The following is a 57,671-nucleotide window of genomic DNA, read 5'->3' as shown; positions in this document are numbered from 1 at the left end:
CAGGCTGCCATTATGAAGGAGTCTTACGGTCAAGACATATATGAGCAAACTGGAACGCCTATTCATCCCATGTCACCTTTTGTGAAGCTTGTTTGGATGAAAGAGAATCAATATACACCGTATTATGAAGCAACTCGCTTTGTTTCAATAAAAGAATATATTTTATATAAATGGTGCAAGACCTGGCAAGTAGATTATTCTATCGCCTCTGCGACCGGACTATTCAACATTCATACACTCCGTTGGGATGAAGAAGCACTTGCCATAGCCGGAGTAAATGAGTCTCAACTCTCAAAAGTGGTCCCCTGTTCCACACAAGTTGGACCACTTACAGCTGCTATCGCAAAAGAAATGTTACTACATACATCTACACCTATTATTATTGGGGCAAGTGGCGGTGTGCTTGCCAATATTGGGGTTGGTGCTACGGAAGAAGGAGAAACCGCATTAACGATTGGTAGCAGTGGGGCTATTCGAAGATTCACCACCCAAAAAACGATTGATGTGGAACAACGCACCTTTCAATATGCGTTTACGAAAGAACGTCGTATAGTCGGCGGCGCAACCAACAATGGTACGATTCTCATGCAGTGGCTAGCAAGACAATTCTCTTCCTTAACAAAAAAGGAAACAGTAGAAGTGTCTGATCTTGAAGCACTTGCTTCAACTTCAAGCGCAGGAGCTAACGGGCTATTTTTCCTGCCATACCTGAACGGAGAACGTGCTCCAAAATGGAACGCTAAAGCAAAGGGGGGCTGGATGGGCCTCACCCTTTCGCACACTAGTGCAGACATGATTCGCAGCGTGATGGAAAGTGTTATCTTCAACATGTATGAGATTCATGAAAAACTTCACGAAAACACACATCCTACAAAAAAACTGGTGGTCAGTGGTAGCTATGCTCGATCGCCTCTATGGGTACAGATGACAGCAGATATTTTCCGCAAAACGGTCATCTTACCGGAAAGTACCCATGCTACTGCGTGGGGTGCTGCCTGGTTTGGCATGTTTGCACTTGGAGAAGTAGAGTCCCTTGAAGCCATTAAATCATACATTCCAATTAAGCATGAGGTATTGCCTACTGTTCGTAATGTGGCAATGTATGAAGAATATTACCACCTCTACCGTGAGCTATATAATAAAAATAAACCGTTATTTGCAGAAATCGACCGGTTGCAATATTGACGATTTCAAGAATAATCGGGCAAATACGTCTGTTCCTTTTAAAGCTTAAAACTTTTGACGATTCTTTAATCGCCGCTGTTCCTTTCCGCAAATGGCTTCGCTTTCCTAGGGGCGATGCTTGAGCCTCCTCGCAACGCTTGAGGGGTCTCAAGCTACCGCTATCTCCCTCAGGACAAGGAAGGCTTCGGCAGCGATGCATCGCACGAAGAAAATGCGTAGTATTTTCGAGGAGTCTTCGCCTTTTGCTCCAATCCACAGCTGGAAAGTATAAATACTTAATCTTTATGTTTTACAGTTAACTAATTGAGAGTGCTTTTTTATTAATCGTACATTGAATGGAATTTCCCTTTGATTGGAGTGCAAGGCGCGATGACGCCCGCGGGAGGAAGGGACTGGTGAGACCCCGCAGGCGCAAGCCGAGGAGGCTCACGGACCGCCCGCAGGCAAGCGAAGCGCCTGGAACGGAAATCAACCGTATTATTTAATTTTATATCATTTAAGAGAAAGAGCTAGCAGTCCTGTTGACTGCTAGCTCTTTTATCACCTTACCCCTTAACTTGTTCTCTTTTCCTAATACTAATTCCTGTAAACCCATAAAACAGACTTAATAACGGACTGACTAAGCAAAACAGGGCAAACGGCAAGTAATCCAACACAGGCACTTCAAGCACCCCTGCCATGAACACACCACTGACTCCGTATGGAATTAATGGATTGATAACAGTTCCCGCATCCTCTAGGACTCGTGCTAAATTTTTAGGTGCAATTCCTTGCTTCTCATATTCACTTTGGAAGGCTTGGCCGGTTAATATGATAGACATATACTGCTCTCCAACAGTTACATTTACTCCAATTGCTGTTGCAACCGTTGCGAAAATCAGCTTTCCTGTGGACGATACAAATGATTGGATCATCACTAGCAATCGTTCCATCACTCGCAGCTGTTGAATCAATCCTCCCATGCTTAAGGTAAGTAACACAAGAGATACCGACCACATCATGCTTTGGATTCCGCCCTTTGTCAATATGCTGTCTATCGCTTCGTCGCCTGTTGCCCCGGTATATCCATTTTGCATAACATCCATAAGTTGTCCAACTTGAACGCCAGGTTGAAGAACGAAAGCCATCACTGCACCAATGACAATGCCGACCATCATGACAAAAATTGCAGGTACACGTTTTAGGGCTACTCCAAACATGACAACAGCCGGTATTAAAGCCCAAATGCTTACCATGCCTTCTTCTTTTAATACCTTAGGCAACTCTGCAAAATCCCCTACCTGCCCACCACCGTTACCAGTTGAGAAAAGTCCAAATACCACCAAGCAAATAATCGTTGCAGGAATGGTTGTCCACAGCATATGGCGGATATGTTCAAACAAATCTACCTTGCATACCGCAGAGGCAATATTCGTAGTATCTGATAGAGGCGACATTTTATCTCCTAAAAGAGCTCCTGAAATAATGGCTCCTGCCACTAAAGCAGGATCGAATCCCATGCCTGTCCCAAGCGCGATAAACGCAACTCCCACCGTTGCAGCAGTAGTAAAAGAGCTACCAATGCTAATCCCGATGATCGCTGTAATGATAAACACACTAGGAAGGAAAAATTGTGCGGAAATGAGCTGACCTCCATAGTAGATGAATGTCGGTATTGTACCAGCCAGCATCCACACCCCAATTAAAATTCCAATGAGAATAAATAATAAAATCGGCGTAAGACCTTCTTTTAAACCATTTTTTAATCCAGTTTCAATAAAGTCCCAAGAATGTCCTTTAATTAAGGAAAATAAAATCAATACCATAATACTCGCAAAAATCGGTATATGAGGCTCTGCCTTAAAAATAAATAATGAGATAGAAATGATTGCGATGATGCTGCTAATCAAACAAAGAGCTGCAAGGCCGCTAATGTTTATTTTTTCTTTCTGTATTTGCTGCTCCATGATGTTCCCTCCAAAAAAAGTAAATTTTCCTACCTGTTAATTTGCACCAAAAAAGCTTCCTCATCCCTAAAGTAAGGGACGAAGAAGCTCCGCGGTACCACCCTAATTGGCAACATATAAATTGCCCACTCATCTGCTATGATAGCCGTTAAAATATGTATTGTACTTCATCTTCCATCACGCCTGGATTTTCACCAACCATCCAGTCTCTTTTTGCTGCAATAAGGAAAACTACTTTTATACATAGCTACCAACCTATTTATTTACTAAACTCAACTCGGCTAAGTTTTGCTAACACACTTAAACGCTTAAACGCTTTTAGGTGTTAAAGTATTGTTATTAAGATAATATATATTTTAACGCTTGTCAACACAAAAAATCCTCCGCGTTTTGCAGAGGCCACTGAAAAGGACTTTGAGTTCAGATGTTGTTTAGACACCGCTGTGGATTTCCGCAAATGGCTTCGCTTTCCTAGGGGCGCTGGTGGAGCCTCCTCGGCTTTTCCTGCGGGGTCTCCACCTAGCGCTATCTTCCTCAGGAGTCTTCACCTTTTGCTTCAATCCACAGCTCCAAAATACACAAAATACTATCTAATATCAGTTTTTCAGAGGCCTCGTTTTGCTTAGGAGGATTTTTCATGTTTTAATGTGTTAGGCAATCGTATAACAAAGCTGGTTTTTTCATCATTGGATTGACAAAATATTTCACCATCGTGCTTTTCAATTAATTTTTTACAGATATACAGTCCTATTCCTGTACCTAAATCCTTCGTAGTAAAGAACGGTTCAAAAATAGCTTGAATAGCTTCTTCTTCAATTTTTGGTCCGTTATTGGAGATGGAAAGTTCGGTAAATGCCCCATCTTCCACACAAACTACTTGAATAGTGCGTGATCCTACTTCTTCCTGCTGTAATGCATCTATTGAATTAATGATCAGATTAAGAAAAACTTGTCTTAATTCGTCTTTATTAGCTAACAAATTGATAGATGGATCAATATCCAGTTGAATGACTACATCTCCATCAAGTAAACTAGGATACAAGAATTCTACCAATTCCTGCAATAGGAAGGATAAATTCACCTCTTCTCGTTTGCTCTCCATCAACTCTTTTCTAGAGACATGTAAAAATTGAGAGATGCGATAATTAAGCTGATCCAATTCATGACGCATAATCTCCAAATAAGGATGATCAGGTAGTTCGTTCTGCAATAGTCTTGTGAATCCAATAACAGATGTTAACGGGTTTCTGAACTCGTGCACAAAACTTGAGCTCATTTGCCCCAGAATAGTTAGTCGCTCTTTATGTGTTTGATTGATATATAGCTCTTTTTCTTCCAGCTGTTTTTCTTTAATCTCTGTATATTTTCTAACAGCCAGGTAAGAAAACTTATCAAAAAGTGCATTGATCTGGTCTATGAAAGGTTGCAGTTCCTCAGATGGAATACCGGAATTCCAAACCCACTTAACAACCTCACTTCTTCCCGTATTCACATTGAATACGAACTCACTGATGTTAACATTGGCTTGGACTCGTTCATGTGCTGTCTTGTTGGCGAGCTTAATGATTTCCTCTTCAGTCAATGGATCTTTAATGGCCTTTTTAATTAACTGATACATTTGCAAGCCATTACGCACTACTTCTTCTTTATAAATATCATTTTCCGAAATTACACTTTTCCTTCTCCAATTCCGGATAAATTGATCATGATTTTCTTCTAAAAACAATATGAGTCTCTGAGCAGCATCCATACTTGCCAGCCACCTTCTACGTTATTTTCGGATAATCTATTTCTATCATACCAGAAAATTTTAGTAGAAGATAAAATATTCTGAACAACAAAGATGTTAGTTGGATACCACTTATTTTTTCATCATGGAGAAAGGACAGTTACCTTTGATAGGTTTTACATCGTCTCCAATAAAATATTGTTTCCATTCTCGATGGTCTGGATCTCCGTAGTGACTGATATTAGGATGTGTTGGGAGCTGATCCCATTTCTCCACACGCTCCCTTACCTTCTCACGCGACATAATACCACCCTTTGACGTACCTTCTAGTCCTTCAAATATCCTTCTTGGCTGAAACCCTAGGATGAGACTGTTTCCTAAATCTCTTGTCTTTCTCTGTTTGTAGGCAGGAGCATTGCCGAAGACGAAATACGGCTCTTCTGCAAAGGAAAAAGACCACAGGTGATGATCTGGATCTGTAGGATAATCTTTAGGCCATGGCTGGTCGTCCTTCATATGTAAAAACTGCAATATATCCCAAAAGTATTCACGATAGTACGGAATAGTTTTTTCTTCTTTCTCTGGCTCCACAAAAAGAAAAAGACCATGTCGTACAAGTGGTTTCTCCGGATCAAACAGGGCGTTAAACTCCTTTAAAGTATCCGGCAAATGGCTCCAATTTTCATGACTAATATAGGAATAGCGAAGTTCCCCTTTCTTTTCTGCACTCATTCCAAAATAACAAGGAAATGTTTTATTTGTTACTACTTCCTTGAAATTCTTATATTCTTGCACAACCCATTTGGGTACAATTTTCTCATTTGTCATTTCTTCCTTTGTCAGCAACTTACCTTTTGTGGAACGAACTGTGGTTTCCATTACATCACCTCTAGAGTTAGTTGTTAGAGAACCTTCCTAACAAGCAAACTACCCTTTAACCTGCCAGACAAAACCTGCTCAAGCATTCAGAAAAAATATCCTGGAAATAGGTTTTATCTATATAGGAAAAGGGTATTAATATGTGGGGTGTTTACTATTCTAGAAAGATAGAGGAGAAAAAAGAATATGGGCATACTAATTGTCGATGATAACCAAGTAAATTTATTCGTTATAGAAAATATCTTAAAAAGAGCAGGTTACAAAGATTACTTATCCTTCACATCCGCTAATGAAATGTTTACATATTTACATAATTATAATCCCGCTTCATCTCAGATGCCCATCGATATCATCTTAATGGATATTATGATGCCTGAAGTTGATGGAATTGAAGCCTGTAGAACCCTTCAAACCATTCCACACCTGAAAGATATACCTGTCATTTTTGTCACAGCATTAGAAGATTCTAATAAAGTAGCAGAAGCCCTGGATGCAGGTGGATTAGACTATGTCATGAAGCCAATTAATAAGACGGAACTATTGGCACGTATCCGGGTGGTTCTTCGACTTAAACAGGAGAAGGATAAGAATAAAAAACAGGCAGAAAAAATTAAAAATCAATTGGACCTTTCTCAGCAAGTACAGAATAGTCTGTTAAGCGAACCAATCACAGAAGACAAATTCACTGTAAAGGCATCCTACATTCCCGCTTATAAACTAGCAGGGGACATGTACTATTGGTATAGGGTCGATGACTCGAGATATGCGGTCATACTGCTAGACATGATGGGGCATGGAATTTCTGCTTCCTTAGTATGTATGTTCATCTCCTCTGTACTGCGAGACTCCATCAGAGGCTGCGCTGATCCTGAATTCGTTATTAGTGAATTAAATCGCTGGATGCATGCCCTCAATTTAAGGAATCAGCAAATTCCATATTATTTTACAGCTATTTACCTTGTCATAGATACAAATGAAAAATCAATGGAATATGTAAATGCAGGTCATCCCGCTGGTTTTGCGTTCATTGACGAAGATGAAGTAGTGGAGCTATCTAATCGAACATGTGCCCTAGGGTTCTTCGAGACCGTGGATGTTAAGAAGACGAAGATTACTTATAAGGAATCCGTTCAAATTATGCTTTATACAGATGGTGTTGTAGAAACAATGGAGAAAGTGGGCATGAATCAATACCCTCAATTCATTAAATCCGCCTCAAAGCTCTGGGATCTACCTAACATCCCTGAACCTATTAACCTAGTCTTACCTGCAGACATGCAACAACAAGCCTCAGACGACATGTGCGTCGTTATGATACAAGCGAGATAAATGCAAAAAAAGAAGAGCTGGATTAATCCAAGCTCTCCTTTTTTTTGCGATAAATCTTATCATACACATCAAACTCTTCAAAACCGGGATGGGAATCAAGACGTAACGCCTCTTTGCTTCCAAGCCCAAGGAACCCCTCAGCCCCAAGACTCTCCTGAAACAATTGAATCACATTATATTGCAGCTCCAAATTGAAATAAATTAATACATTACGGCAAACAATGATATGAAACTCATTGAACGAACGGTCTGTCACAAGGTTATGCTGAGCAAACACGATCCTGTTCAAGAGATTTTCCTTTATATAGGCAAACTGATGATCAGATTGATAATATTCCGAAAAGGCCGTTTTGCCACCGGCTTGCATATAATTCTTCGTATATGTTTTCATTTTCGACAGGGGAATGATCCCTTTTTGTGCCTTCTCCAAAATCTTTTCATTCATGTCTGTTGCATAAATCTTGGACTTATGGCCGACTCCCTCCTCCTCTAAAAGAATGGCCATCGAGTAGGCCTCCTCTCCCGAAGAACAGCCTGCGTGCCATACACGAATTTCCGGTAATTCTCTTAAAAGAGGAATCACTTTTTCTCGGAAGGACAAGAAAAAAGAAGGATCACGGAACATCTCCGTAACATTAATAGAAAAATCATCTAAAATTTTTCTTAAAAATACTTCTTGATGTATTACTCGTTCTGTCAGTTCCGTAATGTTTTTTAACCCTTCTAACCTTAATCTATTTTCCACTCTTCTCATAATGGAAGACTTCATATATTTTCGAAAATCGAACCCTGAAAGCCGATAAACTGCGGTTAAGAATAATTCTAATTCCAAGTCTTGCTTGTCCACTTGTGATCCTGCCTCCAAAAACTCAAATCTTATAAAAAGGAACGGTTACTCGCAGCCAACGAACCGTAACCGTTCCTTTTTTCAATAACCTAATTTTTTGCTACCCAAACTCGCATCGCAGATAACAGTTGATCAAGTTTAAGTGGTTTGCTGATATAATCCGAAGCTCCCACTTCCAGACATTTCTCTCGATCCCCTTTCATCGCTTTTGCTGTAAGAGCAATGATTGGAACGTCTTTATGTTTTTCTAGGTTACGTATTGTTTTAATAGCTTTATATCCATCCATGACCGGCATCATAATATCCATCAAAATGATATCAACATGTTCCGTTTCATGGAGGATATCGAGACACTGCAATCCGTTCTCTGCAGTTAAGATGTTCATATCCTCTTTGTTCAATGCATTATTCAAGGCATAGACGTTTCGATGGTCATCATCTACCACGACAACAGTCTTCCCTTTTAAGATGTTAGAAATATCATTTTCTTCCACTATTGTTTGCGATTCACTACTTACTTCTTCTTTCCTAGCCATGTCTAAAACCATGTTTTCCTCTTCCAACAAATCGGTTTCAGATGTGGATGCTACTTCCTGCCACGCTGCCTCTACTTCATTTAATTGAGGCATTCCTTTTGGCAGACTAGGAATTAATAGAGTGAAGACACTTCCTTCACCCTCTTCGCTTTCTACATACACACTGCCCCCCAAAAGATTAGAGAATTCCTTGGAGATGGAAAGGCCAAGTCCAGTTCCACCATATTTTCTCATAGTCGCTCCATCACCTTGATGGAAGGCTTCAAAAATAAGGGACTGCTTGTCCTTGGAAATGCCAATTCCGGTATCTTCCACAGAAATCTTCAACCACGTATCCGCGTTTACATTTACTTTCGCTCGTAGAAGGTCCCTTTTTAGTGCTTTTTCAATTTTAACGGATACTTTCCCTTTTTCTGTAAACTTAAAAGCGTTCGATAACAAATTTTTTACAATCTGTTGAAGACGCTGTTCGTCCGTGAAAAATACATCTGGTAGCTGATTTCCACGATTAATTTCGTAATCCAGCTTTTTGTGCTTGGCAATATGGGTGAACTGAAGCTCCAGTCGGTTAATGAACTCTTCTACGTTCACTTCCCCAAACATCACTTCTAACTTTTTCACTTCCACCTTGGAAAGATCCAGAATATCATTTATCAGATTCAACAAATCCTGCCCGGAAGAATTGATGACACGGGAGAACTCTCTTTGTTCATCTGTCAATTGGTCTTCCGGATCTTCCGCCAGCATTTCTGATAGAAGTAAGATACTATTCAGCGGTGTTCTTAGCTCGTGGGACATATTTGCCAAAAACTCCGATTTATATTTAGAGCTTAGTTGAAGCTGTTTGGCTTTTTCTTCAAGCTCCGTTTTTGCAGTTTGAAGATCCGCAGATTTCTGTTCCGCATCACGGGACCGTTCTTCAAGCTGCTCATTAATCATTCGCAGCTCTTCTGATTGGGTTTGAAGCTCTTCCGACTGAGCCTGCAACTCTTCCGATTGAGATTGGAGCTCTTCTGTCTGCGCTTGTGATTCAAGTAACAGACGCTCGACTTCCATTCTTCCTAAAATGTTCGTGATAGCAATACCAAGTGTTTCAAGCACTTTATTTAAAAGCTGGCGGTGTGTCTTTGTAAATTCTGTCAGTGTCGCCATCTCAATCACGGCAATTACTTCATCTTTTACAATGACAGGAGCAATGATGATGCTCTTCGGTTTAATATGGCCAATTCCTGTCGTAATGACGGAATAACCTTCTGGGACATCCTCTAGAAGGATTACCTTCTTGTCCCAGGCACATTGCCCTACCAAGCCTTCACGAAGCTTATATGCTTCTCCACCAATATCTTCTGCACCATCGGCATAGGTCGCAATTTTTTGATATGAGGATTCTTTTCCTTCTCCATCCAACAGATAAAAAGCACCAAGCTTTGCATCCATGAGAGGTGTTAAGGTTGCAATGAACTTTTCTGCAAGCGAGTCTGTAGAAACATTACGATGATAGAGGTTAATAATATCTGCAGAATTTTTTTGCACCCAGTTTTGTCTACCAATTTCTTCTGTAAACTGTTTTTCTTTTTTATGATAGGTTTCAATAGACGAAGCCATCGTATTAAAAGCTACCGATATTTCTCCGATTTCATCCTTTATATCTGTACTCAATCTAGGCAAAACAGATAGGTCGGTATAGTTAATATCTTTAATTCCATTCTTCACTTCATCTAGACGTCTGTTGGTGCTTCGAATTACCCAAAGTGTAGTCAAGACAATTACCATTAATGATAGGATGACGGCAGTAACCATAATAATTATTAGAGTTTGATAGGTCTCATTAGCGTTAGCCAAGGTATCTTGCATAAACGATTCCTGCATATCTTTAAAATCAGATATGTCTTGCAGGAGTGCTGTTCTCGTATCAAGTTGAGAAACATAGATGTCTTGCAGGACTTCATTGGAAGCACCATTATTAATTTCGGAAACGATTTGTTGTTCCATAACCCAGTACGAATCGTAACGTTCTTGAATACTACGTATTAACGCTTTTGTTTCGCTCCGCTCTAGAACTGCTTCCAACTCAATGATGTTGGTTCTGACAGCTTCCCTGTTTTCAGCAAGATTTTCTAGATTATCATTAATATCCTCAGCAGAATCCCGATTAATTACAAACAGCAGCTGCCTGTCTGTTTCATAAAACAACTGTCTAATATCAGTCGCTTTGTTGACTTTGTAATACCTGTCTTCTACTATTTCCAGCATATTTGTCTTCATGGAATTGGTCATCAATAAAATTACAGACAATAGTAAAACAAGCGAAACTACTGTAATTCCCAACCCGACAAATTGTTTTTTCTTAAAGCTCACCGCAACTCCCACTTTCATTGGTTTTTGATGCTAAACACGCACAAAAATATCTAAGTTAATTATACCATTAAGAGAAAAGGATGGTCGAATTTGGATACTCTAGTATTAATCCATTCCTTAGAATATACAGTGACATATGAACTAGTCAATAGGTTTATTTTAACAGTATGTGTGCCAAATATTTTCTAATATTTTCTATCGCAAACATTTTACTAACGGACTTATATAGGCCATCTTACCGAAATAAAATTCAATTCTGCAAAAATTTCAATTGTAAATGTATGAGGAACCTACAAGGCTAGCAATTTTTTCTAGGATATTAATGTATTAATAAATAAAAGGGCCAAAATCCTATTTAAGGAGTTGGCCCTTTCTTCTTCATATTTCCTTTGATGACAAAGGGAGAAATAATCTAATCCCTCTTTTATTAAAGGGTAATACTTTTAAATCAGCGACAAGGTGGCATATATAGGAAACGGTGCATGTAAAGAATATTCCATTGATAGAAAGGGAGTGTTCTAGCTTCAAAGCTATGTAAGCGAAAAATGCCACACCAAGTAGGGAGTGGGTATAACTTCTGTGGGACACCAAGGAAGCTACTATGATATAGACACCAAAAAGTATCACCCACATTTGTTGCAGGGAAACCCCTCCGAGAATAACCCCCGCACCAGTGATAGTCAGCATATGTTTCTGTTTTATGAAGGAAGAAATAAGAATCATAAGCGCTCCAATTCCTATTCCCCTCAACTTTTCCTCTAGGGTTCCTTCATATAAACTGTATAGGACCATCATTGTTCCTATGATTTGAGCAATTAATCTCGTCACTTTGTGGGATAACGTTATTCTTCCTCGAAGCTTCCCGTCAATATCAAGGTCTGGTACAAGGCCTGATATGGTCCCCAAGCTGACTAATATAATAGTGTTAGTCGGGGTTGTGTGCAACGTGTTTGCTACTGCGAAACCTGTAGCTGCCCCTATGGCTGCATGTGCAGTTCCATTCATGTTTTGTTTCACCTCTGTCTGATGTTCTGAGTTGATCGTGTATTGTTATTTTCTAAATCTTCGGTTATGCAACATCACATTTTAGCTATTTTACAAGAAAACATGTGTTCTGTTTAGGTGCAAAAGTCCTGATTGTTAGTGACTGGGGACCAAGGGTGGGGGTATGCGCTGGAAAACCACTTTAATATAAAGTGGAAGATTACGAATCGCCCGATTGTACCTGTAAATCGCCCGATTGTACCTGTAAATCGCCCGATAATCGTTATAATCGCCCGTAAACTGAAATATCCGCCCGATTCCTCGCTATTTTCGCCCGATTACCTTGAATTTCCGCCCGATTTCCAATTCGAATACCCCATACAGGTATATTCAGGTTCTCCTCCCAAGGTAGTATATGCCTCTAGCCTTCTCCATTCATATAAAAGACCCTCCCACTTTAAAGTGCAGAAGAGTCTCCAACTCAATCCATTTTCTTCAAAAAGTGCTCCACAAGCTCGCTATGATCACAAAGTTCCTTCTTCCCTTTCTCACTGATCATATATGTCCCGCGCTTTACCCGTTCGAACCAGCGGTAATAGTTCTTTGTTAAAATGGAAGGGGTTTTCTCTCCAGTTCCTAAATCTCGCAAAGCCTTTGGCGACAAAGGTCCGAACTTATCCAGATAACACGCAATTTGGACGCAGTTCTCTTTATAAGCAGTTCTTATCTTTACTCGGCTGCTGCCACCGAGATTGACATCAGATGAACGACCGTCCATCTCTTTGACCAATGCGTCACGCTTCCTTTTATTTTGACGCATGCTTTTTGCTCGATCAAACGGAACTGGATCAAACATAACCTCCACACTTTTCTCTCTTCCATTGAATGACACTACAATCAAGCCCAGCTCAAGACGCTTAATTAAATGACACAAATCGGTCCAACGTTTTGATCGCCTGCTAAAGGATGGCTTTGGTATCGCTATATAAACAAGGTCCGTAAGTTTTTGCCGCTTTGTCGCTTGAATGAGCAGTTGAACATTTAAGGTAAGCTTTAGCTCTACAACAACTACCGACTCACCTTTCACCATCGCAATATCGCAGTCGTTCACTTCCCCGTACACCTCAAAGCCTTCTTTGACAAAATGCTTTTGAATTGGCTTATACAAATCTACTTCATACATTTTTTTCTTTTCTGTCATGCTTACACACCAACCTCCCCTAAATGGAAAGAATCTCTCGGATGTCCTCCTCCGTTAATGCTTTTGACACTCTTTCGTCAGGGTCTAAAATCTCTTCTATCAAATGTCTCTTTTTATCTTGCAGTTCGTTCATTTTTTCTTCGATAGTTCCCCTTGCTACAAGCTTTATCACCTGGACCGTTTGCGTTTGGCCCATACGGTGGGCACGGTCAGCCGCCTGCTCTTCCACTGCGGGATTCCACCAAAGATCATATAAGATAACAGTATCAGCACCTGTCAGGTTAAGACCCGTCCCTCCAGCCTTTAGCGAAATTAAGAAAAAGTCTCTTTCCCCAGAATTGAACCTTTCACAACGTTCTACTCTTTCTTCTGATGGAGTCTGGCCGTCAAGGTAAAAGTAGGACAGTCCCTGATAGGCAAGCTCCCTTCCTATCAGCTCCAGCATTTTCGTGAATTGGGAGAAAATAAGCACCCTTCTTCCTGAACGCTGAGATTCTTCAATTAATTGTAACAGCATGTCAAACTTCGCAGACCTTCCCTTATACCCGTTTATAAAAAGTGAGGGATGGCAACAAATCTGACGGAGCCTTGTTAAACCAGCAAGTATCCGAATCTTATTTTTTCTCAACGTATCCTTGTTCAAATGCTTCAATGTATCATGTCGAAGCTTTGCAAGATAAGCCGCATAAAGCTTCTTTTGCTCGGGCAAAAGCTCCACTGACTCGAGGCTTTCCAATTTTCCAGGTAACTCATCCAGAACGTCCTCTTTCACCCGGCGCAACATAAATGGTCGAATTCGTCGTACAATGGTTTTTCTAGTCAGATTGCTGTATTCCTTCAATCCCATAAACAACTCTGGGAAGACTACATGAAAAATGGACCACAGCTCTTCCAGGGAATTCTCGACAGGTGTCCCAGTTAAAGCAAATTTATAATCAGCTTCGACTCTTTTCACTGCTCGAAATGTTTGAGTAACTGGGTTTTTAAAGGCCTGTGCTTCATCAAAAAACACCGTATGGAACATGTTAGTAGCATAAAGATTAACATCGCGTCGCAGCAAAGGATACGAGGTGATAACAACATCCACTTCCTTTATTACCGAAAAGGCCTGCTCGCGGTACTTCCGAGCTCCATCCATAATTAATGCCGTGATCTCTGGTGCAAACTTCTTCAGTTCACTCATCCAGTTATAAGTTAAGGAAGAAGGCGTCACAATTAAAACCGGGCATTTTTTATGGCGAATGTCAGATAGCTCTGAGAGGATAAATGCAATACTCTGCAAGGTTTTACCAAGCCCCATATCATCTGCCAAAATTCCACCAAAACCATAGTGAGCCAATGTTTTCATCCATCTGAAGCCTTGTACTTGGTAATCTCTTAAGATGTTATCCACTTGATTGGGAACTTGAATATTGTCACCACTTGGATTTCTGATTTCCTCCAGAAACTGTCGGAAACTTTCTTCTAAGGAAAACACACCCTCATCTGTTACGAAATCCATCATCTTGAATCCTTTAATAATGGGCACATTCAAACCCTGTTCTAAATCCTCATTTTGCACTGGATTGGCTTGCAAGAATCGTTGAATCTCTTCAAATTCCCTAGTCTCCAAAGAAAGCAATGAGCCATTTTTCAAACGATAATATTTTCTTTTTTCCTCTAGTGCACCTAAAAGCTCCCTGATTTGAGATTCCGGTATGCCGTCCATTTCAAATTTAAATTCAAGCCAATTGGTCCGCTCTTTTTTTACCCTGATACGTATTTGGGGTTTGGCACTCTCCCTAAAAATTCGATTTCTAATAGCAGTCGTTGCATACACTTGTACAAAACGTTGCAACTTAGGCAGCATATGATAGAGAAATTGATATTCCAGCTCTTCGTTGTGCAGAAAGTATCCTTCTTCCGTACTCCCGAATTCACTTTCCTCCATTATATCAAGAATCATTTGCTCCTTATCATAATCGCGGATAATCATGGTGTTCATGCGATGCTCTCTTGGATCTAACGGATTAATCATCACCTGTTCATATTGAAACTCTAAACTTGCTAAAAGCCGGTTTTTCACTCTGTCCAGATAGAGTTTCGCTACTAACGGGGTTTTTGTAAAACGCTTGGCGACCATTTCATCAAGTTCCACTTTTCCGAGTTTCCGTAAGCCCGGCACTACCTTTTCCACAAACATCTGTACCTGATTTAAAGCAATGGGGATGGAATTTGTCCTTGATGTATCCAACATTCTCTTCAACTCAGCAAGTCGACGGCAGTCATCCGTCTCCAAGGAAATAAAGCATCCATCCTTGAAAACTGCATTATATGCTCTGAAGACCAATAAACTATTTAGCCCATCAACCTTCAGCAGAACCCCATTTGCGTTATCTTCTGTAAAAGAAAAATGAAGGGAGAGGGACTCTTTTATTAACTTAAAGCCTTCGTATGCTTGTTTATCAAAATGTATTTTCACATCTACCTGCTGTAAAAGCGGTGCAATTTTTTTAAAGGAGGAAGGTGGAAGAATTAGTGCTTGTGGCAATATCTCCATTTCCTCCAAAAATGTTTTTTCATCATCTAAAATGTCTATCAGATGTTGAATGACAGCATCCGCTTCTTTTTTAAAGCATTGAATCTTTGGATTAAACAAGTCACTTTTCTTTCCATTGTTTATAGCATGTAATAGTTTACGCGGATCTTGTACAACGCTCTGGTTCAACGAAAGCTCTATTCCAAGAAAATACCCCTTATCTTTTAATACCGGTTTCATGCCAAAAGCTACGTCTACCACTTCTCTTTTTTCAAAATGAAGCTGACTGCCACTTGTAGGTTTCTTGTCTGCTTGGAATAGACGGAACACTTCTTCTGACAAATCTTGCTGGGATAAGTGACTTTCATAAATCGTTAAGAGCACAGCTGCAATATGCTGACATTCTATTTTTACAGAAGCAAGCTTTGGACAAGTACAGCTTGTATGGAAATCTCCCGTGCCATCTGCCGTTACGACAACACGGAAATCCTCGGAAGCCGTAACCACAGCAAAACACCTATCATTAGTCCACTCTTCTATCTTTACTTTACCCGATCTGCGAAATGCCTCCCCGCTTTTTAAGGAAACAGAACCACATCGATCTTGGATGAGTTTTTTATCTACTTTAATGTTCATGTGGTATTCTCCTTTCAGGGTGGATTTCACTTTCTAAAGTAGATTGTAACACACAATAAGAAGCACAGCCCCGTAGTCTGGCAAGCTGTGTCTCGGCTTTTTTATATACTTCCTAAACTCTTTGATTTCATATCATCAACCGCTTCGTTCATTCGTGCAAGGTCATAGATGCCCTTCATCAGAAAGAACTTGGCTACAAGGTCTGGTATATCATTTCCTGATAAGGAATAACCTGCAGCACTAAGCAGGTCTTCTGTCTCTTCTTCATCAAGTCCCAAGGCAAAAGCTAATGCCACCATCGTTGCTTTTTTGGGACGATAATCTGGGTTGGTTCGTATTTTAGAAAAGTGTTTTCGGTCCAAACCGGCCTTTTTATATATCTCCGCATCTGTTCCGCCATGGCGGTCCATATACTGAAACAGGACCTGCTGCAGCGTCGGCTTCTTATTGTTTTTAATAAACTCTTCTATCTCAAAAATATCACTTTTTTCATGTAAAATAGGTGATTCGTTGTAGGATATGTACTCTTTTGTTTCAAGCACATCATGTATTTGATGCTGCCAAATAAATTCTTCGAGTTCCTCCAAAAACTTATTATCTATCATTCCCCTACCTCCAAATGTCGCTTTGAAGGCGACCATTTTATGGATATTGTTAGTTATTATTATAGCATGAAGGAGGATGATGAAAATGAATAAAAACTTAACTGAGATTGTTTTTCTATTGGACAGAAGCGGGTCAATGGGAGGTTTGGAAAAGGATACAATTGGAGGGTTTAACGCATTCTTGGAAAGACAATGTAGACATGAAGGAGAAACCCTCGTCACCGCTGTCCTTTTCGACGATGAAGTGGAAACTTTATGGAACGGCGTGAGTGTGAAGAATGTTACGTTAACAAGAGAAGATTATTACGTTAGGGGCACTACCTCCCTTTTGGACGCAATCGGTAGAACCATATTAGATATCGGAAACCGTTTGTCTCAAACTGATGAAGATGAACGTCCTGCTAATGTAATCTTTGTCATCACCACGGACGGCATGGAAAATTCAAGCGTAGAGTTCACGTATCCAAGAGTAAAAGAGTTAATCCGTCAACAAGAAGAAAAATATAGTTGGCAATTCATCTTTATGGGAGCGAATATAGACGTTGCAAAGGAAGCGGGAAGTTTAGGGATACAGGAGAATCAAGCATTTAATTTTGAAGCTACCAACAAAGGCGTGGAGATGATGTATGAAAACGTCTGTGACATCGTTTCAGAAAAAAGGTTTAAATTTGAAAATTAGTAGGGCAGAACAAATCAAAAGAGAACCCGTCCATGTAAATTTCAGACGGGTTCTCCAACACTTTTCTACTATTTTGTAGCTGTGGAAAGTAAATCTTCCATCCCGATCCATAGCTCTGTTTCTTCTATCATCCCTGCCATTTGAAGTAGTAAGTCTTCTTTCCCCCGCCCTGCCATAAACTGGACGCCTACTGGGAGCCCTTCCTTTGTCACATGGACTGGTAGCGACATAGCCGGCTGTCCGGTCAAATTTGCAAGCTGCGTAAAAGGAACTCTTTTTAAGCTTTCTTGTACGAGTTGTTCCACGATACCCATTTTCTTAAGGATTGCAGCAGATCCTAGTTTCCCCGTCACTTGTAGAGCAATATTCTCCAGTGGCTTTAGTTTATGATCCCCAATTTTTGCAGGAGGGAAGGCAGTGGCAGGTGTTACATATAAATCATAGGTTTCATGAAATTCTTCCATAGCATATGCTGCAACATCCCACACCCTCATATTGAGGACAAATTCTTGCGCAGACATGGATTTACCAATGAGGGCAAGCAGCCAGGTTGCAGGCTCCACATCATTTAAAGTAGCTTTCCGTCCAAGTATCTCCTCTAAGGAAGAAACCATTGCGCTAACTTCTCCAAAGTAGAGGGAAAGATAACTTGTGGCAACTTTCTTTCCATCTATCGGTGCATCTATTTCTTCTAAACTGTGACCTTGTGACTCTAGATACTTCAACGTTTTGTTGACCGCCTCTATACAGTCCGGATGAACTTCTGTACCAATGGGGGATTTAGTAGAGTAAGCGATACGGAGCTTTTTCTCTATCGGTTGTTGAATGATACCCAAATAACTTCCACCATGATCAGGGATGGAAAATGCCGCTCCTTTTTCAGCTCCCTTTAATTCATCTAAGACTGCTGCGCTATCTCTTACGGTCCTGGTCAATACATGTTCAACTGCTGCTCCCTGCCAGAACCGTCCTAGCTGCGGACCTACCGGCGTCCTTCCCCTTGTAGGCTTTAACCCAAACAAACCACAGTATGCAGCAGGAATACGAATGGAACCTCCTCCATCATTTGCACCTGCGATTGGAACCATTCCTGAAGCCACCGCTGCTGCCGAACCGCCACTGGAACCTCCAGGTGTATGAGTTAGTTTCCAAGGATTTTTTGCAGGACCGTATACAACAGGTTCTGTTATTGCCATCAAGCCAAACTCTGGGACATTTGTTTGTCCTAAAAACAGAAAGCCGCTTTTTCTTAACCGACTAACATATTCGGAGTCCCTCTTTGATCTATATTTGCTTAGAGCTTTAGATCCTAGCGTTTTTGGTTCACCTTTTATTTCTTGACCTATATCTTTTAATAGGATCGGAACCCCCGCAAACCGTCCTATAAGAGCCTTCCCCGCGGCATTCCTTGCCTGTTCGTACATCGTATGGATAACTGCATTCAGTTGGGGATTTTGTGTCTCAATTTCACTGACCGCCATTTCTAACAGTTCAGCAGGCTTGACTTCCTTGTTTTTTACCAATTCTGCCAGTCCGAGTCCGTCATATTTTTTATATTCATCCCTCTTCAACGTTATCACCTCTCTATACTCTATTCCTCATTGTAGGAGAATAAACCTCTCTCTAGTAACCAATTAAAATTCCATTTTGATGATGTAGGTTTCCCTATCAGCACCAAAGCCCACCTTTTAACATAGGCTACCATACAGAAATTTATCTTTTACATCTTGGGCTTGTTCGCCTTGGAGGGAGTTTGGTACAGATGGAATTGACTGCAGCACATTGGATGTACTTAATTGGTACTCTAGTTATTATCGTTACAATGTTGTTCAGGAAAAATGTAGTGGTTCCTGCCATCCTGGTGACTTTTTTAGTGGGGTGGATTTTCAGTGGGTCCTTTATTTTCGGGCTTCAAACTATATTTACCGCCAGCTTGGTTGCAGCAGGAGAGCTTTTTAATATCTTCCTGATTATTGCCATCATGACGGCACTTTTACATTCCCTTAAATCATTGGGTACGGATGAACAAATGATCACTCCATTTCAGCGGGTGATGAAAAACGGGCATGTCTCGTTTTGGGTCATTGTGTTTGTTACTTATGCGATTTCTCTATTTTTCTGGCCTACTCCAGCGGTACCGCTGGTTGGTGCACTCTTAATTCCAGTTGCCATTAGAGCGGGGCTTCCACCCATTGGGGCAGCTATCGCCATTTCCCTTGCCGGTCAAGGAATGGCGCTGTCTTCCGATTACATTATTCAAATAGCCCCATCTTTGACCGCCACCGCTGCTGCTGTGGATATTGGTACGGTTGCCGATCGCGGTTTCATCTTATCCCTTGTTACAGGAGCAGTTGCTATTACACTTGCTTATATTTCTATACGCAAGCTTATTGTACGACCATCTAATGAGCATTTAATAAAATGGAACCATGTAGATAACCAGAGTGGCGACACGGAGGGCGTGACAGAAAGAGGACCTGAGACAAAAAGCAAATACAGCACACTGTTTGCTATCTTAGTTCCAGCAACGTTTCTGGCTATCATCATCTACATGGTTCTGGCCAAGTTTTCCGATGTCATTCCTTCTCTAGAGGGTGGAGCTGGCGCGGCGCTTATCGGTGGGGCTTCGCTCATTCTATTAATTGGAGCGTCATTCTTCCTTAATGCCCGTACCTCCCTTCAAACTGTCAGTGACAATATAGTCAAAGGCTTCTTGTTTGCCTTTAAGGCGATGGGGCCGGTTATTCCGATTGCTGGATTCTTCTTTATTGGTAGTGGGGAACTTGCTTCTAGAATCCTGGGCACTCCTGCTGAGGAGACACCCTCCTTCCTGTTTGACCTCATACTTGCCGGTCAGGCATATATCCCTGAAAGCTCATTTATCGCAGGATTTGGAATACTGTTAATCGGAATGATAACAGGATTAGATGGTTCTGGGTTCTCGGGACTTCCTCTTGTTGGAGCGTTGTCTGGAGCCCTTGGTGAAAGTGTTGGAGTGGAAGCTGCCACACTTGCCGCAATAGGACAGATGGGTTCTGTCTGGGTTGGCGGCGGAACATTAATTGCCTGGTCTTCCCTTGTAGCTGTTGCGGGTTTTGCGAAGGTTCCTGTAATGGAGCTTGTGAGACGGAGCTTTTTGCCAGTGCTAATAGGACTGATTGTAGCGACGTTAGTTGGACTATGGTTATTTTAAAGTATTGGAAGTCCTCATTCTTAAAAGGGATGAGGGCTTTTATATTGTGAAGAATGGGTATGTATATTTTACATATTAAAAAAATAGGTGAAACTTTCATTCTACCTGTTCGTATCTTTAACTATACGACATACGTAATTATTCATTCCGGAGGTTTAGGCTATATGATAAAAAAGGTAATGAGCTATTTAAATATAGGTTCTCCACATGTAGATTTAGTTTTGAATAATATGGAGTTAACTCCTGGTGAAAGTGTAACTGGCACCTTTCACGTGGAAGGCGGTTGGGCTAGGCAACATATTAAAAGATTAGAATGTGACCTTGTAAAGGACTTTCAAGGGGATTCGGTTGAAACAGTGGATGCTGTAACGACCATTCTTATGTCCAAAAGCATGGATGCAAATGATAAGTCACAGTATCCATTTTGCTATCAGCTTCCAACTTCATTAGAGCCTTCAACAGAACATATAAGCTATCGTTTCCACACACGACTGATTTTTCAAGATGATGTAAAGAGCATTGATCATGATGAGATAATTGTTCTTGGACGAGAAACAATCAAGGCCTGACTCCTATTGCGGAGACAGGTTTTTTATTTCCCCCTCAAAAACCACTTTAGATAAAAACCTTCTTTCTAACGGAATATTTTACTAGGAATTATGGCAAGGTATAAGTAGGAAATATGAGGTAAAGAGGTTATTGAATGGAGACTTCAGAAAAGGTTTCACTGACGGAATCTATCTCTAATAATATCGAGATGATTAAAGTTCAATTAGGTCACAGTTCTGACTTGTTAGAAAGAGAGCTTGTTTTGCCACATTTTAATAAGAAAGTTCATTTAATTTACCTGGACGGAATTAATGACACCTCTAAAATGGAGGAATACATACTATCACCAATAGCAAGAATATCCTTAAAAGAAGATCAATCTATCCCTTCCATTATCGACTACCTCCGACTTCAAGTAATTCAAAGTATCAACATTAATACAGAAACAAGTAGAGATAAGGTAGTTAATATGCTCTTAGATGGAAATACAGCTATTTTTGTAGAGCAAGAAGCTGTATGCCTATTGGCTGATACGGTTAAGTGGCCAGAAAGAAGTGCCCCTGAACCAAAAGCTCAACGGACTCAGACAGGGCCTAATATAGCCTTTAATGAAAGCATTACGTACAATCTTTCCCTAATAAGAAAAACGATCAAAAACCCATCGCTACGGGTAGAAAAAGTGACGAATCCAAATATACAAACTTCTATATCCATGGTATTTATCGAAGGGATAGCGGACAAAGAAATTCTAGACGAAGTAAGAAAGAAGTTAGATGAGATAAACATCCCTGTTGTTCTTGATGTTAACTATTTGACTGAATCCTTTATGGACAACACAAATTCCAGTTTTCCTTTGGCACTTTCAACTGATCGCCCAGATGTAGTATGTGGGGAAGTGCTTGGGGGGAAGATTGCTATAGTCGTAGACGGAACACAGTTCGTAATGGTCGTACCTTCTGTGTTTATCCAATTCTTTCAATCACCAGACGACTATTACACATTGAATAGAAGTACCCAAACAAGAAGATTAGGAAGGTTATTCTTCTTCTTGCTGGCCGTACTTCTCCCAGGTCTGTATATTGCCTTTACTTTGTATCATCCAGGACTTATTCCTTCGAGCTTGCTGATTGGCCTTATCTCTCAAAGGGAAATTGTTCCTTTTCCAACCATTGTTGAAGTGTTTATCTTTTTTTGGCTTATCATTATTATTACAGAAGGCTCGCTACGTCTTCCTGCTGGAGTGGTACTGACAGTGACTATTTTCGCTTCTATTACATTGGGTCAGCAAGCTGTTGAGGCCCAACTTGTTCAACCAGCAACACTTGTAGTACTGGCTGCATCTTATGTATGTTCTAGTGTCGTACCTGTTTACAGCTTAGCTCTTGCTTATAAGCGGTTGACCTTTCGGTTTATTTTTCTGGCAACAATACTTGGATTGTACGGCGTGTTAGTGGGACTGATCGTACTTTTATTACACATGTGTTCCCTTCGTTCTTTTGGAGTGCCGTATCTTTCACCTATTGCTCCTTTCCATCCACAAGACCAAAAGGATGCTATTTTCCGTTTGCCAATTGAACACATTGTGAATAATGATAAATCCCTGTCTAAAGAGGAAACCATGAGAAAAAAGTAAAGGCTGATGGACCCTATGTGGAAAAAGAACCTATTACCAATCATTACGTCTATATTTTTAATTTGCTCAAGTTTAATCATTGGAAAAAATGCGGAAGACTCCCTTATAAAAGAACTGATTATTATTTCAGCTATTGGAGTAGATATAAAAGATGAGGAGTTTCTCGTAACTGTACAAGCCATTGATGCACCTGCCGTAAAAGACAGTGCTTCGGATAAATTGGGATATATCCTGTATCAGGAAAGCGGTAGAACTATTACAGAAGCAATGCAAAAACTCCACAAAACCTTTTCACGCTATTTATTTATGGATGATATAGAAGTCATACTGATAAGCGAGGAGCTCGCTAAGAAACGTGGTATTGATGATGTAATCAATTATCTGTTCTTAGAGCAAACTATTTCTTCTAATATCTTGATTTTTGTCAGCAAGGCGGTAAGTGCCAATGATATCCTTGCTACGTTTAGACCCTTTGAAAAAGTATCTTCAAGAGGTATTGTGGATACAATAGAAAACATTGAAAATTACGCGTCCTTCGCTACTCCAGTCTACCCAAACCGGGTTAAGAACCTTCTGCTGAATTATCCGGTTGTGAATAATGTCATTCCTTATATCAGTCTGGCAGGAGATGTGGAGGAAGGAATATCCAAAGATAATATCGCATCCTACCAACCTAAGACGAAAACAGAGATCAATGGGATGTCCTATTTCAAGAAAGATAAACTGATTGATTTCTTAAGTACTGAAGAAAGCCAGCATTTCCTATTTATAATGGATAAAGTTAGGGAAGGTACGTTGGAGTCAAATTGTCCAGAAGGTCCTGGTTATTTTTCCTACCACTTAAAGAAATCAAAAACTAAATATGAGATAAGTTGGAATGGAAATATTCCTAAAATATCCATAAAGATCAAACCGAACGGAAGGATTATTGAATCCACCTGCAAAACCAATTTCGAGCATCCAAACATGGATCTCTTTAGATCCCAAATAAAAAAGCAATTAGAAGCCTCCATAACGGAACTCATCCGAAAGAGCCAGGAAGAAAAACTGGATTATGTAGGATTTGGTAAACAAATCTACTTTTCCGACCCGAGCAAATGGAGAAAAATTGAAGGCGAGTGGGAAAGTATTTTCCCAAAGACTCTATCTGAAGTAAAGGTGGATGTATCCATAACGAGGTCCGGAGATGCCATATCATTAGATTAAAGTTAGGATGAAATTTTCTATGAACGTTACCAAGATATCCATCTATCAGTTCTTTACCTTGATGACTTTATTCTTGCTCGGGTCTTCCATTGTTCTGGGACTCAACTTGGAAGCTGAGGAAAATGCCTGGATCATAAACACTGGAGCAGCCAGCACAGGCGTCCTCCTTTTCTTTTTCTATGTTTACTTATTAAAAAGGAATGGGTGGCCTGAATTTCATAAACTTTTGGAACTGGCTTTTGGAAAAGTAATTGGGAAAATTGTCTTACTATTGTACAGCCTCTATTTTCTTTATATTGCCATAAGGGTACTTAAAGATTTCGTCTATTTTATTGCCCAGACTTTTTTTTACAATATCGATCATTGGATTATTGTGCTTGTCTCTGTCTACCTCATCTGCTATGCGGCAATTCTAGGTCTTGAGGCAATGGCCAGGACATCGGAGATTTTGTTTGTCTTTACCATGCTTCTAATAGCATTGATTTTTTTCTTTTCATTCATGTCAGGGGTGACGATGAGGGAGAATGTAAGGCCGCTAATTGACTTGGAGATTTTGGATTTAAGCAACTGGGTTCAATATATTACATTCCCTTACGGCGAAATGGTGGTATTTCTGGTCTTATTCCCGTTTCTGAATGACCATCAGAAACTAATTAAATACGGATGGATCTCTATTGTGTTCAGCGGGGCCCTTCTGATTTCCATCACCCAATTGATAATTGCCATCCTTGGGGCAAAGGTTGCCTCCCTCTATACCTATCCATTAGTAAAGTCACTAGAAATGATTGAGGTTTTGGGTATTATCCAACATTTGGAGTTGCTTACTGCGTTTGCCTTTATCATTGTGGGATTTGTAAAAGTGTCTATATTCTTTATTTCCGCAGCAAAGGGAATATCTTACATGTTACCTATCTTCCAAGATAAGTTTATAATATTCCTACTTGGCGGTATTGCTCTAGTTAGCTCTTTTATCATAGCAAAAGACCTTCCTCAACACATCTATATTGGATTGGAACTAGTCCCAACCTATCTTCATGTTCCATTTCAATTTATCCTCCCTCTGCTTATCCTACTATTGACTTGGATGAAAGGGATGAAAAAGCAAAGAAAAGGAGTCAAAAAAGGGGTCTGACCCTCACCGCTCTAAAGCGATAAAGTCACCCCCTTTTCCACTATTATTCAGCTGTCGGTAGTGTTAGCTTATATTTGGCGAAGCCGTTTTGGGAGGCTCCATCGTATTGGATGGTGCCGTTTTCCGGTAGTGCATCTACTGCGTCAGGTGAGGAGTCGAATGTTACGTTGACGGAATTTTTAATAGGTGCAAATGTCCAGTTCCCGTCTGCTGAAGGATCAATTTCACCTTGCTGGAGGATGTAGTCGATAATTGCTTGGCGGTTCTCATCTGGATATAATTCCACCCCAGTGTTGTTGCGTACTCCAGGGAAATTGCCGCTTGCACGATAGTTATTCGTTACAACGATGAATTCCTGATTTAAATCAATTGCTTCCCCTTTATACTCAAGGTTCTTGATTCGGTTTGCCCCTTCATTAACGACAACCCCGTCCTTGTTATATTTCGCAGGTTCTCTTACATCAATTTCATACGTAACACCATCGATAACGTCATAATTATAAGTCGGAAAATCTGTATTGATTAACGTTTGCTCGCTGCTGTTATATGCATCAATCTGATTGAATTGTCCTGCAGACATTTCAAGCCATTCTTTAACATCCGCCCCCGTCACTTTAACGGTTGCTACTGTATTTGGATATAGATACAGGTCAGCTACATTCTTGATTGCTATTTCCCCTTGTGGAATATAAGTGTAGTATCCTGCCCCGTTTCTTCCACCGGCTTTGAATGGTGCTCCTGCTGAAAGGATGGGGGTATTCTCTTCTACCGTACCTTGCAATTGTTTTTCAATATACCATTTCTGTGCATTTGTCACAATTTGAATGGATGGGTCATCTTGTACTAGTGCAAAGTAACTGTGAATGTCGGCTGTTGTGCTACCAACTGCTGTTCGAACATAATTAACTGTTCCTTCATGCGCTTCTTTTACTGCATCCAATATGGCTGGATCTGCTTCTACACCTTTTACATGCCTTAATGTTGTAGCAGAATGTGTCACTTTCCAATCACCTTTTACTTTAGAAAGTGTCAAGTCCATGATGCCTAAATTGTTCCCCCAGTTGCCAGGCATCACGACAGGCACACCATTAATAGTTCCTTTTTCCGTGTCCACACCAGGAAGGTCCTTGAAGTCTCCAGGAAATTTAAGATGGTTGTGACCTGTGATAATAGCATCAATACCATCTACCTTCGTCAAATCATAGGTGGCGTTCTCTTCCATTTCTGCGTACTCAACATCACCAATACCAGAGTGTGCCAACACGATAATGATGTCAGCCCCGGCTTTTTCCATTTTAGGAATGACTGCTTCTACTGACTGGACGATGTCTTTTGTTACAATCTTACCATCAAGATGTGCTTTGTCCCATTGCGTGATTTGTGGAGTCACCACACCCGTCACACCAACACGTAGAACTTTATTTCTTCCTTTATTATCTGTGAATTTTTTCTTGATGATTTCATATGGCTTTACATAATACTCGCTGTTATCTGCTCCATCATCATAAAATACATTCGCGCTCACATAAGGAAATGGAGCTCCTTCCAATACGGTATCAAGAAAATCCATCCCATAATTGAATTCATGATTTCCAAGAGTAGCTGCATCATAATCTAGTAATCCCATAGCTTGGAACACTGGATGCACCTCACCTTGTTGCAACACTTCCACTTTAGCTTTGTAGTCCCCTAAAGGGTTCCCTTGAATTAAATCACCGTTATCAAAAAGCATGGTGTTCGCCGCTTCCGCTCGGGCTTGTTTAATTAATGTAGCTGTTTTCGCAAGTCCAAAGTCTTGTACTTCAGTATCCTTATAATAATCATAGTTATATAGGTGTGTATGGATATCTGTCGTTCCCATCACTCTTAGTTCCACATCATGTTGTCCTGCTTTCGGGTCCTTTGGTGCAGCCTCTACCGAGTTGAACATGGATGGTGTAGCAAGCAATGATACCGCCATTGTTGCAGCCAACACTTTTTTACCTAGTCGTTGTAAAGCTTGTTTCAAGCCAAACAGCTCCTTTTTGAAGTTTAGTAGTCATACTCTTCTAATTATAGAGACTCTTTTTAGTTTAAAAATAATCTGAAAGGACTGAATTTGAGAATTTACAACAAAAACATTTCAAGTAATTGGGTATTTATACTTGTTTTTAAAACAACCTAGTAAAAACAGGAGGCTTACGCGAATTTCTATAGGTATATAGTAAGTAGAAAGATACTCATATTAGGGAATTGTAACTATTCTAAAGGTTATTGTGACTTTTTCAGAGGTTATTATGAGTTTTTCATTGATGATTGTGACTTTTTCAGCAGTTATTGTGACTTTTCGCTTCCGAGTCCATTTCAAAACATAAGAAACCGCTCAGCGCACTCACACGCTAAGCGGTCCTCATCAAACTTCTATCGAATCTCTACGCGACCCTTTTCCCCCACTCTTACACTACCATCCTTAATCTCAACTGCTTCTCCAGCAGCCAGATTTGTAAAGATGATCGGTGTAATAATGGATGTCGCTTCTTCTGACACAATGCGAAGGTCTACGTTCAGTAACGCTTGTCCTTGCTCGACTGTGTCGCCTTGTTCTACTAAACTTTCAAAGCCTTTACCTTTTAGGTTGACTGTGTCGATACCAACATGCACAAGGACTTCGCGGCCGTCAGCTGTTTCAATGCCGATTGCGTGTTTCGTAGGGAACAAGTTCACAACCTTCCCTGCAACAGGTGAAACCACATTGCCCTCAGTTGGCTCGATGGCAAAACCGTCACCCATCATTTTTTGCGAGAAAATTTTATCAGGAACTTCAGAAATAGGTAGTAGTTTACCAGTCATCGGCATAACTACATCAAACTCTGCTGAAGTAGCAACAGCAACAGCATCTACAGATTCATTTTCAGATGTTGCCGCCACTTCTTGCTTCACAGGCGTTTTCCCACTCAAGATATCTTGAATCTGCCCTTTGATTGTTTCAGAGCGAGGTCCAAAAATTGCTTGGATATTGCGGTCAACTTGCATTACCCCTGCTGCACCTAATTTTTTCAAGCGCTCTTTATCAACTTGATCTACATCTTTTACACTTACTCGAAGTCGAGTGATACACGCGTCAAGGTTTGTAAGGTTTTCTCTTCCTCCTAGTGCTTCTAGTACACCGAATGGCAGTTCATCAACGGACCCTGAACCCGCTTCCGCTTCCTCTGTTTTTTCCTCACGACCTGGTGTCATAAGGTTAAACTTCTTGATCGCAAAACGGAATCCAAAGTAATAGATAACCGAGAATACTAGACCAACAGGGATCACCAACCACCATGCGGTCGCATTTGGAAGGATACCAAATAGAATATAGTCAATTACTCCACCAGAGAACGTCATTCCGATTTTTACATCTAAAATATGCATGACCATAAAGGATAGTCCTGCAAACACCGCATGGATTGCGAATAATACAGGTGCTACGAACAAGAAACTGAACTCAAGTGGCTCTGTGATACCTGTCAAGAAAGATGTTAATGCCGCTGAACCCATGATACCGGCAACATATTTCTTGTTTTCAGGACGTGCGCAGTGATAGATTGCTAGAGCTGCTGCTGGTAGACCAAACATCATGAATGGGAATTTACCTGTCATGAACGTTCCTGCCGTAAGCTCGGCACCGTCTTTCACCTGCTCCATGAAAATGCGTTGGTCTCCACGAACCAATTCTCCTGCAGCGTTCGTGTAAGAACCGAATTCAAACCAGAATGGAGAATAGAAAATATGATGCAAGCCAAATGGAATCAATCCACGTTCAATGACACCGAAAATAAATGCTGCCAACGTACGGTTTGACTCTGTCATGAAATAAGAGAATGTATTAAGTCCTTCTTGCGCGTAAGGCCATACAAAATTCATGACCACCCCAAGCAGTAGTGCGGATGCTGCCGTAACAATTGGAACAAATCGCTTACCAGCAAAGAATCCTAAGTATGATGGCAATTCAATATTGTAAAATTTATTGTACATATAGGCACCGAGCACACCGGCTATGATACCGCCGAATACCCCGGTTTGAAGGGTTGGAATTCCTAAAACATTCGCAAGTGCAGGGTCAGATCCGACCTGGTCAGCGGTAACTCCACTGATAACACTCATCGTAACGTTCATAATTAAGTAACCGATCATTGCTGCAAGACCGGCTACACCGTCTCCTCCAGCAAGTCCAATAGCTACCCCGATTGCAAAGAGTAGTGGCAGGTTAGAGAATACGATGCTTCCCGCCTGTTCCATGATTTGTGCCAGTAGCACGAGTGAGTCTGCTTCTAGAAAGCCAAGACGACTTGTTAAGTTTGGGTTTTGCATGGCATTACCGAATGCAAGCAGGATTCCTGCTGCTGGAAGCAATGCGACAGGAAGCATGAGGGCTTTCCCGATACGTTGCAGTAAACCGAATGATTTCTTGAACATATGTGTTCCTCCTTGGTATTTTTATATGCTTGGCAGAACTCCTTTTTAGTTTGCCGTTGATTTCCGTTCCAGGCGCTTCGCTTTCCTGCGGGCGGTCCGGAAGCCTCCTCGGGCTGCGCCCTGCGGGGTCTTCCCTGTCCCTTCCTCCCGCGGGAGTCTGCGCGCCTTCCACTGCAATCAACTAAACTGGTAGATATTTATACAAAAACAACAAAAAAGCATGAGTGAAAAGAAAAGGTATACGAAGGAAAGGTAGATAGACTTCTACCATGTTTCTTCGTTTACGCTTTCTTCCGCTCATGCCTGCATGACCAGTAACACGTGAAAAAAGTGTTCTAGATTATTTATTGTTTTGCAAGCCTTTGCAAATGTAGGGTCAGGTATACTGCCTCTGCATCTGGGACTGGCTTGTGTAAGTTCTGCTGCATAATTTTAATCAATTTCCATGCTAGATTGTAGCATACTGGATATTCAGCTTGCAACACTTTTGCGAGCGCTTCCTGATTTTCTGGGCGGTTCTCGTCTTTTTGCACCCTTTCAATCGAAGCATGAAAATGACGAATGAGCCTCAAATAGTTCACATCGGTACGGTCAACGGAGATCTTCAAGGATTCCTCAATGACATCCACCATTCTGCTGATCAACTGGGTATGTTTGTTGACCTCGGACAGTTCTCGGTTGGTCAAGGCACTATGGATGTGTAATGTAATGAAACCTACTTCTCCCACTGGAACGGAGATACCAAGCTTTCCATTTAACCACTCCACAATTTCAAGTGCCACCGTATATTCTTTTGGATAAGCAAGCTCTGTCTCCGTCAGAAATGGATTTTTTATATCAAGACCTTGTTGAATTCTTTTCACCGCAAAATAAAGATGGTCCGTTAATCCGACATGGATATGTTCATTCAACCGAACCTCAAAACGTTTTTCAATTCGCTCTATACATTCATTCATCAAACCGATGAACGACTCGTCAACATAACTAAGTAGTTGCTTGTATTGTTGCTGCTCTTCCTGGTCGCGAAGCACAAAGAACTTCTCCGCACTCTCGACAGTAATATCTTCTCCAGTACGTTTCCCAAAACCGATTCCCTTCCCAGTAAGGATCACTTCATTGTACTCGGGGTGGGCAGCAATCAACACATTGTTATTCAGGACTTTCTTCACACGCATTTGGCCATTCCTCCGGTGTATCTAAAACTGCAATATATACTAAAGTACGATACGTGGGAGGTAGAGTCAAGCAAGCAAATTTTCCAAATGGTTCCTTCCTGAATATCACTGATCCAAACTCCATTTTCCAACGTTAGGAAAATAGGAAAGCCTTATTTCTTCTTTTAATCAGACAAATAAAGATATAATAAAGATAATCACATAAAAAAGGAGAAAACCTATGCAGAATAAGGACTCTCTTCTGTATGAGCGGATAAGGAAAAAAGATAAAACCGCTCTGGAAGAACTGTACGACAGGTACGAAAAGATCTTGTATTCTTTTTTATTGAAAATAACGAATGACCATGACATAGCTGAAGAAGCAATGCAGGATGTCTTTATCAAGATTTGGCAGGGAACAGGGATTTACGACGAGTCAAAAGGCAAGTTTCGATCTTGGCTGTTCACCATTGCACGTAATAAAGCTTTGGATATAATTCGCAAGCAGAAACGAACACAAAGTACCACGATAGAAGATGTGGAACCATTCTTGCAATCTAACGATTCCACCGAAAAAGAGACAGAGTGGAAGGAAGAGCAAATAGTCATCAGAGAAGCGGTCTCCACTTTATCAGATGACCAAAGGAAGATGGTTCATTATATGTATTTCAAAGGCTATACCCAGCAGAAAATAGCCGAGTTGACCGGCATACCGCTTGGGACTGTAAAAGGAAGGATACGGCTGGCGCTAAAGAAACTGAAACCGTTACTTGCAGATAGGAGGGGGAGTATATGAGTCAGAAATGTGAGTTAGTGTTGGACTATTTCAATGGCCACCTAACACAAACAGAGAGAGAAGAATTTGAACAGCACTTAGCCACCTGTCCCGAATGTCAGGAAGAATTAATGGAACTTCAAGATCTGTTAGGAGATGTTGCCCTTGTGTCAGAACAGGCCTCACCCCCGCCAGAAATGAAGAAGCGAATTTTGGATAATGTATTTGCTGAAGATGTGAAATCTGAAAACGCTACTGTTACACCAATAGCTTCTAAAACAGAAATGGAAACTCCCGTTAGTAAAAATACAGCTTCAGGAAAACCTTGGCTAACCACATTGCTTGCCGCGTCACTTTTGCTTTCATTAATTGGAAACGGCTACTTGATGTTGCAAAACGATAAAGGAGCTGAGTCGGTTGCTGAAGAACTGAAACAACCAGATAACGTAGTTACCTTGCAGCCATCAGATGCTACAGGCAGCGGGTTTGCAGCACTTTTCCAACAGGAACAGGCACTATCTGTCTTGATCCAAACGCAGGACTTACCTGATCTAACAGGAAACGAAGTGTATCAGGTCTGGCTATTGAAGAACGGTGCACCGATACCGGCTGGCGACTTCACTATTGACGAACAAGGAAAAGGCTATGTGTTCCATAACATTGCGGAGACGACAACGGAAGATTGGGATACCATTGCGATAACGTTGGAACCTCAAAGTGGGAATGAATTACCTGAAGGGGAGATTCAACTTTCGGCAGGGTTGTGATTGATGAAGACCTCTGTCACCAGTCACTGACGTCTTCATGACCTTGATGAAGACCTCTATTACCTAAAAGTCTTTGAACTCAGGTCTTCATAAGTACTATGAAGCCTTCTGTTACCCAAAAACTTTGGTGCCCAGGTCTTCATAACCTTTATGAAGACTTCTGTCTCCCGAAAATTTTGGAACTCAGGTCTTCATAACCATTATAAAGACTTCTGTCTCTCAAAAGTTTTGGTGCTCAGGTCTTCATCGGTCAAGATCACAAAGAAAAAGCTCGGAGCACATCTACAAAGTGCCCCGAGCTTTTCCTTTTTTATTCGTCGGTTTCCTCACCTTGTCTTGTGTTCTGGAAAGGTAGTGTCTCCCAAAAGCTAGTATCAACTGTATTAATAGAACCATCAGCAATGGCTTGAACTGTGGAATCAAGCGTATTTACCGTCTGCTTGATCAAGTATCCATTACTCTTTTGTCCAAGAATCGCTGATGGATTCGTGTGGTCGGACATTCCTCTCATTTCAAACAATAATGTCGCGATATCATATCTCGAAGCTATTCCATTTCTACCAATGTTGTCTGTATTTCCACCGGAATACTTGCCAAGATGCCCCCAGCCTTTTGACTCAATCTCATGGAACACCACTGCACCTAACTGCTTGGACTTCTCCACTACAGACGGATCAACATTAGGGCTTGTTGGATGTAAAATAGACCCGGAAACAAGCTTCCCATCACGTTCACTCTGTGTTCCTTGATGATGTAAATCAATCATGTAATCGATGTCATACTTCTCCAACACATTCGTATGAAGTGCCTGTGCTTCAGGCTGCATAGCATCTATTGCTTTGTCGTGCTCACGATTTAAGTCAAAGTTATTAGCATTTGCTCGCGTCAAATGACGGTCACCGTCTGCAATGTAATTATCTGTAGAAAAGTACACATCACCCATCGCACCGTCTGCATTCAGCATCGGAATAACAAGGATATTGACATGATCCAATACCGATTGATTTTTCCCGGTTCCAAGATGTTTGATGAATTCCATCGCACCCTCTGTTGTCAGTTGCTCATTTCCATGCTGCTGAGTCAAAAACAGAATAGTTGGATTGTCCTCGTTTTTAATATATTTTGCCATATAAATATCTCGTTTTTTCACTGTTTTACCAATAACCTCAAGCTCCATCGCCTGCTGACTTGCATCTTGATTGTGCAAGTATTCTACCAACTCATCATATGTAGTAAGGATGGAGGTTTGGATCGACTCATTGCCGTTATAGTTGGGACCATTTCCGACCGCACTTGTTGGAAGGGTACCTGTTGTTAACGTCCCGATTGTCATAACCCCTGTTAAAGATAACGCTAGTACCGTTTTACTGATCTTTTTCATAATTTCCTCCTCATTTCAGATATTTAGTGACCCTACATAAATAGAATAAAGTTTATAGAATTATCTGTAAATAAGGACAAACTCCTCTCTTTTTATAGCTGCAGCCAATTAACAGACGGAAATATATGGGTAAAAGTACTTATACAACACATTTGATTAGTTCTTTAAACATATCATTCACTATTAAACTCTTCTCCTGTCAATAATTCGTACAAGATCGCTACCAACTTCCCCTTCACGAATAAGTTCAAGCTCGTCGCCTAGTGGCGTGATTCAAACTGCAAAATGATGATTGATCTTTTATTCATTAAAATAAACGCTTGGTCTAATTGATTCCCAAGCGTTTTAATAATACCTCATTCTATTACAACAACATTTCTAAATCCCTTTGCTTTTCAAAAGCCTCTCTATCCAAACGCTTCAAGATTTCCACCCAAAATTCCTCTTTTATCCCGTTTTTGCTTAGTTCTTCCCTTTCATCCGTCGTTTCCATAGAAGTATCTAGGATGACGAATCCCCTTACATGTTTCCCCAAAGTATTCAAGCAGCGTTGATTGAAGGCGACTAGAAACTCTATTTTTTCAAGAAACTTATTGTCCAGCTTTATTTTCGTTTGATCCGTTCCTTGTATTTCGCCTATTTTACGGTTGAAGACTGATTCCGTTACAAAGGCCGCCTCTACGATGGAGTACCCTTTATTTTCGTATCGATCCAGATTCATAGCCAAACGATTATAGTCTTCATAATAGTTTATTAGAATATAAGTGTCTTCACGAATCAGGTCTACTTGAGCTTGTGTCAGAGTTTTTGTTTGGAGAATTTGCTGAAGGACTTCTTCTTTCCTTTGGAAGCTTCCAATCAGCCGGGAAGTATCATTCATCAAGGATTGAGAGTGATATTGTGCATATCCACGAGTTTCTTTAAACAAGTTTATCGTATAAACGGAGAACACTAAGCCAATTGCTATTGATCCGATTACTAGCCACTTTATCTGTTTGGCCATTTCAATCCCCCCAATTTTTAACTTCCGCCATTAAATCCGCCAACATGCTCACTCATTTACATTCAATACCTATACGAAATGAACACTTATTTAGTTCCACATTTTTTTCCAATTTTCAATTCCAAAGCAACTTATCAAACGCATAACTTAAATTAATACCTGATACTTTGCCCTTAGAATGTGTAAACGATAGGTGGAGATTGTTGGAGTGGTCCACATATCCTATGATATAGATACTTTGCTCTAAATCCTGATAAGTATAGTAAAATTCACCATATTCTGAAATTACTTTCTCAATAGAATCACCCAGCACAATCCTGTCTCCAACATAAGATGTCTTGTTGTCTATGATACTTAAAGATAAAATCTCTTTCGTTTCCCTATATATCCCGAGCCAAAGTCCCTTAAGCCAGTACTGATCATATTGCCTGCCTTGCTCAGAATATTGATGGTTATCTGGGTCCTGTTCTGCTCGTCCATAACTTTTTATAAATGTTTCATTGGAGATCTTCATACCTAATTCAATACCGTCAACAGCTTCACCTGATAGATTGGTTGAATCTACCTCTCTCATGTATTCAGTGATTTCATTTGGTGAATTACACGCTGTTAAGAAAAGCATAATTAATACAACATATATTAAGTAGTTTTTTTTATCCCCTATCACTGATTCAACACCTAATTAACCTTTAAACTTTCAGGACTGTTTCCAGTTATCTCTACATAATAAATACTTTCTAGTTTTGAAACCATGGTGGTAACAGGAGAACTTAACGTTACTTTTTCCGTTTGGTGTTTACCAGTAAATACAGTGATCACAAAGCTAACCTCTTTGTCCTGGAGAAAATTAACATGATTAAAGTCGAACGTAAACGTATCCCCCTTCTTTACCTTTGAATTATCAGCATACACACCGCCTCCGCTTCCCCCTCTGTGTGTTCCATCTTGTGAATAGCTGACCTCATACCCGTAAATATTAATATCGGTGTTATTAATAAGAGCCAAATGAAAAGTCCCTTCAGCTGGGATAACGGCACTTCTGTATTGGTTACATCCTGATAAAATTAACAACATAATTGTGATGATAAATGATATTTTTTTCAACTTCACATCCCCTTTCCACCCATTTACTTTACATTAATTAACAGTATGATACCAAATAATTTATTGATTATCAATAAATTATTTTTGATTTAAAATAAAAACGGAACTCATCTCTTAGTGAGAAAAGTTCCATGTAAACATTTATGCTAACATTAGCACCATTAATTCCTCTTCAAAAAAGGTATCATTTATCTTCAATCCGTGTCTATCTATTCCATATGTACCAAAACCCAAGGATGTATATAAGCGCTTTGCAGGTTCATTGCTCGCTGTCACTGCGAGATAGATTTGTTCAATTCCCTTTAATTCTTTTGCTTTGTTTATTGCGACATTCATGAGTGCTTTACCAACACCTAAATTTCGCTGATCAGGTTTGACATACATGGCTACTATAGTAGCTCTATGCTTAATTTTCTTTTTCGTTTCACAGAGTAAGGTTACTGTTCCTACCAAATTATCTTCGTTAAAAGCACCATAGGTATATGTGTGGTCATTGTTAAATCTATCTCTATATTTTTCAACAGAATACTCAACTTCATCTTCATAGCTGGAGCTGAATGCTTCCGGTTTATTTTTCAGTGCTTCAAGCCTAATGGTTCTATAGTTTTCCGCATCAGTTGGTGTTAGTTGTCTTATTTTCAATGTGGCTCTCTCCTTTGCACCCATCATTTGATAGGGATTCAATTAGACCGGTTTACTTTCTCCAATTTTTCTATGATAGTGTCTAGCTTTTGTTCTATATTATTTAATCTTTGATTCTTATAAGATGCATTAATAAGCAGTCTTCTGATGAATAGTGTGAAAGAGAGACTACCGAGTATTAAAAGCCCAAAAACTACTAGTTGAAAAATTACATCGCCCATAATAATTCACTCCATCTATTACCATATTGACATACATTTGATCTTTTCAAGGCATGAGAAGCCTCTCTGTGACCGTTTTCTCTTTCATTTCAACACTTCGGGCGTAGAGGAGACCTCTCTCTTACCGTATTTTCTTTCTTTGCAACATTTCGGGCTTAGAGACGCCCTTTCTGTTACCATTCTTGCTTTCCTAGCGATGCTTCGGGTCTTGATAGTCCCTAACATGTCTTTCAAATCTGTAAATAAGGTTGATGATAAGGAATAATTTCAAAGGTTTGACCATTGATGCTATATGTTTCCACGGTTTCATGTTTTAGTATCACTTTTTTCCTAGTCTTCATTTTCCATTACGGCTGCTGAAGCTTTTTCACTCTCTCGAAAGTCCTCTTCCTCAAACACTATATTTGTATCAATCTCACCAAAACTTATTTTTATATTTTGGTTCTCCATCATATAATGAAGCGCCTTGCTATCTCCACTTTCATTTTCAAAGATGAGACTTGCAAGTTCATAGTTGTACCAAGGTGTCTCTGTACCGAAATTTCGTGGACTTTTATTAATGTCATTAATGATTTCTACCAGACGCTCTTTCTCCTCGATGACAGTCACACCTTCATCTGGCATTTTAATTGTTAGTTTAGAATATTCTCCATCAATTACTTCATGATTATAAAACCAGAGTACGAAGAGTAACGGTATACTTACTACTATTAATATCTTACTGACTACTATTTTCAATCGATATGTAATGCCTCCTTACTTTAACTGTACTTTCACTCTTGTCTATATACGTTTAATAGATAAAAAAGTTTCCAATTAAATATAAAAAAACGCAGAAGCATCCTACCTTCCACGTCTTTTTAACATATCGGTTTTTATACCCTTAGCATCCCACGAAACCCTCGCGCACCATAATAAGAATCAGCTCCATTGTGGTACATGAAAACGTGATTAAAACGACGATCGCAGAATAATGCACCGCCAAGCTTTCTAATTTCATCCGGTGTTTGCACCCAGCTGGATGTTTTTAAATCGAATTCCCCAAGCTTTTGTATTTCTCTATATTGTTCTTCTGTTAACATTTCGATTCCCATTTCAGTTGCCATATTCAAGGCACTATTTTCAGGTTTGAACTTTTTTCTTGCCTCTAGTGCTGCATGATCATAGCACACACTTCTGCGGCCTTTTGGACTCTCTTTAGAGCAATCGCAAAATAGGAACTCATCTTTTTCTGTGTCATACCCAATGACATCTGGCTCTCCCTCGGTTCTTTCCATTTCATGTAGAGACCAAAGTTTTTCTGCATTACTTTGCAGCTTTTCCTGAACAATATCCCATACAAGACCTTCATGACGATGCATGTTTTTCTCAAACCGCTTCTTTAAAACCGATATTAATTCTTCCACTTGTTCTGGTGATAGACTTTTTTCGCTTGCAGTATTATTTGTCATCGTTCTCCTCCTAGCTAATCTTGTAAAGCGCTATTTTTTATTCATTTTGATAACGAAGTTTTATAGTGGATTAAGCACAAGCCCCTTTCTGAGTTAGAAAAAGCGCTTGGGTGGCACCTTTATATTACTCCATTCAGAAAGAATAAAGAAGACTCTAAATACAAACCGCCTCAATGGGTTCGTGTTCTGCTAGAGCATCGGGAACTGGTAAAGGAAAAGCGACATACGGCTTTCCCTATCCCCTTTTATTAACCTATTGCTGTAGGCACAAGTTTCACTTGTATATCCAAACACATTACTTGGTTTGCACATACAGTAAAAGTGGTATAAAAGAACTATGTTACACTTTAGGAGTTAATGATGAAAATTAATAAACAACAGCTATATGACATTATCACTGCCAAGGATCAAGCTGCTTTTGAATTATTTTATGACCAATATGAGGTATTTCTCTACCAAACTGTTCGTTGCCAAGTCTCTTCAACCGAGGAAGCAGAACGCATTCTTGAAGATACCCTTAAATCATTATGGAATGACCCTTCTTTACTAAATACATTTCAGGAAACCAGACTTTCCTTATTACTTACAAAAATAATCTACTCCATACTGTTTAGACCGTTAGAGAAAATGTCTTGAATTGTTATTGTCGGTTAAAATATTCTTCTTTAAACTTCACACTCAACTCGCTCCACACATCAAACTTATTCCCATCTAGATCTTCAAAAACAAAATTTCTTCCAGCATGCCCTCTGTTTTCAATCTCGCCTACCTTTATACCTCTCTCTATAAAATCTTGATGCATGGTTTCTAACGCGCTTAAACCATCTACTTCAAAAGTTAAAGAGAAACGAATCTGTCCGTTTGCATCCGTAAAATTCGAGGTTTGCCCTTCCTCTGCTTTTACAAGAAACATACTTTGGTCTGCAAGATTGATTATAGCTTTGTCCTGATCCTGATAACTCAAATCCGCCCCCAACTTACTTATATACCATTCAGCAGAAGCATTAACATCTGTAACTGGAATATACGTCGTTCCCACTCTCCATAATCTCCCTGTCATTTCAGCATCCCCTTTATTCAATGGTATCTAATAAATCAACTACTAGGTTATTAGGGTCTTCCCAAGATTCAAAGATTTCCACATGCCATTTGTTTTTAAGTCTTTGGTACCCTTGCTCAGCAGCCCAGCTATGTAATTCATCATACGCATTAAAAATGCCAGTGGCCGGTCCCGCATACTTTGCTGATGCATACCTTTGTGCAGGAACTGTCAGCGTGAACATCCCCTCAGGTGTATCTTCAAACTCTTCCACTTCAACCGCCACCCAATAACCATCTTCCTCTTCTGAAAGGATATCTACTATGAAAGCCCCGAATTGAACATTGCCATTCTTCACGTTTTTAATTTCAGATAGGCGTGATTCTAGAAGCTGTGAAGCTTTCGGTATTTCAACTGGATACTCTTCCCCTGCGCATAATACCCGAAACCCTGTTAATTTTAGATCGTCCAGATTTTTGATAACTGGTTCTTTCATTTTTTTCACTTTCAATAACGTCACTCCTAATATGTTTTATATTTCTGATTATTTCAAATACTATATGTAAATTCAATCCATTTTTATATTTTGTGACAAAACCTTGCAGATTCTTAGGAGTTTTCTCTTTTAAGTTATATACATAGGTTAACGGGTAAACTAATACAGAAACTACTTTTGAAAGGAGCTATTAATTTATGTTAAGTAATGAAGTGCACCAAAAGTGTTTAGAGGAATGTCTTGCTTGTATGGAGGCATGCAACACCTGCTTTGATGCTTGTCTGAATGAGGAAGATGTGAATATGATGGCCGCCTGCATCCGCTTGGATAGAGAATGCTCGGATATTTGTGGATTTGCAGCAAAAGCAATCCAATCCAACAGTCCATTTATGGAACAGATTTGCAGCCTGTGTGCAGAAATATGCGAGGCATGTGCGGATGAGTGCAGCAAACATAGTCATGACCACTGCCAGAAATGTGCGGAAGCGTGCAGACGTTGTGCTGCTGCTTGTAGGGAAATGATTAGCCACTAATATAGAATCTCTAAACGCGTCATATAGATGGCGCGTTTTTCAATTTTACTGCATACTTTCTCTATATTTTCTTGGTAAACTGAAAATACATACTTTTTAAGATACAGGAGAACCGTGATGAAAATCTCTACTAAACTTGGTTTATGGTTTTTTATATGTCTATTAATTATTGAATCGGTATCCATGATAGTGTTGCACCGTCATGTGGTTGATTCTCTAGTAAAAGAGGAATTGAATTCTTTGTTGTCGAGGGGAAATAGCCATCGAGATGTTTTGCTGACTTCGTCTACCTCTGATACGCTTCAGCATATTGTTTTGATGGAGTCCAATACTGATACGGAAGTCATAATAATAGATGAGGACAACTCAATAATTGGCTCATCAGTGCAATTGGACAATCTGCCACCTTACATAAAGAAAGAAACTTCACCGACTCGAGAAGGCGTGGTCCAGGGGGATTGGAAACACGAAGCATTCATTGCAACTGTCTCCCCTTTTCAATCAGAAGACGGCTCAACAGGGTACGTTTATATGCTGAAAAGTACCGACACTCTTCAGAAAATCATTCAGCAATTAAATCAACACTTCGCTATAGCGGTAGTTATTATTATGCTTTTTTTATTAATAACAAATATCTTTCTTATAAAATTACTGACCAAGCCGTTAATCCGTATGAAGGATGCTACACAAAAAATCAGTGATGGTGACTTTTCGGTAAAATTACCAATAAAAACAAAGGATGAGCTTGGGGAGTTAGCCGAAGCCATCCAATCCTTGTCCAATCACTTAAATCATTTGCAGACGGAGAGAAAGGAATTCCTCGCAAGCATTTCACACGAATTGCGGACTCCGTTAACTTATATTAAGGGTTATGCGGATTTAGGTAGAAAATCAAACCTTGAGGAATCAGCCAGATTGGAATACCTGAATATTATCCATGAAGAATCTACACGGGTATCAAATATGCTTGAAGATTTATTCGAACTAGCAAAGTGGGGCCAGAATGCTTTTTCCATTCAAACGCAATGGATGGATATGAAAAAATTCATTCTGCCCATTTATGAAAAAGCAAGGCCTGCCTTCAACAACGCAGGAATACATTTAATGTTTGAACCTTATCAAACCTTTGAAGTACTAATAGACCCCAGACGCTTTGAACAGATCGTGTTGAATGTATTGGACAATGCGCTGAAATATTCATCAGCAGGCTCCACCACTACCATTCAGCTAAATAAGGATGAAAAAGAATGCTTTCTTATCATTCGAGACGAAGGAATAGGTATTCCAAAAGATGACATCCCCCACATTCTAGAGCGATTTTATCGAGTTGATAAATCTCGTTCTCGTTTAACAGGTGGAGTAGGACTTGGATTGAGCATCGTAAATGAGCTAGTGGAAGCCCACGGCGCAAAGCTGACTATTAGCAGTGAACAACATGTTGGAACTGTCGTAACGATTGCATGGGAGGAAAGCGAAGATGACAAAAATTCTACTGATTGATGATGAAAAGAGAATGCTTGATTTGTTAACACTATACCTGACTCCGTATCAGTTTAAGTGTATCCAATTTCAATCAGGTAAGGATGCATTAACATATTTGAAAAAGGAAGAAGCGGATATTGTATTACTGGACATCATGATGCCTGAAATGGATGGTTGGGAAACCTTAAAAGAAATCAGAGGAATATGCAATGTCCCCGTCATCATGCTTACAGCTAGAAATGATAAGGATGATATTGTACGGGGCCTTAAAAGTGGAGCAGATGACTACGTCTCAAAACCTTTTAACGAGGAAGAGCTGATTGCAAGAATAGAAGCTGTGATGAGGCGGACGAAAGTGGTAGATACCCATACTTATTCTTTGCGCTTCAAGGGGCTGATTCTTAACACTTCTTCTTTCCATGTAGAATATAACGGAGAAAAGATTTCCGTTACCCCAAAAGAATTCGCATTACTTGAAACTTTTCTTTTGAACCAAGATAAAGTATTTTCCCGAGAGCACTTGATTATGTCATTATGGGAATTCGATTCAGAAACAGAGAACCGCACCATTGATTCGCATATCCGTAACCTTCGAAGCAAGCTGCGGAACGCTGGATTTGAAGTAGACAAACACCTTGAGACTATCTGGGGAGTAGGCTATAGGTGGAATGATAAAAAAAGCTTGGAGGAATGTCGTTAAACCGACTTCTACCTCCAAGCTTTTTACCCTATTCTTCTTTGGATAGCTCACTTTCTGTCACCCATTTATGATTTATTACTTCTTCCCCGCTGTCGGTGAGAGTGAAGTCCACCATATAAACCGTTGTTTGCTCAGCAGAGTCTATGGTTGCCGTAGCACCCTCCATGCCCTTCATATGGTCAGCCTCCACTTCTACCTCATCTCCAATTTGATACGGCTCATCTTGGGCATCTTTTACTTCCTCATGGATGATCCACTTATGATTCTCCACTCGTTCCCCTCCATCTGTCGGGTCATAGGAAATAGTGTAGACAGTTGTCTCATAGGCTCCCACAATCGTCGCCTCCGCTCCTTCCATTCCAGGCATATGTGCATGTGTAATAGTAGCTGTGCTACCCACTTCAAAAGTTGGATTTTCCTTTTCCTTCAAGCCTTCCGGAACCTCACCTGAACCTGACATATCCATATCGGAATGATCGCCATGGCCTCCATCGTGAGAATCTTCTTCTGCAGTATTGGATTGATTATTATTAGGCGCCGCCTCATCATTTTCCCCTGCTGCACAACCGGACAATGTAATGGCCGCCGCCATTGTTAGTATTCCTAGTAACTTTCTTATTTCCATTCAAAATGACCTCCCTTTGGCACTATATTTGTAATGTACCCAAAAACTTTGCAGAAAATGTGAAGAAAGCACATCCAGAGTGTTATCTGTTAGCGAGAATCTGGTCTATTACCTTCGCGTATTCCTCCACAACAATATTCGCGCCCTTACTATTCAAATGAACACCATCTATTGTCAGGTGCAACCCTCTTTCTTCTGCCAATCTATCCACACGCTTTGGACTTCTGTAAAGAAATACATCCTTCACAAGTCTACCTAAACCTGTACTGAGGTATTCTGATGACTGCAAGGTTTCTAACTGTTTGGTAAATGCTTGGTGTAAATCTATAAACGATACATTCTTATGCTCCTTTGATATTTCTTTCAAAATGATGGAAAGATTGAGCAAGCCTCTGTTGGAAGAGTTGAGATTTTCCCCAATCAACGCAGGAGATACGACGACAACCTCTTTGGTAAATTGCATGACTGTTTCTAGTACATTTTCATAGTACTGCCGAAACTCTTCTGAATTTCTAGCAATCGGTTGCGCCTGGACTTTTAATAGTTTCGAATAAATATCATTGACTCCCACCCAGAGGAAGGCAAGTTCAAAATCTTGATCTATTTTATTTTTGGTAATCCTTGTATGTAAACTTTTGACCGTTTCCCCACCTTTTCCAAGGTTCACGAATTTAATGTCTGGGTATTTCTTTTTTAACATGTTAAAGTAGGAAACTCCTGGTTTACCTTCTGTTAAACTGTCACCGATGCATGTAACTTTCATAGAGTATTCCTCCACTTTACAATTGGTCTAGGATAGCAAATTTCAATACGGTCAACAGAATTCCTGCTGCAATTAAATTACGCCAATTAACAACAATTCTACCATTCTTCGGTTGTACAACACCTATTGCTATGATATTCCAAAACCACTTGCTATCAGTCCATCTTTTCTTCATTGGAATAATACCAGCTTCCTCGGCCTCTCGCTTTCTGTTCTCATTACGCGCCCAAAGGAGTATTATGACAATATCAAGTATGGATGCCATGATTAGGAGTGTTGCAGCAATGTGATTTGGTACATCCCATAATGGCTCTTTTTTCGCTTTCTCTTCGTTCTTTTTTTCCGCATGCTCCATTCCTTCTTCAAAGGATGGTACGATATCTTCTGTGCTTCCTCCGCCGGAAATATCTGCAGATGAAGAGAATAAGATTAGCGCCACAATTAAAAATAAGTATCCACCGAAAAAATAGACTAAAAATTTACTGGAATTCAGCTTAGCCTCCAACCACATCTCCTCTTTTCGCATGTTAGGATTTATCTTTATATCCTTATTTTACTAAATAAGAGGTGGTAGGTTGGTTGGGAGATGTGTCGTAATTATGGAAATTAATAGGATGGAAGGTTATACTTTTTGCCTGCCCAGTCCTCGATCGTATTGGTTTACATATAGATTCTCGTCACAAGTTCTTCCACGGTTCCAATAATCTTCTCAACATTGTCTAGATGATAAAAAGTGCTGGTTGTTTCAATGTTTTCTATATCATCATTCTCTGAAAACAAAAATATTTTCTTCCCTTGACCAAGGGCAATCCCAAATTCAATATGACTGCCTTTTCCCCCAGGCAGTAAGACAATAAGAAAATCCGCCTCTAACACGGCACTAAGTTCCTTCTCGCCGATTTCTTTTAGGTCTTCCAAAGTGGAGGCGCGCCCATTTTTAGTCCAATCATAGGTATGGATAAAGCCTTTATCTTTAAGACGTTTACTCACTTCTCGTACCTTTTCTATATTGCTCAAGCTTGATGCTATGTAAAATTTACTCCCCAACTTTATCTCCTCCGTATACATTCTCCAATAACAAAAATACTTCTGTGGCCGCCTCTTCAGACAATGAGTAAATTACATGAGTATCCTTTGTATTCATGATGGTTCCTGAAGATTCATGAATCCAAAGAAAAAAAGTCTCACCTTTTAACATCACTTTATAGTGAGGCTCTGCCATTTCCACCACACCAGGTTCTTTTTTTGCACTAGAAAAAGTATTTTGTATCGTTTTAATGTGTTCTTGATTTGTAAGGACCTTTTCCGAGTGGTCTTTCACTTGTGAAAAATTCTCCATTTGATGGATGGTAATTTGATCAATAGTTTGTTTGACATCTGCAGTTTTTTCTACAGAGCAAGCCATAAGGAGCAAAGCAAAAATAAAGATAAAACTAACTATCTTCAACACATTCACCTACATTCTTGTTATTATTATGAAATACCCATTTCGGATAAGGCATCATAAGCTTTGGTATATTGTCTTCTTTAAAATACTTTAATATCTCCGACTCTCCATCCACCGCTTCCAACGTACCACTGATTTTTTTGCATTCATATACTATTACTTGATATTCTACTTGGTCACCATTTGCATAGGTGTGTCTAAATTCTTTTCCTCCTAAAACACCAATTATATTGATTGGCTCTACCTTAAGCCCTGTCTCTTCCTGGACTTCTCTGACTACCGCTTCTGCTGGCGACTCTCCAGGCTCAATGGCACCAGCTGGCAGACTCCAGTAATCACTGTTCCTAGGATATTGAAACAAAATCTCCGACCTATCGTTTCTGATGACTGCGGCAACACTCGGAAGAAGCAGAAGATCTGTCCCTACTTTTTCACGTAACATACGATAGTAATCTGATATAGGCATTCCTTTTCATCCCTTTATCTTCATTTAACAATCGGGAGGCTCTTTTTCGTCAGAAGGTCATTAATGATAACTCGATGCTCAGTAAAGATATTTTCTGGCAAACTATGAAGATCGAAAAAATCATTTTTAAGTGACTCACTATTACTGGTGACCAGTTGTCCGCTATATCGCTTACAAGTAAAAAGCACTTGAACTAGGGAGACCTGGTCTCCGTTAGCGAATGTCTTATCGTGCTCTGGCCCTGAATAGATTCCAAAAAGCTCGAGTTGTTCTAAGTGGAGACCGGTTTCCTCTTGGACTTCTCTTCGTGCAGTATCACTTATATTTTCTCCAAGCTCCATGAATCCTCCTGGCAGCCCCCATTGTGCATTATCTGAACGTTGCTGTAAGAGCAGTTTACCTTGTTCATCTAAAACCAAGGCTCCCGCAACCACCATTATTACTTTTTCATTGCCTACCATCGATCTTAGGTGAGTTATGTAATCCACTATAGTATCAGTCCTTTTCTATTTATGTATATGACGTATAGGATGGGGAATAAGTTACGAGAGTGGGGTATCGAATTTTTGGAGCGTTTGTCAAACTGCTCGTAAATCTTTGAAACGGAAAATAAATTACTAGATTTGGCTCGTATATTTCCGTAACGGAAAATAAAGTGTGTGATTCGGAAAATAAAACTCGTGTAATGGAAAATAAAACTTCAAGGAAACCACTTTTCCCCTCCAATCCACCCATTAATGCAAATAACGCTAACCTCCCAAGAGATTAGCGTTATTAACTCTAGTATTTCTTCCTTCTCATCCACTGCGTTGCCGCCCATTTATCCCCAACCACAACAGGAGAGCCTCCATGTAAGGTCAACTCATTCAGTTCTTGTTCATCATAAAAATATTCGAAATAAACTGCCATTCCCTTTTGTGGGGAAACAGATAATTTTAGTTTAGGAAAATACGTTTCTCCGCCTTCTTCCACATCATTCAAGTACATGACAAGTGTGCTGATTCGTGGATTGCTTACCGGCTTGTTTGAAGACTTGAAGAAATCAAAATGTGCCTTGTATTCCTGTCCTACTTGATAGTTTAGGATTTGCAAGCCTTCTCCATGTTCCACAGGGACATTCATAATTTGCGAAACTCTTTTTTCAATCCTAGCCACTAGCTCATTTTCGCCTTCTTGGAAGAAAGTACTGCTGCTTGTCCTAATAGCATCCACTTCCATGCCATTAGCAACTTTCGAACGTTTCATCTTATCCTTAGACAATTGAATCAGCGCATCACATTCCTCTTCGCTAAGTACATTTGCAAGCACAACGACAAGCGGCTCTTCCATTCGTGCGATTATCGCTATCTCTCTATCTTCTGTTTTTATCTTATTGCCAACATGAGGGAAAATAGTCTGTTCCTTAACAGTTAAATCTTTTGTATCCATCGCCAACTAACATCAACCTCTTTTATAGTGTTATTAATATTCTGAAAAAATAACCTGTACCTGTGCAACGATAGTCAACTGTATTCTATTTGCGTGCATTTCCCCTTGTTAACATAAATTAAATCGAATTGATTTGAGATAATTTTACACTGTCACACGTATATTTGCTATCTTAATTTTCGTTCATTATATGGGAATTTTTATCTTTTATCACCATTTCGTAGTATGGTTCTTCTTGATTGGTATCGTCAAACCATTTAAGCCCTTTGAATTCAAAACCAATCTTCTCCAATATTTTCAGTGAGTTTTTGTTTGTTGGATCGGCAGAAGCAAATAAGCAACTGGCAGAATTATTAGACTTCGCCACATCTACACATGCCGAAGCGGCTTCAGAAGCATAACCACTTCCCCAGTAAGATTTTGCAAAATGATAAATCAATTCCACTTTCTCGAGAGAATCTTTTACATTAAAGCCTGCTGTTCCAATGACATTTCCTGAAACTTTTTCTACAACCGCATAAACAGATAATCCTTTTTCTTCATGGCACTTTGCATAGTATTCTACTACTCTAGGAAGCATGTCGTGAGGGGTGGCACCTGCGCAGAGGCCCATTACTTCTTCATCTCCCCAAATACGTTTTAGTTGTTCCGTGTCTCCTGATTCTAGTACCCTTAAAAGTAACCGCTCTGTTTCGTATACCTTTTTCATAAATATTTCTTTCCTCCCTCAGATTGAAAATGTATTTTATTTAGTAGTTCTTCGTATGCAGAGGTTTCTCTAGGCATTTTTTAATTTCCCCACTTTTTTGAAACCACCACCTTTCTGCATCAAGACAATGTAACTTTTGTGTATTTTTAGCTAACCTTTCATCAAATAAACCACCAACTCCTCATACCACATCCCATCTTGTTCATAATGATTTAAGAAGAAAGCCTCGAACGAATATGTGTCATTCTCAAAATGTATGCTGTTTGATTTTTCAATTGCCATCATTAGTCCACTTAAATCAGATGTGTGAGTTTCATAGATCAACTCACCGTTGCAGTAATATTTGACGTCCATATAACCACCTCTTTTGTTTATCTTTTAACATCCACCAACTCGAACCGCTCACATACCAACATCATATCCTCGGAAAACTCTCTATCGATTCTTTTGTAAAAAAGGGCATTGATTCATCATTCTATTCCTCCATTAAAATGTATTTCATTAATCTATCCGAATCTTCTGTAGCGACATTTTCAGAAAGCCTTGCTGCAGCGATGATCGGCGCCCATTCCAATACTTCTTTTCGACTCCAACCACTTTTCTCGCAATAAAATTTCAAATACAATTCTGCAATATCCCTTGAAACCTGGGTATAAAGTATATATGTACGGCATACATCTGCCCGTGGATCACCTGCACTTGCATCCACCCAATCAATGATGAAAACCTCATCACCTGATTTTATCAAGTTATAAAGGTGGAAGTCCCCGTGGCAGAGCTTATTTTCTACGGTCATCGACTCCAGTTTCTTTAGCAATGACATTTTTACATGCTTATCCAATCCTTCAACTGCTTCTATTTGACGCTGAAGTTTGATACGCATAGGTTCCAACGATTCAGCTAGAACCGTATGAATCTCCATCTGTATATCAACCGACATATCCAGAAAAGACTCTACTTGATCCATGTTCTCTTTCACGAGTTCACCTAGCGTTTTCCCTTCCACATATTCCATGATGATTGCCTGTTTTCCGTTTACTTTTGTGACTTCGAGTATTTTAGGAACCCTTAGACCACTTTCAAAGGCAACCCTTTGTTTACAAGCTTCATACTCAGGTTCGGAGTCTGGTAAGTGATCCTTAAAAATTTTGATGATTTTATTTTCAATAAGATAAATATTGGCAGTGTTGCCAGAAGCAATTGGCTCCCCTAAGTTCATTACACACTCCCTCCTCTAAAAGTACTCATAAAGGTTGATGAAATAGTCATATTCCCCTTTAGTCAAAATGTTGCTGCATCCATACCCTTCAAGAAAACATAACTTATCCGATTCCCACTCAAATATGTGTGGTTTTGGCCGAATAGCTAAAGAAACATCGTACCTCGGATCGCCATATGCTCCGCCGCTCCAGTCAATGATTCCTGTGACCACTCCATTATGTACTAAAATATTATCAACCGTTAAGTCGCCATGGATAAGGGTTTGCTTCATTTTATTAGGTCGGTTTTCCTTGATTTGTTCCAACAAGTCTTCCGAACCATCCACCTCGTAGTTGTGAAGATTGTATGCTGCTTGATCAAGCATATCATCCAACCAAGTCTTCTCGTTTTTTAAGCCTTCAGGACACGGGGTAGCATGGATATCAGACACGACTTTTCCAAAGTTTATTAACAACGCTTCCCTCTCTACTTTACTATGGGTTTTGGTTAACGCAGCCCTTAGCGTTTCCCCTTCCAGATACTCAAGTAACGCCCAAGATTGTCCCGCTACTTCAATAAACTTTTCCACTTTTGGAACAGGCAATGAGGTTTTCTGGTTCAAGCTTTTTAATACTATTATCTCTTTCTTTAGCCACGTGTTGAATTGTGGTTCTTTTGTTCTTTTTAAAGCATACTGGCCGTTTTCACTTTGAATGATTCCAACATCAGATGTATACCCTTGGCGGGGAAAGGTGATGGAATGGATATTCCTTACATATTCTTGTATAACAGATGGTATTTCTTCCAAATGAATTGGTTTCATATTGTTCACTCCATTAATTAAACTCTATATAAAACGGAATCATTTCTTCCTTTAAACAATATTCAATCCGCTCTCTAAAATTCATGTAAGTCACCATTTTCAATGCTTGCTCTATAGGAAAGAAACCAACTTCCAAACTCTCTGGTGAGATAGAAGGTGACCCACCAACCGCTCTGGCCAAGAAAAGTGTGTTACATATGGATCCACTGACATTTTGGAAAACTCCACAGAATCTCACAATTTCCACATCAATTCCCGACTCTTCCTTCGTTTCCCTGATGGCAGCATCCTTCAGTGATTCTCCCTCTTCCACCTGTCCACCGGGCATCTCCCATCCACGGCGTGGACCTTTTATTAAAAGAACTTCATTCTTTTCATTCAAAACAACTGTCGCTGCCGAAATGACGTGCTTTGGCGTAACTCTTTCAGTTTGTACCATTCTTTATTCCCCCTTGTTATATCTGTACTGGATCAACTGACTTTCTACCCCCATGTATTCTTCAGAGCCTATTCTACTAATCTCGGTGAATCCTAGTTTCTCTAACATTCTTCTAGAGCGCGTGTTGGCTTCGTGTGTTTCTGCTTCAAAAAGGTGAGTGCCATACTTTTCGGTTGCATAAATCATTAATTGCTTCAAAGCTTCTGTACCTACTCCATGTCCCCATACCTTGGTTTCTCCTATGGCGATGCCAATTTCGGCGCTAATACCATTGATGTTTGCCAAGTCTGCATAGCCAATTAACCTTGATTCATATTTAATTCCGACTCTTACAAAGTCACGGGATTGGTTATGCACACAATTGTGCCACCATGAAGTAAGCTCATCCGCGTCTCTACCAATCTCCCAGCCATTCGCACGGCAGAACGCTTTATCTTGGCTCCACTTTTCCACCACATGGAAATCTTCAATTAGAAGGGCTCTTAGTTGAATTGGCAGGGACCCGGTTCCTGTAGTTTTCACTGATTTTTCACACCCTCTTGGTTGAATTATTGATATATCCTTAGAATTCTTGATATATCGCTGATTTTCTTGATATATCCTGAGTTTTATTGATATATCTTGAAAATTATTGATATATTCCCAGATTTCTTGATATATTCCCCTGGCCCCTGCTGCCTCATCAGGTTGAGGTAGTCTCCTTTCGCTTAAAGGCTATTTTCACTTATTATTTACACCAACCAGACTATATTTTCCCAAAAATCCGTTTAAAATCCGGTTATAGACCTCTGGCTGGTCGGAATGAACCAGATGTCCGGCAAACGGTATGACTGATACGTGTATTTTCTTATTTAACCTTGGGACATTGACGGCTCCCTTCGCTTCATCCTCGTTTTCCTCTCCGACCATGAGCAATGTTGGCATTTTCAGCTCATCCAAATCGCCGGTTTCTTCAAATGGATAGGAATCTTCTTGCTTAGCCAAATGGATAAACTCCCTCCAACCTTCACCATGAAGCTGATCAAAGTAGGCTCCAACTTGTTCATTTTCCAAAAGCTTAGATTGCTGTTCCACCATATTCTTATGTATTTCCGACCAATTAGGAGGTTTCTCCGTCATCATCCCAGAAAGTGTTAAAGTCTTCACTTTCTTAGGAAACCTTTTTGCCAAAAATAGACCCACCAATGCACCGATGGAACAGCCAACAACATGGGCAGATTCCACACCTAAGTGATTCAGCGTATCTTTTAAATCTGCGGCACTATCCTCATAATAGTTAGAAAGCTCACTTGACGAGGACTTTCCGTGCCCCCTCAAGTCTGGCAAAATTACTTTAAATAGTGACCGAAAATATTCCCTTTGTTCTTCAAAATCCGTCATCCCTGTCTGCAACCCTGTATGTATAAAAACGATTGGGTCTCCGTCACCCAAAATCTCTGTATGTAATAACATATACCCCCCACACCTTCCTCGATTTATTGACAAGTCTCTGTGCTTGTATCGAACAGGTACCAACTTTTTTCTGTTGTCTTATCAATGTTTATGGTAGAAGTTCCACCCCTATAAAGTGCTGTCACATCCTTCATTTCTTGGCTTGCTGCCCCTTCTTCATTGGTATATTTAACATAAATTTTATGCCACCCTAAGTTAACTAAGAAATTTTGAGGGGACGATGTCACAATCCTCCCATTTTCAGGTACCTCATATACCACTTGATTATCTACTATTTTTAGCTCTTCTTCGCCCGGTTGGTTGTGAAAAATATAGATACAGCCTTGAAACCCTTCTGGAAGTAAAAACACTTCATCAACGCCGGGAGCTTTACGATCATACAGATAAAAATAACTTAAAAGTCCTACACACAAGATAACTATAATCAGTAGTTTCTTTTTAACCATGTCACCTCTCCCACAACTGCTTCACTCCAATTAACACATTCCCATCGAACGTTAACTTGTAGATATCCGGCATATCTAAGCTATTCCAAAATGAAAAATCGTACTGCTTGTCAAAATAGTTCATGATTAAAACCATGATGTTTCCGTGCGTTCCGATGGCCACGTTCTTTCGTTCGTACTTTTCCAATAGGTGATGGATGACCTTCACGCCCCTAGCCTGTGCCTCCAAATTGGATTCGCCGCCTTCCCATGCGAAGTTTGGTTCCTCCCAAACTTTTGTGATGGCTGCTGTGAAATCTTCGGCAGGCTTAGCTGTCAACTTGCGTTCTTTCATGTCCTCAAAAATCTCAATCCCCAGATTATAGTGTTTCGCCACGCCTTCCACTGTTTGAACAGCTCTTTTATAAGGACTGGAAACTACCGCATCAATATTGTCAGGTTGGATCAAAGCTAGTATTCTCTTAGCATCTTTATAACCTTTTTCTGATAAGGGCCGCTTCCATTCATCAGGTGTGTAAATTGAATGGGCATGCCTAACGAAATACAGATTAGTCAACATATATCCCCCTTAGTTAAACTGAAACCTCTTCTCTAAAATAGCTAGCTTTCGACGGTCTAAATATGGTAATTAACAAAAATAATGCACAAATGGTAGAAACACCTGAAAATATCAGACAAACAAGTTGTAAAGTGAACACCTCAGCTGCAAAGCCCAGGAGCAAGGTCAGTGCTATTTGCACGATACCTTGGAACATTTCTGTTAAACTCGCGAATCTCCCCATGATGTCAACAGGGACCGTGTTCTGGAAAAATGTCGCATACCCTGCATTGGCAAATGCCATAAAGAAGCCGAGGAAAACAAAAGCAGAGGTAGCGGTCAAAAAGTTATACGATGCATAGAAGGCTACATATCCTACCGAGGTGAGAAACATGCCAATTCCTAAATAAGCCTTCAATGGTACTTTTTTTACGACGAGTGCCGACATAAACGCACCGCCCAAGGCCCCGAGTCCCGTTAGACTAACAATTAGTCCATAATCACGGTCGGACAATTGCAGGGCTTGTTTGATAAAAGTCACTTCTTGCGAATCCAAAGCAAATCCAAGTAGCATAGCAGATTGAAACAAGAGATAGACGGTTATGAAAAAACTGGCTTTCTTGGAGAAATCCTTAACTACAATCCAATCTCTTAAAAGCGTTGCAAACCGGATGGGTTCCCGCACACTTTCCATCTTTTCATCCACATCCGGCAGCAAAAAGATGAAGCATGCACATACTAAAAACGTTACAGCATTGATTATGATACATATATCTGTACTCACATACATGATTAAGAATCCGGCAATGGCCGGGCCCAAAAGGAACGCCCCAGAGCTTGTCATGCTCATGAGCGAGTTAAATCTTTTACGTTCGCTGACTGGAATAAGTTTCGTTATGTATACAGAAGAACTCGGGCCAAAAAATGCCCCGACCATATTGATAACTAACAAAATAAAGTAGATAGTCCAAAGGGAATTAATGAATGGAATGAGGAACACCAATCCCCCACGAGCAACATCCACCCAGATCATCAGCTTTCTTTTGTTCACCCTATCAATGACACTGCCAGCCCACGTATTGGTTAACAAAATCGCAATCGGCCTGATTATATATAATCCCGCAACCGCCGCTGCAGAGCCTGTCATATTTAAAATTGATATATTTAGTGCGATTAGGTAAATCCAATTCCCCAAATAAGATATGCCGATTCCAGCAATCAATAGTATGGGGTACTTCCACGAAGACATGTGACCACCCTCTTCATTCATTCATTCATTCATTTATTTATACATAAAAGAAAAGCACCGGAACTGCTCCGATGCCTCGTATCACTTTACAAATATTACTATATCATACTATTCAGAAAAAGGTTTCAAAACCAAGTATGATAAAACCAACATCCAAATTTCCTCACGCTTCTCCATAAAACTCTACATAATGAAAAATACCGAATTTCCTTACAAGGTAATTTCTCAATTCTCCCTGTGTTGCTTTTTCGATAGGTGGTTTGGTCAACGTGTATGCTTTCCCGTTTAATTCTTTAAATTTCTCTTTGTCCACTCGATTATGATACTCATCATCTACTATATCCGTTGTGAAAGCGATTATCGGATAGCCACTGAAGAAGACGTAGGTTCTTAATGCAGTTTGGGGAGTGGAGTGAAGCAATAGAACGACAGCAATAAGAGAGATTAGTATGATAAGATTCTTTTTCATAAATGAGATGCCCCCGGTTATTAAACTGCCGTACGTGAAGTTGACTTTGATAGTAATCTTGTCAAATTAATTATGCTTATTAGCAATGTGCACAATCCTGCAATAAAGAACCCCATCGCATAAGTTGGAATGTTTGCTTCTAATACTCTATCGTTAATTTCCAATCCTAGAAAGTACACTCCAATACCACTACCATCAACATCTGAACCGTATGACCATAGTTGGAGACCTTCTGAGATTAATAATATCGTGAAAATTATCATTGAAATAAAAACTAACCAACGTGATTTTGGTTTCAATCTTTCATTCCTCCCCCTAACATTTTTCTCAATAAAATGACCTAATCTTCCATTAAAGGTTTTCCTCCGTCACCCTCTTATACACTCCAGCACCTACCATCCCAACTCCTATCAAAAACAATACCGGAAACATTAACCACATAACTGCCACTCCGGCGAATCCATCTCCTGCATTTACTGCAACAATCATCGACACAATCCAGCTGAAAAATGGCGCAATGGACAGCATCGTAATAAGTCCCCAGATAATCAACGCCTTATTGTGATACTTCCGGCTTAGAAACACTCCCAACCCAATGGACAGTAGCAATACAAGCACTATAAATGGCATCTCTACAACAACTCCTCTTATATTTATATTTACATATATTCACAGTTTCTCTAATTCAAAAAAATCCAACCTATATAAATTCCATATAGTGGTTTATTTTTCCTGCAATTTGCCATTAGATTTATCTTTCCTCCGCCCATCGCTTTTACCCATGATTTCTAGTAGTATAGTAAGTAGATAAGAAAAAAGAAATAAAGGGGTGATCACTTGAAAAGCAGAATGAACGATATGTTTAAAGAGCAAAGGAATATTCATGTTCTTTATTCCTACAAAGGACGGGAAGAATACTTGGAGAAGCTAGTAGATTTTGTTCAATCAGGGGTATCAGCGGGAGATTATGTTATTATCATTGAGAACCAACGGATTTATCCAATGCTAAAACAGAAGCTGAGCAATTGTTTATCAGAAGAGCAAATGAAGTTAGTTCTATGGGTGAACAATTTTGATTTCTATTTTTCTAGTGGAAGTTACCATCCCCCGGCCATCTATGATTACTTTGTAAACACTGTTCAGCATTTAGTAGATAAAAAGCTTCCGTTCCGCTCATGGGCACATGTAGAGTGGGCAACAATGGACGGTCCTTTGCATATTGTAGAAGACCTTGAGCGTATCGTGGATAATGCCGTCCATCAGCTTGATTTCCCTTTGGTGTGTGCTTATGAAGGAGCTAAAATGCCGGATTATCTCAGAAATATATTATTAGAAACTCATCCCTATATACTAGTGGAGGATCAATTGGTTGTTTCAGAATTCTACCAACCTACTATAAAAGGGTGATAAAAGGGGGCTTATCGAAATGATAAGCCCCCTTTTTTTACTTATTCCCACCACCAAGATTGTGTACCATATGGATATTCCACTCGGCTATCCATATGTGTAAAGCTGCCTTCGCTGTAGATCCCGCTAAATCCGGAGCTTTTTGCTGCATTTTGAACAGTAGTAGTACTCACTCCAGATACGCTGATGTCTGCCGCAATCCCATACGTATGCTGGCTATTTGATGCTCCTCCTACATTGCGGTTGTGAGAGATGCTTCTAAAGCCGGAGTTAACATTCATTGGACGGTTTCCAATTTTCACTCGAATTGCCTCAAGCTTGTACATCATTCGACGCACATTTTCTTGTACGGTCGCAGCTGAAACATTTCCTCCGTTAAACCCGCTTCCGTCTTTAGAATAAAATTCACTGTAACTGAAGTGTTTCGTTCCATTTGTTGATTCCAACTCATTTAACTTGGCTTGCGTCTGCGGTCCAACTACACCGTCCGCCGTCAACCCATATGCACGCTGAAAACGGATGACCGCAGCTCTTGTTCCTGCCCCAAATTGTCCATCTACACTTACAACTGTTTGTTGAGGTGAGTCCGCTGCCCAGCCCGCTACACGAATCTGCAACTCCCTTACATCCGAACCACTGGAACCTTCACTTAAAGTTCTTGTCCAGTTATATGCCGAAGCCTCTTCTGCCGTAACCAAGGACAATACCATACCAAGCATCAAAGTAAAACTGAAAGCCAACATCTTCTGATACACTTTTACCATCTTCCCATCTCTCCCGACCACAATAGATTTGTGAATGACTTGTTCCAATCAAACTGGAGCTACGACAACGATTGATTACTAGAATTAGAGATTATTGAGAGTATGTAAGTAGTCCTCCTCTACTAGATTGTTAGATCACTCACATCTTAATGCGGTGTCCTATTAACATAGTAAAGTATTTGAACGAAAAAAAATTCATTTATTCCTATAAGAATGGAAATTCCTCAAGAACAAAATCGCTAGCGCGACCTAAAATCACGTCCAAAGGAAGATTTTAATCTCTCTTGGGACGTTTCTCGCTTTTCGTATAGCATTGAAATAGTGGCCATGGCCGGATCTTACCTTTACGCTTCATCTATGACATTTCAATGAAGTTTTCTCGTCACTGAGGTCTTCATAACGGCAATGAAGACACCTCTCCTCCTTTTTTCTCGTCACTGAGGTCTTCATAACAGGGATGAGGACACCTCTCCTCCTTTTTTCTCGTCACTGAGGTCTTCATAACGGTGATGAGGACACCTCTCCTCCTTTTTTCTCGTCACTGAGGTCTTCATAACGGTGATGAGGACACCTTTCCTCCTTTTTTCTCGTCACTGAGGTCTTCATAACCGCGATGAGGACACCTTTCCTCCTTTTTTCTCGTCACTGAGGTCTTCATAACATCGATGAAGACACCTTTCCTCCTTTTTTCTCGTCACTGAGGTCTTCATAACATCGATGAGGACACCTTTCCTCCTTTTTTATCGTCACTGAGGTCTTCATAACGGCGATGAGGACACCTCTCCTCCTTTTTTCTCGTCACTGAGGTCTTCATAACAGGGATGAGGACTCCTCTCCTCCTTTTTTCTCGTCACTGAGGTCTTCATAACAGGGATGAGGACTCCTCTCCTCCTTTTTTCTCGTCACTGAGGTCTTCATAACAGGGATGAAGACACCATTCCCCCTTTTTTATCGCCACTGAGGTCTTCATAGCAGTGATGAGGACACCTCTCCTCCTTTTTTATCGCCACTGAGGTCTTCATAACGGCGATGAAGACACCTTTCCTCCTTTTTTCTCGTCACTGAGGTCTTCATCTCAATGAATCGAGCATTCCATTATTTGATAATTTCTTAAAC

Annotated in this window: 60 protein-coding genes (1 of these 60 running past the window's edge); 15 read left to right on the top strand and 45 right to left on the bottom strand. The window is 40.1% G+C overall.

Translation table 11 applies throughout. The features are described from left to right. A protein-coding gene (locus HC179_RS05305; protein WP_168863388.1) for a gluconokinase crosses the window boundary here: on the top strand, window positions 1-1,185 show its 3' portion. The gene continues 324 nt to the left of window position 1, outside the view; the window shows 1,185 of its 1,509 coding nt (coding positions 325-1,509); the start codon falls outside the window, past its left edge; it ends in the stop codon at window positions 1,183-1,185. Window positions 1,186-1,730: 545 nt separating this feature from the next. Here the strand turns inward: HC179_RS05305 and nhaC are convergent. The 3 genes from nhaC to HC179_RS05290 form a co-directional block, all read right to left on the bottom strand. Further along, complete coding sequence (gene nhaC, locus HC179_RS05300) at window positions 1,731-3,131, bottom strand: Na+/H+ antiporter NhaC (RefSeq protein ID WP_168863387.1); 1,401 nt, start codon at window positions 3,129-3,131, stop codon at window positions 1,731-1,733. 622 nt (window positions 3,132-3,753) lie between these two features. Further along, window positions 3,754-4,881: a sensor histidine kinase gene (locus tag HC179_RS05295; protein ID WP_168863386.1), complete on the bottom strand. Its 1,128-nt coding sequence runs from the start codon at window positions 4,879-4,881 to the stop codon at window positions 3,754-3,756. A gap of 111 nt (window positions 4,882-4,992) precedes the next feature. Continuing rightward, on the bottom strand, window positions 4,993-5,739 hold the full coding sequence (locus HC179_RS05290) for a YqcI/YcgG family protein (protein WP_168863385.1): 747 nt from the start codon (window positions 5,737-5,739) through the stop codon (window positions 4,993-4,995). 186 nt (window positions 5,740-5,925) lie between these two features. Between HC179_RS05290 and HC179_RS05285 the strand changes: the two genes are divergently transcribed. Beyond that, a complete protein-coding gene (locus HC179_RS05285; protein WP_168863384.1) occupies window positions 5,926-7,068 on the top strand; it encodes a fused response regulator/phosphatase in 1,143 nt (380 codons plus the stop codon). Between the two features lie 22 nt (window positions 7,069-7,090). Here HC179_RS05285 and HC179_RS05280 read toward each other — a convergent pair whose 3' ends face one another. The 6 genes from HC179_RS05280 to HC179_RS05255 all read right to left on the bottom strand — a co-directional run bounded on the left by HC179_RS05280 (window position 7,091) and on the right by HC179_RS05255 (window position 16,753). After that, window positions 7,091-7,915 (bottom strand): CheR family methyltransferase, encoded by an 825-nt coding sequence (locus HC179_RS05280; protein WP_168863383.1) that lies wholly within the window; start codon window positions 7,913-7,915, stop codon window positions 7,091-7,093. An 89-nt stretch (window positions 7,916-8,004) separates the two neighbouring features. Further along, a complete protein-coding gene (locus HC179_RS05275) occupies window positions 8,005-10,809 on the bottom strand; it encodes an ATP-binding protein (RefSeq protein ID WP_168863382.1) in 2,805 nt (934 codons plus the stop codon). 378 nt (window positions 10,810-11,187) lie between these two features. Continuing rightward, window positions 11,188-11,814 carry a metal-dependent hydrolase gene (locus HC179_RS05270; protein WP_168863381.1) on the bottom strand — a complete coding sequence of 209 codons (627 nt, stop codon included), beginning with the start codon at window positions 11,812-11,814 and terminating at the stop codon, window positions 11,188-11,190. A gap of 460 nt (window positions 11,815-12,274) precedes the next feature. Then, the gene (locus HC179_RS05265; protein ID WP_168863380.1) at window positions 12,275-12,994 is read right to left on the bottom strand and encodes a DUF2161 domain-containing phosphodiesterase; all 720 of its coding nucleotides are present in this window, start codon (window positions 12,992-12,994) and stop codon (window positions 12,275-12,277) included. A 19-nt stretch (window positions 12,995-13,013) separates the two neighbouring features. Further along, on the bottom strand, window positions 13,014-16,148 hold the full coding sequence (locus tag HC179_RS05260; RefSeq protein ID WP_168863379.1) for a DEAD/DEAH box helicase: 3,135 nt from the start codon (window positions 16,146-16,148) through the stop codon (window positions 13,014-13,016). A 101-nt stretch (window positions 16,149-16,249) separates the two neighbouring features. Continuing rightward, on the bottom strand, window positions 16,250-16,753 hold the full coding sequence (locus HC179_RS05255; RefSeq protein WP_168863378.1) for a hypothetical protein: 504 nt from the start codon (window positions 16,751-16,753) through the stop codon (window positions 16,250-16,252). Window positions 16,754-16,838: 85 nt separating this feature from the next. On the opposite strand from HC179_RS05255, the gene HC179_RS05250 reads away from it, so the two are divergent. Beyond that, window positions 16,839-17,432, top strand: coding sequence for a vWA domain-containing protein (locus tag HC179_RS05250; protein WP_168863377.1), 594 nt, complete (start codon window positions 16,839-16,841; stop codon window positions 17,430-17,432). A 68-nt stretch (window positions 17,433-17,500) separates the two neighbouring features. Here the strand turns inward: HC179_RS05250 and HC179_RS05245 are convergent, their stop codons facing one another. Beyond that, complete coding sequence (locus HC179_RS05245; protein ID WP_168863376.1) at window positions 17,501-19,003, bottom strand: amidase; 1,503 nt, start codon at window positions 19,001-19,003, stop codon at window positions 17,501-17,503. Window positions 19,004-19,194: 191 nt separating this feature from the next. On the opposite strand from HC179_RS05245, the gene HC179_RS05240 reads away from it, so the two are divergent. The 5 genes from HC179_RS05240 (at window position 19,195) to HC179_RS05220 (ending at window position 25,145) form a co-directional block, all read left to right on the top strand. Beyond that, window positions 19,195-20,625: a hypothetical protein gene (locus HC179_RS05240; protein ID WP_168863375.1), complete on the top strand. Its 1,431-nt coding sequence runs from the start codon at window positions 19,195-19,197 to the stop codon at window positions 20,623-20,625. A 164-nt stretch (window positions 20,626-20,789) separates the two neighbouring features. Continuing rightward, complete coding sequence (locus HC179_RS05235) at window positions 20,790-21,194, top strand: sporulation protein (protein ID WP_168863374.1); 405 nt, start codon at window positions 20,790-20,792, stop codon at window positions 21,192-21,194. Between the two features lie 134 nt (window positions 21,195-21,328). Then, entirely contained in the window at window positions 21,329-22,807 is a 1,479-nt protein-coding gene (locus HC179_RS05230) for a spore germination protein (RefSeq protein WP_168863373.1), read from the top strand. 15 nt (window positions 22,808-22,822) lie between these two features. Next, the gene (locus tag HC179_RS05225) at window positions 22,823-24,013 is read left to right on the top strand and encodes a Ger(x)C family spore germination protein (RefSeq protein WP_168863372.1); all 1,191 of its coding nucleotides are present in this window, start codon (window positions 22,823-22,825) and stop codon (window positions 24,011-24,013) included. 19 nt (window positions 24,014-24,032) lie between these two features. Continuing rightward, a complete protein-coding gene (locus tag HC179_RS05220) occupies window positions 24,033-25,145 on the top strand; it encodes a GerAB/ArcD/ProY family transporter (RefSeq protein WP_168863371.1) in 1,113 nt (370 codons plus the stop codon). Window positions 25,146-25,188: 43 nt separating this feature from the next. Here HC179_RS05220 and HC179_RS05215 read toward each other — a convergent pair whose 3' ends face one another. The 3 genes from HC179_RS05215 to glcT all read right to left on the bottom strand — a co-directional run bounded on the left by HC179_RS05215 (window position 25,189) and on the right by glcT (window position 30,757). After that, a complete protein-coding gene (locus HC179_RS05215) occupies window positions 25,189-27,105 on the bottom strand; it encodes a bifunctional 2',3'-cyclic-nucleotide 2'-phosphodiesterase/3'-nucleotidase (protein ID WP_168863411.1) in 1,917 nt (638 codons plus the stop codon). Window positions 27,106-27,545: 440 nt separating this feature from the next. Further along, window positions 27,546-29,582, bottom strand: coding sequence for a glucose-specific PTS transporter subunit IIBC (gene ptsG / locus HC179_RS05210; protein ID WP_168863370.1), 2,037 nt, complete (start codon window positions 29,580-29,582; stop codon window positions 27,546-27,548). Between the two features lie 344 nt (window positions 29,583-29,926). Further along, window positions 29,927-30,757, bottom strand: coding sequence for a glucose PTS transporter transcription antiterminator GlcT (gene glcT / locus HC179_RS05205; RefSeq protein ID WP_168863369.1), 831 nt, complete (start codon window positions 30,755-30,757; stop codon window positions 29,927-29,929). 220 nt (window positions 30,758-30,977) lie between these two features. Between glcT and HC179_RS05200 the strand changes: the two genes are divergently transcribed. Both HC179_RS05200 and HC179_RS05195 read left to right on the top strand, forming a co-directional pair. Further along, window positions 30,978-31,532: an RNA polymerase sigma factor gene (locus HC179_RS05200; protein ID WP_168863368.1), complete on the top strand. Its 555-nt coding sequence runs from the start codon at window positions 30,978-30,980 to the stop codon at window positions 31,530-31,532. Then, window positions 31,529-32,278, top strand: a complete 750-nt coding sequence (locus HC179_RS05195) for an anti-sigma factor (protein WP_168863367.1) — start codon at window positions 31,529-31,531, stop codon at window positions 32,276-32,278. The genes HC179_RS05200 and HC179_RS05195 overlap by 4 nt, the downstream gene beginning before the upstream one ends. Before the next feature lie 310 nt (window positions 32,279-32,588). On the opposite strand, the gene HC179_RS05190 is transcribed toward HC179_RS05195, so the two are convergent. The 8 genes from HC179_RS05190 to HC179_RS05155 all read right to left on the bottom strand — a co-directional run bounded on the left by HC179_RS05190 (window position 32,589) and on the right by HC179_RS05155 (window position 38,080). Next, the gene (locus tag HC179_RS05190) at window positions 32,589-33,659 is read right to left on the bottom strand and encodes a M14 family zinc carboxypeptidase (RefSeq protein WP_205825233.1); all 1,071 of its coding nucleotides are present in this window, start codon (window positions 33,657-33,659) and stop codon (window positions 32,589-32,591) included. A gap of 364 nt (window positions 33,660-34,023) precedes the next feature. After that, window positions 34,024-34,662, bottom strand: a complete 639-nt coding sequence (locus tag HC179_RS05185) for a hypothetical protein (protein WP_168863366.1) — start codon at window positions 34,660-34,662, stop codon at window positions 34,024-34,026. 115 nt (window positions 34,663-34,777) lie between these two features. Continuing rightward, on the bottom strand, window positions 34,778-35,329 hold the full coding sequence (locus HC179_RS05180; protein WP_168863365.1) for a hypothetical protein: 552 nt from the start codon (window positions 35,327-35,329) through the stop codon (window positions 34,778-34,780). A gap of 11 nt (window positions 35,330-35,340) precedes the next feature. After that, complete coding sequence (locus HC179_RS05175; protein ID WP_168863364.1) at window positions 35,341-35,766, bottom strand: hypothetical protein; 426 nt, start codon at window positions 35,764-35,766, stop codon at window positions 35,341-35,343. Window positions 35,767-35,907: 141 nt separating this feature from the next. Continuing rightward, window positions 35,908-36,408, bottom strand: a complete 501-nt coding sequence (locus tag HC179_RS05170; protein ID WP_168863363.1) for a GNAT family N-acetyltransferase — start codon at window positions 36,406-36,408, stop codon at window positions 35,908-35,910. 38 nt (window positions 36,409-36,446) lie between these two features. Then, window positions 36,447-36,629 carry a DUF4083 domain-containing protein gene (locus HC179_RS05165; RefSeq protein WP_168863362.1) on the bottom strand — a complete coding sequence of 61 codons (183 nt, stop codon included), beginning with the start codon at window positions 36,627-36,629 and terminating at the stop codon, window positions 36,447-36,449. 330 nt (window positions 36,630-36,959) lie between these two features. Further along, window positions 36,960-37,367, bottom strand: a complete 408-nt coding sequence (locus tag HC179_RS05160; RefSeq protein ID WP_168863361.1) for a hypothetical protein — start codon at window positions 37,365-37,367, stop codon at window positions 36,960-36,962. A 137-nt stretch (window positions 37,368-37,504) separates the two neighbouring features. Next, window positions 37,505-38,080, bottom strand: coding sequence for a DUF4256 domain-containing protein (locus HC179_RS05155; RefSeq protein WP_168863360.1), 576 nt, complete (start codon window positions 38,078-38,080; stop codon window positions 37,505-37,507). 360 nt (window positions 38,081-38,440) lie between these two features. On the opposite strand from HC179_RS05155, the gene HC179_RS05150 reads away from it, so the two are divergent. Continuing rightward, entirely contained in the window at window positions 38,441-38,716 is a 276-nt protein-coding gene (locus HC179_RS05150) for an RNA polymerase sigma factor (protein WP_168863359.1), read from the top strand. Window positions 38,717-38,720: 4 nt separating this feature from the next. On the opposite strand, the gene HC179_RS05145 is transcribed toward HC179_RS05150, so the two are convergent. Further along, a complete protein-coding gene (locus HC179_RS05145; RefSeq protein WP_168863358.1) occupies window positions 38,721-39,140 on the bottom strand; it encodes a VOC family protein in 420 nt (139 codons plus the stop codon). 13 nt (window positions 39,141-39,153) lie between these two features. Beyond that, a complete protein-coding gene (locus HC179_RS05140; RefSeq protein WP_346775121.1) occupies window positions 39,154-39,624 on the bottom strand; it encodes a GyrI-like domain-containing protein in 471 nt (156 codons plus the stop codon). A 188-nt stretch (window positions 39,625-39,812) separates the two neighbouring features. Here HC179_RS05140 and HC179_RS05135 point away from each other — a divergent pair, with 188 nt between their 5' ends. The 3 genes from HC179_RS05135 to HC179_RS05125 all read left to right on the top strand — a co-directional run bounded on the left by HC179_RS05135 (window position 39,813) and on the right by HC179_RS05125 (window position 42,330). Further along, window positions 39,813-40,148, top strand: a complete 336-nt coding sequence (locus tag HC179_RS05135) for a four-helix bundle copper-binding protein (RefSeq protein WP_168863357.1) — start codon at window positions 39,813-39,815, stop codon at window positions 40,146-40,148. Window positions 40,149-40,265: 117 nt separating this feature from the next. Continuing rightward, entirely contained in the window at window positions 40,266-41,648 is a 1,383-nt protein-coding gene (locus tag HC179_RS05130; protein WP_168863356.1) for a sensor histidine kinase, read from the top strand. Beyond that, a complete protein-coding gene (locus HC179_RS05125; protein ID WP_168863355.1) occupies window positions 41,626-42,330 on the top strand; it encodes a response regulator transcription factor in 705 nt (234 codons plus the stop codon). Before HC179_RS05130 ends, HC179_RS05125 begins: the two co-directional genes overlap by 23 nt. Before the next feature lie 28 nt (window positions 42,331-42,358). On the opposite strand, the gene HC179_RS05120 is transcribed toward HC179_RS05125, so the two are convergent. The 21 genes from HC179_RS05120 to HC179_RS05020 form a co-directional block, all read right to left on the bottom strand. Next, window positions 42,359-42,955 (bottom strand): YdhK family protein, encoded by a 597-nt coding sequence (locus HC179_RS05120; protein ID WP_168863354.1) that lies wholly within the window; start codon window positions 42,953-42,955, stop codon window positions 42,359-42,361. An 82-nt stretch (window positions 42,956-43,037) separates the two neighbouring features. Continuing rightward, window positions 43,038-43,718 (bottom strand): SGNH/GDSL hydrolase family protein, encoded by a 681-nt coding sequence (locus tag HC179_RS05115; RefSeq protein ID WP_168863353.1) that lies wholly within the window; start codon window positions 43,716-43,718, stop codon window positions 43,038-43,040. Window positions 43,719-43,734: 16 nt separating this feature from the next. Continuing rightward, on the bottom strand, window positions 43,735-44,223 hold the full coding sequence (locus HC179_RS05110; RefSeq protein ID WP_168863352.1) for a hypothetical protein: 489 nt from the start codon (window positions 44,221-44,223) through the stop codon (window positions 43,735-43,737). Window positions 44,224-44,378: 155 nt separating this feature from the next. Beyond that, the gene (locus tag HC179_RS05105) at window positions 44,379-44,765 is read right to left on the bottom strand and encodes a nucleoside 2-deoxyribosyltransferase (RefSeq protein ID WP_240948473.1); all 387 of its coding nucleotides are present in this window, start codon (window positions 44,763-44,765) and stop codon (window positions 44,379-44,381) included. Further along, window positions 44,755-45,165 carry a YhfM domain-containing protein gene (locus HC179_RS05100; RefSeq protein WP_168863350.1) on the bottom strand — a complete coding sequence of 137 codons (411 nt, stop codon included), beginning with the start codon at window positions 45,163-45,165 and terminating at the stop codon, window positions 44,755-44,757. Before HC179_RS05100 ends, HC179_RS05105 begins: the two co-directional genes overlap by 11 nt. After that, entirely contained in the window at window positions 45,152-45,631 is a 480-nt protein-coding gene (locus HC179_RS05095; RefSeq protein WP_168863349.1) for an NUDIX domain-containing protein, read from the bottom strand. Before HC179_RS05095 ends, HC179_RS05100 begins: the two co-directional genes overlap by 14 nt. 20 nt (window positions 45,632-45,651) lie before the next feature. Then, window positions 45,652-46,119 carry an NUDIX domain-containing protein gene (locus tag HC179_RS05090; protein ID WP_168863348.1) on the bottom strand — a complete coding sequence of 156 codons (468 nt, stop codon included), beginning with the start codon at window positions 46,117-46,119 and terminating at the stop codon, window positions 45,652-45,654. Between the two features lie 292 nt (window positions 46,120-46,411). Continuing rightward, entirely contained in the window at window positions 46,412-47,059 is a 648-nt protein-coding gene (locus HC179_RS05085; RefSeq protein WP_168863408.1) for a 2OG-Fe(II) oxygenase, read from the bottom strand. Window positions 47,060-47,231: 172 nt separating this feature from the next. Then, the gene (locus HC179_RS05080; protein WP_168863347.1) at window positions 47,232-47,768 is read right to left on the bottom strand and encodes a GNAT family N-acetyltransferase; all 537 of its coding nucleotides are present in this window, start codon (window positions 47,766-47,768) and stop codon (window positions 47,232-47,234) included. A gap of 150 nt (window positions 47,769-47,918) precedes the next feature. Then, window positions 47,919-48,122 carry a hypothetical protein gene (locus tag HC179_RS05075; RefSeq protein ID WP_168863346.1) on the bottom strand — a complete coding sequence of 68 codons (204 nt, stop codon included), beginning with the start codon at window positions 48,120-48,122 and terminating at the stop codon, window positions 47,919-47,921. A 121-nt stretch (window positions 48,123-48,243) separates the two neighbouring features. After that, the gene (locus tag HC179_RS05070) at window positions 48,244-48,987 is read right to left on the bottom strand and encodes a phosphotransferase family protein (protein ID WP_168863345.1); all 744 of its coding nucleotides are present in this window, start codon (window positions 48,985-48,987) and stop codon (window positions 48,244-48,246) included. Window positions 48,988-49,002: 15 nt separating this feature from the next. After that, window positions 49,003-49,791, bottom strand: coding sequence for a phosphotransferase family protein (locus HC179_RS05065; RefSeq protein ID WP_168863344.1), 789 nt, complete (start codon window positions 49,789-49,791; stop codon window positions 49,003-49,005). A 13-nt stretch (window positions 49,792-49,804) separates the two neighbouring features. Beyond that, window positions 49,805-50,230, bottom strand: a complete 426-nt coding sequence (locus tag HC179_RS05060; RefSeq protein ID WP_168863343.1) for an NUDIX hydrolase — start codon at window positions 50,228-50,230, stop codon at window positions 49,805-49,807. A gap of 3 nt (window positions 50,231-50,233) precedes the next feature. Beyond that, window positions 50,234-50,752 carry a GNAT family N-acetyltransferase gene (locus HC179_RS05055; protein ID WP_346775118.1) on the bottom strand — a complete coding sequence of 173 codons (519 nt, stop codon included), beginning with the start codon at window positions 50,750-50,752 and terminating at the stop codon, window positions 50,234-50,236. Between the two features lie 198 nt (window positions 50,753-50,950). Then, window positions 50,951-51,682 carry an alpha/beta fold hydrolase gene (locus HC179_RS05050; RefSeq protein WP_168863342.1) on the bottom strand — a complete coding sequence of 244 codons (732 nt, stop codon included), beginning with the start codon at window positions 51,680-51,682 and terminating at the stop codon, window positions 50,951-50,953. A gap of 23 nt (window positions 51,683-51,705) precedes the next feature. Beyond that, window positions 51,706-52,128 (bottom strand): DUF6843 domain-containing protein, encoded by a 423-nt coding sequence (locus HC179_RS05045; protein WP_168863341.1) that lies wholly within the window; start codon window positions 52,126-52,128, stop codon window positions 51,706-51,708. Window position 52,129: 1 nt separating this feature from the next. Further along, on the bottom strand, window positions 52,130-52,687 hold the full coding sequence (locus tag HC179_RS05040) for a histidine phosphatase family protein (RefSeq protein ID WP_168863340.1): 558 nt from the start codon (window positions 52,685-52,687) through the stop codon (window positions 52,130-52,132). Window positions 52,688-52,700: 13 nt separating this feature from the next. Continuing rightward, on the bottom strand, window positions 52,701-53,915 hold the full coding sequence (locus tag HC179_RS05035; protein ID WP_168863339.1) for an MFS transporter: 1,215 nt from the start codon (window positions 53,913-53,915) through the stop codon (window positions 52,701-52,703). A 163-nt stretch (window positions 53,916-54,078) separates the two neighbouring features. Continuing rightward, on the bottom strand, window positions 54,079-54,384 hold the full coding sequence (locus HC179_RS05030) for a hypothetical protein (RefSeq protein ID WP_168863338.1): 306 nt from the start codon (window positions 54,382-54,384) through the stop codon (window positions 54,079-54,081). A 20-nt stretch (window positions 54,385-54,404) separates the two neighbouring features. Further along, complete coding sequence (locus tag HC179_RS05025) at window positions 54,405-54,647, bottom strand: hypothetical protein (RefSeq protein WP_240948472.1); 243 nt, start codon at window positions 54,645-54,647, stop codon at window positions 54,405-54,407. Between the two features lie 88 nt (window positions 54,648-54,735). Further along, window positions 54,736-55,014, bottom strand: coding sequence for a hypothetical protein (locus HC179_RS05020; RefSeq protein WP_168863336.1), 279 nt, complete (start codon window positions 55,012-55,014; stop codon window positions 54,736-54,738). Between the two features lie 207 nt (window positions 55,015-55,221). Here HC179_RS05020 and HC179_RS05015 point away from each other — a divergent pair, with 207 nt between their 5' ends. Next, window positions 55,222-55,791, top strand: a complete 570-nt coding sequence (locus tag HC179_RS05015; protein WP_168863335.1) for an MEDS domain-containing protein — start codon at window positions 55,222-55,224, stop codon at window positions 55,789-55,791. Window positions 55,792-55,832: 41 nt separating this feature from the next. Here the strand turns inward: HC179_RS05015 and HC179_RS05010 are convergent, their stop codons facing one another. Further along, on the bottom strand, window positions 55,833-56,555 hold the full coding sequence (locus HC179_RS05010) for a D-Ala-D-Ala carboxypeptidase family metallohydrolase (RefSeq protein ID WP_168863334.1): 723 nt from the start codon (window positions 56,553-56,555) through the stop codon (window positions 55,833-55,835). Between the last annotated feature and the right edge of the window lie 1,116 nt (window positions 56,556-57,671).

The organism is Bacillus sp. RO1 (genome assembly GCF_012524115.1).
In the GTDB taxonomy this organism is placed as follows: Bacteria; Bacillota; Bacilli; order Bacillales; family Bacillaceae_I; genus Sutcliffiella_A.
The sequence above is the reverse complement of the archived record's forward strand: the minus strand, read 5'-3'. Positions and strand labels throughout refer to the sequence as shown.

What these genes read in the sequence shown, in the direction of transcription:
- nhaC (WP_168863387.1), bottom strand. Translation starts at nt 3,131, where the DNA reads ATGGAGCAGCAAATACAGAAAGAAAAAATAAACATTAGCGGCCTTGCA.
- HC179_RS05295 (WP_168863386.1), bottom strand. Translation starts at nt 4,881, where the DNA reads ATGGATGCTGCTCAGAGACTCATATTGTTTTTAGAAGAAAATCATGAT.
- HC179_RS05290 (WP_168863385.1), bottom strand. Translation starts at nt 5,739, where the DNA reads ATGGAAACCACAGTTCGTTCCACAAAAGGTAAGTTGCTGACAAAGGAA.
- HC179_RS05285 (WP_168863384.1), top strand. Translation starts at nt 5,926, where the DNA reads ATGGGCATACTAATTGTCGATGATAACCAAGTAAATTTATTCGTTATA.
- HC179_RS05270 (WP_168863381.1), bottom strand. Translation starts at nt 11,814, where the DNA reads ATGAATGGAACTGCACATGCAGCCATAGGGGCAGCTACAGGTTTCGCA.
- HC179_RS05265 (WP_168863380.1), bottom strand. Translation starts at nt 12,994, where the DNA reads ATGACAGAAAAGAAAAAAATGTATGAAGTAGATTTGTATAAGCCAATT.
- HC179_RS05260 (WP_168863379.1), bottom strand. Translation starts at nt 16,148, where the DNA reads ATGAACATTAAAGTAGATAAAAAACTCATCCAAGATCGATGTGGTTCT.
- HC179_RS05255 (WP_168863378.1), bottom strand. Translation starts at nt 16,753, where the DNA reads ATGATAGATAATAAGTTTTTGGAGGAACTCGAAGAATTTATTTGGCAG.
- HC179_RS05250 (WP_168863377.1), top strand. Translation starts at nt 16,839, where the DNA reads ATGAATAAAAACTTAACTGAGATTGTTTTTCTATTGGACAGAAGCGGG.
- HC179_RS05240 (WP_168863375.1), top strand. Translation starts at nt 19,195, where the DNA reads ATGGAATTGACTGCAGCACATTGGATGTACTTAATTGGTACTCTAGTT.
- HC179_RS05235 (WP_168863374.1), top strand. Translation starts at nt 20,790, where the DNA reads ATGATAAAAAAGGTAATGAGCTATTTAAATATAGGTTCTCCACATGTA.
- HC179_RS05230 (WP_168863373.1), top strand. Translation starts at nt 21,329, where the DNA reads ATGGAGACTTCAGAAAAGGTTTCACTGACGGAATCTATCTCTAATAAT.
- HC179_RS05225 (WP_168863372.1), top strand. Translation starts at nt 22,823, where the DNA reads ATGTGGAAAAAGAACCTATTACCAATCATTACGTCTATATTTTTAATT.
- HC179_RS05220 (WP_168863371.1), top strand. Translation starts at nt 24,033, where the DNA reads ATGAACGTTACCAAGATATCCATCTATCAGTTCTTTACCTTGATGACT.
- HC179_RS05215 (WP_168863411.1), bottom strand. Translation starts at nt 27,105, where the DNA reads ATGGCGGTATCATTGCTTGCTACACCATCCATGTTCAACTCGGTAGAG.
- ptsG (WP_168863370.1), bottom strand. Translation starts at nt 29,582, where the DNA reads ATGTTCAAGAAATCATTCGGTTTACTGCAACGTATCGGGAAAGCCCTC.
- glcT (WP_168863369.1), bottom strand. Translation starts at nt 30,757, where the DNA reads ATGCGTGTGAAGAAAGTCCTGAATAACAATGTGTTGATTGCTGCCCAC.
- HC179_RS05200 (WP_168863368.1), top strand. Translation starts at nt 30,978, where the DNA reads ATGCAGAATAAGGACTCTCTTCTGTATGAGCGGATAAGGAAAAAAGAT.
- HC179_RS05195 (WP_168863367.1), top strand. Translation starts at nt 31,529, where the DNA reads ATGAGTCAGAAATGTGAGTTAGTGTTGGACTATTTCAATGGCCACCTA.
- HC179_RS05190 (WP_205825233.1), bottom strand. Translation starts at nt 33,659, where the DNA reads ATGAAAAAGATCAGTAAAACGGTACTAGCGTTATCTTTAACAGGGGTT.
- HC179_RS05185 (WP_168863366.1), bottom strand. Translation starts at nt 34,662, where the DNA reads ATGGCCAAACAGATAAAGTGGCTAGTAATCGGATCAATAGCAATTGGC.
- HC179_RS05165 (WP_168863362.1), bottom strand. Translation starts at nt 36,629, where the DNA reads ATGGGCGATGTAATTTTTCAACTAGTAGTTTTTGGGCTTTTAATACTC.
- HC179_RS05155 (WP_168863360.1), bottom strand. Translation starts at nt 38,080, where the DNA reads ATGACAAATAATACTGCAAGCGAAAAAAGTCTATCACCAGAACAAGTG.
- HC179_RS05150 (WP_168863359.1), top strand. Translation starts at nt 38,441, where the DNA reads ATGAAAATTAATAAACAACAGCTATATGACATTATCACTGCCAAGGAT.
- HC179_RS05145 (WP_168863358.1), bottom strand. Translation starts at nt 39,140, where the DNA reads ATGACAGGGAGATTATGGAGAGTGGGAACGACGTATATTCCAGTTACA.
- HC179_RS05135 (WP_168863357.1), top strand. Translation starts at nt 39,813, where the DNA reads ATGTTAAGTAATGAAGTGCACCAAAAGTGTTTAGAGGAATGTCTTGCT.
- HC179_RS05130 (WP_168863356.1), top strand. Translation starts at nt 40,266, where the DNA reads ATGAAAATCTCTACTAAACTTGGTTTATGGTTTTTTATATGTCTATTA.
- HC179_RS05125 (WP_168863355.1), top strand. Translation starts at nt 41,626, where the DNA reads ATGACAAAAATTCTACTGATTGATGATGAAAAGAGAATGCTTGATTTG.
- HC179_RS05120 (WP_168863354.1), bottom strand. Translation starts at nt 42,955, where the DNA reads ATGGAAATAAGAAAGTTACTAGGAATACTAACAATGGCGGCGGCCATT.
- HC179_RS05115 (WP_168863353.1), bottom strand. Translation starts at nt 43,718, where the DNA reads ATGAAAGTTACATGCATCGGTGACAGTTTAACAGAAGGTAAACCAGGA.
- HC179_RS05095 (WP_168863349.1), bottom strand. Translation starts at nt 45,631, where the DNA reads ATGCCTATATCAGATTACTATCGTATGTTACGTGAAAAAGTAGGGACA.
- HC179_RS05085 (WP_168863408.1), bottom strand. Translation starts at nt 47,059, where the DNA reads ATGGATACAAAAGATTTAACTGTTAAGGAACAGACTATTTTCCCTCAT.
- HC179_RS05080 (WP_168863347.1), bottom strand. Translation starts at nt 47,768, where the DNA reads ATGAAAAAGGTATACGAAACAGAGCGGTTACTTTTAAGGGTACTAGAA.
- HC179_RS05075 (WP_168863346.1), bottom strand. Translation starts at nt 48,122, where the DNA reads ATGGACGTCAAATATTACTGCAACGGTGAGTTGATCTATGAAACTCAC.
- HC179_RS05070 (WP_168863345.1), bottom strand. Translation starts at nt 48,987, where the DNA reads ATGAACTTAGGGGAGCCAATTGCTTCTGGCAACACTGCCAATATTTAT.
- HC179_RS05065 (WP_168863344.1), bottom strand. Translation starts at nt 49,791, where the DNA reads ATGAAACCAATTCATTTGGAAGAAATACCATCTGTTATACAAGAATAT.
- HC179_RS05060 (WP_168863343.1), bottom strand. Translation starts at nt 50,230, where the DNA reads ATGGTACAAACTGAAAGAGTTACGCCAAAGCACGTCATTTCGGCAGCG.
- HC179_RS05050 (WP_168863342.1), bottom strand. Translation starts at nt 51,682, where the DNA reads ATGTTATTACATACAGAGATTTTGGGTGACGGAGACCCAATCGTTTTT.
- HC179_RS05045 (WP_168863341.1), bottom strand. Translation starts at nt 52,128, where the DNA reads ATGGTTAAAAAGAAACTACTGATTATAGTTATCTTGTGTGTAGGACTT.
- HC179_RS05040 (WP_168863340.1), bottom strand. Translation starts at nt 52,687, where the DNA reads ATGTTGACTAATCTGTATTTCGTTAGGCATGCCCATTCAATTTACACA.
- HC179_RS05035 (WP_168863339.1), bottom strand. Translation starts at nt 53,915, where the DNA reads ATGTCTTCGTGGAAGTACCCCATACTATTGATTGCTGGAATCGGCATA.
- HC179_RS05030 (WP_168863338.1), bottom strand. Translation starts at nt 54,384, where the DNA reads ATGAAAAAGAATCTTATCATACTAATCTCTCTTATTGCTGTCGTTCTA.
- HC179_RS05025 (WP_240948472.1), bottom strand. Translation starts at nt 54,647, where the DNA reads ATGATAATTTTCACGATATTATTAATCTCAGAAGGTCTCCAACTATGG.
- HC179_RS05020 (WP_168863336.1), bottom strand. Translation starts at nt 55,014, where the DNA reads ATGCCATTTATAGTGCTTGTATTGCTACTGTCCATTGGGTTGGGAGTG.
- HC179_RS05010 (WP_168863334.1), bottom strand. Translation starts at nt 56,555, where the DNA reads ATGGTAAAAGTGTATCAGAAGATGTTGGCTTTCAGTTTTACTTTGATG.